We start from the raw sequence: 55114 nt of genomic DNA, 5'->3' as shown, positions 1-55114 counted from the left end.
GCTCGGGGCTCACCCGGGCCGCGTACGACACCGTGGGGATCCGGCTGCCGCGCGTCGCCAACGACCAGTACAACGCCGGGCCGCATCCCAAGCGCAGCGAGCTGCTCCCCGGTGACCTGGTCTTCTTCTCGGACGACCTCACCAACAGCCGTGCCATCCGGCACGTCGGGATCTATGTCGGGGGCGGGTACATGATCGACGCGCCGCGGCCGGGTGCCGTGATCCGGTTCGATCCCGTCGACACGCCTGATTACTTCGGTGCGACACGGGTAACCGAGGATGGCGCGAAAGCGGTGCCCAGTGCGTCGCCGGAAGTGTGACGTGGCCGGAACTCTCCGTTAACCCCAGGCTCTGAGCTGCGGGTTCGTGTCTCTCTTCGATAACGTCTGCGTGATCATTCGGTGGAATGTGGAACGTAGTGAGTGAGGGTGTGCGTTCCTCTTTCTGAACCGAATGAAGTCCACGGGGGTGGCCGACACCGGGTAGCACGCAGATGATGAAGGGGCCGCTGAGCTATGGCTGGACTCGAGGCACTCGCAGCACTCGAGACTTCCGGGTCGAACCCTGACGTCACGCTGCTCTACGACATCAACGGCCTGGCCGCGGACGCGCCGGGCTGGTTCGACCGCACGATGGAGTTCGTCGGCGAGTACGGGATTCTGCTCGGGCTCGTCCTCGTCGTGCTCTGGACCTGGTGGGGGGCGCGCAAGCGGGACACGCTCGACGACGCCGCCTCCTCGGTCGCCGCCGTCGTGTGGGCGCCGCTGGCCGCCGCCGTCGCCGTGCTGGTGAACGTGCCGATCCGCGGGTTCGTCGAGCGGCCTCGGCCGTTCAAGGACCATGACGGGCTCACCGTGCTGGTGGACGGCAAGACCGACTTCTCGTTCGTGAGCGACCACGCCACGCTGGCCATGGCCATGGGTGCGGCGCTGTTCGTCGCTCATCGCAGACTCGGGTTCGCCGCGATCGGGCTGGCCGTTCTCGAAGGGTTCTGCCGGGTCTTCATGGGCGTGCACTATCCGACGGACGTCGTCGGCGGGTTCGCGCTCGGTACGGCTGTCGCCCTGCTGCTCTCGCCGCTCGCGTCGGCGCTGATCACTCCGCTGGCCCGGGTCGTCGGGCGGACCGGGCGGCTCTCCCGGCTCGTCTGGGCGCCGGGGGCCGCGCCGGCCGCTCTGGAGATCCCGGGGGCCCGGGGGGCCTCGGAGGACCCGGAGGAGCGGGATCTCGCCGCTTAGGCGGCCTACAGCGCCTGCGGGAACGTGAAGAAGCCCGTCGGGTCGTACTGCTTCTTCAGCTTGGCCAGGCGCGTGGCCGCGTCGCCGTAGTAGGCCTTCTTCCAGTCCGTCAGGGTCGGGTCCGTGTAGTTCTGGTAGGCCGCGCCGGACGCGTACGGGCGCATCGCGGTGTGTGCTCTGTTCAGCCAGTCGCGGGCGCTCGTGCCGGACGTGCCCGCGCGCCAGCTCACGATGTACTGCGCGAGCATCCGCGAGCGGCGGTGGACGAACGCCGTCGCCGTCGGGTCCACCCGGTTGACCGCGCCGCCGAGCGCCGTGAGGGCGACCGATCCCGCGCCCGACGAGACCGATGACAGCTGGCGCAGGAGTGTACGGACGCCCGCGTCCGACAGGTTCCGGTCGAAGAAGTCCGAGTGCGCCGCGTACGTCTCGCGCTGGAGCGCGCCCTGCGCGGAGCGGCCGGGGGTGGCGCCCGGCAGATGGCACTGGGCGTCGGAGGAGAAGCCGGAGCAGCCTGCGTAGATCTCCATGGCCTCCTCGTAGGAGTGCCGCTTGAGGGAGACCGAGGAGGCCGAGCCCGGACCGCCGGGGCCGTCGGCGAGGCGGTCCACGGCATTCTGCAGCTCGGTGTACGTGCCGAGGGAGAACGCGGAGACGGAGACGGTGGGCGTGCCGCCCGCCGCGTTCGCCACGTGCAGGGACGACCAGATCTCGTCCGGCTGGTCGGGGCCCCACTTCTGCCACGCCTTGAGGACCGTGGCCGCCTTCGACCAGGGCCAGGACATGTACGCGGAGACGGCCTGCGGCGCCGGGTGGGTCTTGAAGCGGAGCTCGGTGACGACGCCGAACTGGCCGTTGCCCGCCCCGCGCAGCGCCCAGAACAGGTCTTTGTTGGTACGGGCGTCGGCGGTCAGTTCCTTGCCGTCCGCCGTGATCAGGGTGGCGCCGGTGAGGCTGTCGCAGGTCAGGCCGTAGGCCCGGGAGACGACGCCGTGGCCGCCGCCGAGCGTCAGGCCCGAGACGCCGACCGTGGGGCAGGAGCCCGCCGGGATCGTGACGCCCTTGGCGGCCAGCGCCCGGTAGACGTCGATGAGTTTCGCACCGGCGCCGATCACCGCCTCGCCGCCCGAGGCGCGGACCGACTTCATGCGGGACACGTCGAGGATCAGCCGGCCGTCGCCGGAGGACCAGCCCGCGTAACTGTGCCCGCCGTTGCGTATCGCCACCGGGACCTTGTGCGCCCGGGCGTACGCCAGCGTCGTACGGAGGTCGTCGGGGCCCGCGACATAGGCGACCGCCGTCGGTTTCAGGCCGTCGAAGCGGGTGTTGTACAGCTGGCGCGCCGCCGCCCACTGCGCCTGGCCGGGACGGACCAGGGAGCCGTCGAGGTCCTTGGCGAGCGCGTCCAGGTTCGCCGCGGCCTTCACCTGGGCCGAGGCGCTGGTGGAGCGCAGGGGCGAGGAGGGAGAGCGGGGTGAGGAGTCCGATGCCGCCGGGGGACCGCCCGCCGACGACGAGCACGCCGCGACCGCCGTCGCCGTCAGTGCCGCCGACGCCGCTATGAACGTACGCCGTTCGATGCCGATGCTGCCCATGCCCGTTCCGCCTCCCGTAGCCCCCGGGATACGAGACGTGAACCGGGAGCCGTGGGTTCCTTGTACCCCGTGGGGCACGTCAGGCGGCGTCAGGCCGGGTCGAGGTGTTCCTGCGCGTCCGTACGGGCCCTGCTGCGGGCCCTTCTGGCCGGTCCGCGCCAGCCGCAGGAACAGCGGGCGAGACAGAATCTGCCCTGCTCCACGACCGTCGTGGCGTGGTCCGTCTGCCGCTGGTCCTGCTGTCGCCCGTCCACGGCGCCACGGTAGCGGGGTTGTGTGAACCCTTCTGTAAACCCCCCGTTCGCGTGACGGGTGACCCTACTCGTCGTTAACCGGAACGACAGAGGGGCCGCACGACCCACGAACAGGCTTGGGGGTAGGCAAGCGATGGTGGTGCAGCAGGACGGGAGTTCGGCGGGATCGACGGGCCCGATGGGGCCGGTGAGGTCGGCGCGCAGAGCCGCGGCGGTCGCCGTCGCCGTGGCGGGCGTCGTGGCGGGTGCGGCGGGGTGCGGTGGCGGCGCCAGCGCGGGAGAGCGCGGGAGCGATCCGGCCAAGGCCGTGCGGGACGCCCCGGACCGGCTGGTCCGTGAGGGCAGTTCGCGGGCGCGGACGTCGATGCAGATGGCCAGCGGCGGCACCCGGGTCACCATCCGGGGCGAGGGTGTCTACGACTACCGGGCCGGGCTCGGGCAGCTCCAGGTGCGGCTGCCGCAGGACGCGGCCGGTGCCCAGGAGCACCGGCCCATCACCGAACTCCTCGCGCCCGGCGCCCTCTACATGAAGAACCGGGGCGCGGGCGTGCCCGCCGACAAGTGGGTCCGCCTCGACACCGCGTCCCTCAACGACGGCAACCTCGTCACCGGCGGCGCCACCGATCCGCTGACCGCCGCCGAACTGCTGCGCGGCGCGCGGGACGTGACGTACGCGGGAGAGGCCGAGGTCGCCGGGGTGCCGACCCGGCACTACAAGGGGCGGATCGATCTGGCCGCCGCCGCGAAGGCCGCGTCCGCGGGGAACCGGAAGGCGCTGGCCGCCGCGGTGAAAGGGTTCGGCAGTTCGCCGGTGCCCTTCGACGTGTACCTGGACGACGAGGGACTGATCCGGAAGATCACGCACCGCTTCAGCTTCGCGGAGCAGCAGGCGGCCGGGCAGCCGAAGAAGGACGTGGACGTCGCCTCGACGACGCTGCTCTACGGGTTCGGGAAGCCCGCGAAGGTCGAGCTTCCGGACAAGAAGGACATCTTCGCGGGGAAGGTCGCCGAGCGGTAGTGCGCACGGCGGGTGTTCCCGGGGTCCGCCCGGGGGTCCTCCGGGGGAGCGGAAATGGTTCTTCCGTGCCATGCGCCGGGCGTGAACGGCTGCCTACTCTAGGAAGCCGACTCCATGAGTCGGCAACCGCGGAAGGGGTGATGGACGTGGCTCCGGTGGGCGGTACGGCTGTTCAGGACTACGTCGCCCTCGCCGAGATCGAGCTCTGTGGAGAGCTGATCATCGCGGCCTCCGCCGTCGCCGAGGGACGGCTCAGCGCGGACCGGATCGACGAGGTGCTGCGGGTCGCCGAGGCGTTGCCCGAAAGCCCGGACGACCTGCACTGACGCGGGCGGCGGCCACAGGGTCGTCGCCCGCCTCGCGGGCTCTCAGGTGCGCAGCAGTCGCGCGATCGCCTTCGTGGCCTCCTCGACCTTGGCGTCGATCTCGTCACCGCCCTTGAGTGCGGCGTCCGCCACACAGTGGCGCAGATGCTCCTCCAGGAGCTGGAGCGCGAAGGACTGCAGAGCCTTCGTGGAGGCCGAGACCTGGGTGAGTATGTCGATGCAGTAGACGTCCTCGTCCACCATGCGCTGCAGCCCGCGGATCTGGCCCTCGATCCGGCGCAGGCGCTTGAGGTGCTCGGCCTTCTGGTGGTGGTAGCCGTGGATGCCGCGGTCGTGGTCGGTCACGATCTCGGCCGTGGGCTCTGCTTCTGTGGCGTCCGTGGTCATCGTGTCCGACCTCCCGTTGTCATGCTCGTATACCCCCGGTGGGTATAGGGTACTCGATGTGCCACACCCCGTGCTGATCACTGTGCCTGATGGGCGACACTGGGGGAACGCCGGTTAGCCGTGGCCGGATGATGCGCCTAGCATCAGCCTGACCGAATCCAGCGACCGAATCCAGCACACCCCGAGGACCCCACGTGCGCTTTCGTCTGACCCCCAGGGAGACGAGCTTCTACGACATGTTCGCCGCATCCGCGGACAACATCGTCACGGGCTCGAAGCTCCTGATGGAACTGCTCGGTGCGGACTCCTCCGCCCGGGCCGAGATCGCGGAGCGGATGCGGGCAGCCGAACACGCCGGTGACGACGCCACCCACGCGATCTTCCACCAGCTGAACTCCTCGTTCATCACGCCCTTCGACCGCGAGGACATCTACAACCTCGCGTCGTCCCTCGACGACATCATGGACTTCATGGAGGAGGCCGTCGACCTCGTCGTCCTCTACCAGGTCGAGGAGCTGCCCAAGGGCGTCGAGCAGCAGATCGAGGTCCTGGCGCGGGCGGCCGAGCTGACCGCCGAGGCCATGCCCAATCTGCGGACGATGGACAACCTCACCGAGTACTGGATCGAGGTCAACCGTCTGGAGAACCAGGCCGACCAGATCCACCGCAAGCTTCTGGCCACGCTCTTCAACGGCAAGTACGACGCCATCGAGGTGCTGAAGCTGAAGCAGATCGTGGATGTGCTGGAGGAAGCCGCCGACGCGTTCGAGCATGTCGCCAACACGGTGGAGACCATCGCCGTGAAGGAGTCCTGAGGCCGGCTCATGGACACCTTCACACTGATCGTGACGATCGGCGTCGCGCTCGGATTCACGTACACGAACGGCTTTCACGACTCCGCGAACGCCATCGCCACTTCCGTATCCACCCGTGCGCTGACGCCCCGTGCGGCACTCGCCATGGCCGCGGTGATGAACCTCGCCGGTGCCTTCCTCGGCAGCGGTGTCGCCAAGACGGTGAGTGAGGGGATCATCGCGACCCCCGTCGGCGACAAGGGCATGGGCATTCTGTTCGCCGCCCTCGCCGGTGCCATCGTGTGGAACCTCATCACCTGGTACTTCGGGCTGCCCTCGTCGTCCTCGCACGCCCTGTTCGGCGGAATGGTGGGTGCCGCTCTCGCGGGCGGGACCACCGTCTACTGGTCCGGGGTGTGGGAGAAGATCGTCATCCCGATGTTCACCTCGCCGGTGATCGGTCTCGTCGTCGGTTACCTGGTGATGACCGCCATCATGTGGCTCTTCCGGCGCTCCAACCCGCACAAGGCCAAGCGCGGTTTCCGGATCGCGCAGACCGTCTCGGCGGCCGGCATGGCGCTCGGCCACGGTCTCCAGGACGCGCAGAAGACCATGGGCATCGTGGTCATGGCGCTGGTCATCGGCGGCCACGAGACGTACGACGAGCCGATCCCGGTCTGGGTCAAGATCGTCTGTGCCGTGATGCTGTCGCTCGGCACCTACGCGGGCGGCTGGCGCATCATGCGCACCCTCGGCCGCAAGATCATCGAGCTGGACCCGCCGCAGGGGTTCGCCGCCGAGACGACCGGTGCCTCGATCATGTTCGGCTCGGCGTTCCTGTTCCACGCGCCGATCTCGACGACGCATGTCATCACCTCGGCGATCATGGGTGTCGGGGCGACGAAGCGGGTGAACGCCGTGCGGTGGGGTGTCGCCAAGAACATCGTCATCGGGTGGTTCATCACGATGCCGGCCGCCGCCGTAGTCGCTGCCGCTTCTTACGGGGTTGTCTGGCTGGCCTTCGGTTAGGTTCCGCCGGGTTTTATCAAAGCCGCGGACGCGTCTGCTCGGTTCACGAGTGGTTGCGTCCGCGGCTTTCGTCGTGGCTGGTCGCGCAGTTCCCCGCGCCCCCAGGAGACAAGCCCCGCCCTCCTTCGGAGGACGGGGCTTGTCTCTGTCCTCGTGGCGGCACCGCCATGCAGCGCCACGAGGGGATCGGGGGGTGGGGATCAGCCGAAGCGGCCCGAGATGTAGTCCTCGGTGGCCTGGACCGACGGGTTGGAGAAGATGCGCTCCGTCTCGTCGATCTCTATGAGCTTGCCGGGCTGGCCCACCGCGGCGAGGTTGAAGAACGCGGTGCGGTCCGAGACGCGGGCCGCCTGCTGCATGTTGTGCGTCACGATGACGATCGTGAAGCGCTCCTTCAGCTCGCCGATCAGGTCCTCGATGGCGAGGGTGGAGATCGGGTCGAGGGCCGAGCAGGGCTCGTCCATGAGCAGGACCTGGGGCTCGACCGCGATCGCGCGGGCGATGCACAGCCGCTGCTGCTGGCCGCCGGAGAGGCCCGAGCCGGGCTTGTTCAGGCGGTCCTTGACCTCGTTCCAGAGGTTGGCGCCCTTGAGGGACTTCTCGACGACCTCGGCGAGCTCCGACTTCTTGTACGTACCGTTGAGCTTCAGGCCCGCCGCCACGTTGTCGAAGATCGACATCGTGGGGAAGGGGTTGGGGCGCTGGAAGACCATGCCGACGGTGCGGCGCACGGCGACCGGGTCGACCGCGGTGGCGTACAGGTCCTCGTCGTCGAGGAGGACCTTGCCCTCGACGCGGCCACCGGGGGTGACCTCGTGCATCCGGTTGAGGGTGCGCAGGAACGTCGACTTGCCGCAGCCGGAGGGGCCGATGAAGGCCGTCACCGAGCGGGGCTCGACGGTCATGGAGATGTCTTCGATCGCCTTGTGGGATCCGTAGTAGGCGGTGAGACCGCTTACGTCGATTCGCTTGGCCATGGGATTACTTCGCTTCCGAGAGTTCGAGTCGCTGAATACAGCCGCGTCAGCGGCCCGTCTTCGGGGCCTTCCAGCGGGCGATGCCGCGGGCCACGAGGTTGAGGATCATGATGAAGGCGATCAGCACCAGGGCCGCGGCCCAGGCACGGTCGTACGCGGCCTGGCTGCCGCCGCTCTTGGCGTACTGGTCGTAGATGTAGAGCGGCAGGGACGCCTGCGGACCTTCGAAGGGGTTCGAGTTGATCAGCGGGTTGCCGAAGACCAGGAGCAGGACCGGGGCGGTCTCGCCCGCGATTCGGGCGATGGCCAGCATGACGCCGGTGGTGATGCCGCCGATCGACGTCGGCAGGACGACCTTGAGGATCGTGCGCCACTTCGGCACGCCGAGGGCGAGGGAGGCCTCGCGCAGCTCGTTCGGGACGAGCTTGAGCATCTCCTCGGTGGAGCGGACCACGACCGGGATCATCAGGATGGACAGGGCCATCGAGCCGGCGAAGCCGGAGTAGCCGAAGCCCAGGATGAGGATCCAGAAGGACAGGATGAACAGGCCCGCCACGATGGAGGGGATGCCCGTCATCACGTCGACGAAGAACGTGACGGCCTTCGCGAGCTTGCCGCGGCCGTACTCCACCAGGTAGATCGCCGTCAGCAGGCCGATCGGGACCGAGATCAGGGTGGCGAGGCCGACCTGCTCCAGGGTGCCGAGGATGGCGTGGTAGATGCCGCCGCCGGGCTGGTAGCTGGTGACGAAGCCCATCGAGTGGGTCAGGAAGTACGGGTCGAGCACCTTCACGCCGCGCTTCACCGTCTCGTAGACGAGCGAGGCGAGCGGGATCACGGCCAGGATGAACGACACCCAGATGATGCTGGTCGCGACCCGGTCCTTGGCCTGGCGCCGGCCCTCGACCTTGGTGGCGATGGCGTAGGTGCCGAGGACGAAGACCAGGGCGGCGAGCAGGCCCCACTGGACGCGGCTGGAGAGTCCGGCGCCGAGTCCGATCGCGCAGCCGACGGCGATCGAGCCGACGGCCGCCACCCACGGGAACCAGCGGGGCAGCCGGGCGGCGCTCAGCGAGCCGGGGCGCTTCACGAGAGGGGTGGTGGTGCTCATGCGTTGGCCCCCGAGTACTCCTTGCGGCGGGCGATGATCGCGCGGGCCGCGCCGTTCACGATCAGCGTGATGACGAAGAGGACGAGACCGGAGGCGATGAGGGCGTCGCGGCCCTGGTCGTTGGCCTCGGCGAACTTCGCGGCGATGTTCTGCGCGAAGGTGCCGCCGCCCGGGTCCAGCAGGCTGGCGTGGATCAGGAAGTCGGGGGAGAGGACCGTGGCGACGGCCATCGTCTCGCCGAGCGCGCGGCCGAGGCCGAGCATCGAGGCCGAGATCACGCCGGAGCGGCCGAAGGGGATCACCGACATGCGGATGACCTCCCAGCGGGTGGCGCCGAGCGCGAGGGCCGCCTCCTGGTGCATCAGGGGGGCCTGCCGGAAGACCTCGCGGGAGACGTTCGTGATGATCGGGAGGATCATGATCGCCAGCAGGATGCCGACGGTGAGCAGGGTGCGCGGTGCGCCGCCCTCCCAGGCGAAGATGCCGGTCCAGCCGAAGTAGTCGTCGAGCCAGCCGAACAGGCCTTCCATGTGCGGCACCAGGAAGAGGGCGCCCCACAGGCCGTAGACGATCGAGGGCACGGCGGCCAGCAGGTCGATCACGTAGGCGATGGTGCCGCTCAGCCGCTTCGGCGCGTAGTGCGTCAGGAAGAGCGCGATGCCGACGGCGACCGGGACCGCGATCAGCATCGCGATCACCGAGGTGACGATGGTGCCGAAGGCCAGCACGGCTATGCCGAAGACCGGCGGCTGGGCCGTCGCGTTCCACTCGAAGGTGGTGAGGAAGTTGCCGTTGTTGTCGGGGAGGACAAGGGCGGCACGGTAGGTCAGGAAGACCGCGATCGCGGCCATGACGACCAGGAGCAGGATGCCCGCGCCGCGGGAGAGGCCGAGGAAGATCCGGTCTCCGGGGCGGGTGGCGCCACGGGCGGCGCGCTTGGCCTGGGCGGTGGTGGGACGGTCTGCGGGCGCCGGCGGCGCTGGTGGTTGCGTGGTGATGTCCATGGGTTCTCCGGTCTGCGAAGTCCCGTACCCGAGGGGTCTACGGAGCTTCTGGCGGCGGTGCACCGGACGGTGCGGGCCGCTCACCCGGGTGAGCGGCCCGCACGCTGGGTCAGCTGATGCTCGCGACGGTCTCGCGGACCTTCGCGTTGATCTCGGCCGGGATCGGGGCGTAGCCCAGGTCCGCCAGGGCGCCCTGGCCCTGCTCGCTGGCCATGTAGGTCAGGAAGGACTTGGTGGCGGCGAGGGTGTCCGACTTGTTGCCCTTGTCGCAGACGATCTCGTAGGTGACCAGGGTGATCGGGTAGGCGCCGTCGGCCTTGGTCGCGTAGTTCAGCTCAAGGGCGAGGTCCTTGCCCGTGCCCACGACCTTGGCGTCGGCGATCGCCTTGGAGGCGTTCTCCGTGGTGGCCTTGACCGGGGAGGAGGCGCCGGTGTCGATGTCGACCGTCTTCAGGCCGTCCTTGGCGTAGGACAGCTCGACGTAGGTGATCGAGCCGGAGGTCTGCTTGACCTGCTGGGCGAGGCCGGAGGAGCCCTGAGCGGACTGGCCGCCCTTCGCCTGCCAGGCCTTGCCGCCCTCGTACTTCCAGTCGCTCGCGGCGGTGGCCTTGAGGTACTTGGTGAAGTTGTCCGTGGTGCCGGACTCGTCCGAGCGGTGGAACGCCTGGATCTTGGTCGACGGGAGCTTCGCGTCGGGGTTCAGCTTCTTGATCGCGGCGTCGTCCCACTTGGTGATCTTCGAGTCGAAGATCTTGGCCAGCGTCGGGCCGTCCAGGACGAGGTTGTCGACGCCGTCCACGTTGTACGCGACGGCGATCGGGCCGCCGACCATCGGCAGGTCGATGCCCTGACCGCCCGAGCAGACCTTCTTGGAGGCGGCGATCTCCTCCGGCTTGAGCGCCGAGTCGGAACCGGCGAAGGCGACCTGGCCCTGGTTGAAGGCGGTCACACCGGCGCCGGAGCCCTCGGGCTTGTAGTTGATCTGCACGCCCGAGCAGGCCTGCGAGAACGTCTGGCGCCACGCGTCGATCGCGTTCGCCTGGGCCGAGGAGCCGTTGCCGAGGAGCTGGCCCTTGGCGTCCTTGCACTCGATGTTCTTGGCGCTGCCGGCGGCGCTGGCGCTGCTGCTGCTGGTGCTGCCGGAGTTCGTGTCGTCCGAGCCGCACGCCGTGAGGGCCAGGGCGCTGGAGACGGCGAGCGCGCCGAGGGAGAGGGCGCGGAGCCGGTTCGTGCGCTGAAGCTTCACCTTCGGATGTTCCTTCCAGGAGCCGCCGGCCGGGTGTCTGGCACTACGGCGGCGTGCGAAAGTCTGTGGAATTTCAGTCGAGCGGTGAGGCGCCTTCCGTTTCCGGGGCCGCACCGCGTAAGGCCGAAATTAAGCAGATCAGGTGACGTGACCGATGGCCGTGGGTGAACGGAGGGTGAACCTAAGCAGGCGGTGCGGTTAGGTCACGGAAGGATGACGACGCGTGACGTCAGGTCACGTGCAGCGCGTCGAGGAGCGCGTCGACGAGCGTGCGGTCGCGGGGCTGGGTGAGGCGGTTGCGGGCCGCGACGGGCGGGAGCCAGAGGATGCGGTCGACCTCGCGGTTGGGCAGGAAGGCGCCCGAGGTGGCCTCCGCCGCCCAGTAGCTGACCTTCTTGGGCCGGCCGTTGGCCGTGTAGCGCATCGTGGGCAGGGCGGTGCCCGGCGCGCAGTCGTGGCCGGTCTCCTCGCGCACCTCGCGCACCGCGGCCGCCAGCGGGGCCTCGCCGCGCTTGAGCTTGCCCTTGGGGTGCGACCAGTCTCCGTACTTGGGCCGGTGGACGAGGCAGATCTCCAGGCCGTCGTCGAGCAGGGCGCGGCGCCACAGGACGCAGCCCGCGGCCAGCACGGTGTCGTTGTCGTCGGGGCTGTGGGAGCTGTCGGGGTCGTGGGGCAGGGTCATGGGGTTCCCACCGTCTCTCGGTGCCACGCTGTTCCGAACGCGTTCCTGGCGGCCTCCACCTGATGGCGCTGGTCGGCGTGGAGCACGCCGAGGGCGTACGCCGTCGCGGGGGCGATGCGCGGGGTGCGCGCCGCGTGGGCCGCCGCTGCCGCGGCCTCCGCGGCGTCGCGGTGCGTATTGAGGGCGTGTGCGGCCGCGGTCAGTCTCGCGGGCGCCCGCTCCGGGCCGGGCAGCACCTCCTGGGCGTAGCGGTGCAGGCGCAGCAGGAGGCGTACGTGGTGCCAGGGCGCGTCGGCGTCCGGGTTGTACGGGGTGGGGAGCCGGCCGCCCGGGTGGTTCAGGGCGCTCACCGCCTCGTCCAGGCGGGACTCCGCCTCCCCGGCGAGCTTGGGCAGCGCGCCCCCGCCGGCGGCCAGCGGGACCTCGCTGGCCAGCACGGCGACCCGGTCCGCCACCGCGTGGAAGCGGGGGCTGCCCAGGGACTGCAGGGCGGCGCTGTGGGCGCGGGTCCTGGCGAGGGTGAGCTGGCGGTCGAGGAGCGCCGCCGCCTTGGCCGCGCCGAGGGCCAGGGTGGTGGCGGAGGCCGAGGCGGGGGCCGCCGTCTGCTGGGGCACGGTGGAGCCGGTCGCCGCCGACGTCAGCCGGTGCAGGGCCTCGGTCAGCCGGATCAGCCGGTCCGCGCAGGCGTGCTCCTGGGCCAGCGTGCCGGACAGCCAGGCCAGCTCGGGGCGCAGCTCGTCCGACCACTCCGCGTCCAGGAGCGGGCGGAAGGTGTGCAGGGTGCCGCTGATCCGGCGGGCGGCGCGGCGCAGGGTGCGGGCCGCTTCGGCCGCGGGGCCGCCCGCCGCGCCGCTCTCGCCGTGCCGGCGCAGCGAGCGCAGGAACTCGGTCGCCTGCTCCCTGAGGTACGTCCCGAGGATGTCGCCGTCCTCCGCTCCTGTGCGCGGACCGTCGGACCCGCCCGGCCCGATGCGCGGGCCGGTTCCCGACGGATCGCTGGACTCAAGGTGTTGCTGTGCCACGCCGGCGCCTCCGGGCGTCTATGAGCATCTCCTGTACGTTCCGCAGGGGGCGTCCGGCCGGGTCCGACGGGTCGGTCGCGTGCCGGGTCCAGTTGCCGTCCGGGCCCAGGTGCCAGGAGGCGGTGCCGTCGGACATCCCCGTTTCGAGCAGCCGGTTGAGGGCGGCGCGGTGGGCCGGGTCCTCGACACGGACCAGGGCCTCGATGCGGCGGTCGAGGTTGCGGTGCATCATGTCGGCGCTGCCTATCCACACCTCGGGCTCGCCGGCGTTGCCGAAGGCGAAGACCCGGGAGTGCTCCAGGAAGCGGCCGAGTACCGAGCGGACCCGGATGTTCTCCGACAGGCCGGTGACGCCGGGGCGGACGGCACAGATGCCGCGCACCCACACGTCGACCGGCACGCCTGCCTGCGACGCCCGGTACAGGGCGTCGATGATCGCCTCGTCGACCATCGAGTTGACCTTGATACGGACGTACGCCGGGCGGCCCGCACGGTGGTGCTGGACCTCCTTCTCGATCCGCGTGACCAGCCCCGTACGAAGGGACTTGGGGGCGACGAGGAGGCGGCGGTAGGTCTCGCGGCGCGAGTAGCCGGAGAGCCGGTTGAAGAGGTCGGAGAGGTCGGCCCCGACCTCCTGGTTCGCGGTGAGCAGGCCCAGGTCCTCGTAGAGGCGGGCGGTCTTGGGGTGGTAGTTGCCGGTGCCGACGTGGCTGTAGCGGACGAGGGACTCGCCCTCCTGGCGGACCACGAGCGAGAGCTTGCAGTGCGTCTTGAGGCCGACGAGGCCGTAGACGACGTGGCAGCCGGCCTCTTCCAGCTTCCGGGCCCACTTGATGTTGGCCTGCTCGTCGAAGCGGGCCTTGATCTCGACCAGGACGAGGACCTGCTTGCCCGCCTCGGCCGCCTCTATCAGCGCGTCGACGATCGGGGAGTCGCCCGAGGTCCGGTACAGCGTCTGCTTGATGGCGAGGACGTCCGGGTCGGCCGCGGCCTGCTCCAGGAACGCCTGGACGGAGGTGGAGAACGAGTCGTACGGGTGGTGGAGCAGCACGTCATGACTGCGCAGGGCCGCGAAGATGTCGGGCGCCGACGCCGACTCCACCTCGGCGAGGTCGCGGTGGGTGCCCGCGACGAACTTCGGGTACTTCAGCTCGGGGCGGTCGATGCCCGCGATGGAGAACAGGCCGGTGAGGTCGAGCGGTCCCGGGAGCGGATAGACCTCCGCCTCGCTGACCTTCAGCTCGCGCACGAGGAGGCTCAGCACCTCGGCGTCGATCGTCTCCTCGACCTCCAGGCGCACCGGCGGGCCGAAGCGCCGCCGCATGAGCTCCTTCTCCAGGGCCTTCAGGAGGTTCTCGGCGTCGTCCTCCTCGACCTCCAGGTCCTCGTTCCGCGTGACGCGGAACATGTGGTGCTCCTCGATCGTCATGCCGGGGAACAGCTCGCCCAGGTGCTTGGGCGCGGAGATCACGTCCTCGATGGGGACGTAGCGCTGTGGGGACGCCTCCAGGAAGCGGGCGAGCAGCGGCGGGACCTTGACGCGCGCGAAGTGGCGGTGGCCGCTCACCGGGTTGCTGACCACGACCGCGAGGTTCAGGGACAGGCCCGAGATGTACGGGAAGGGGTGCGCCGGGTCCACCGCGAGGGGGGTCAGCACCGGGAAGATCTGCTGCATGAACAGCGTGTAGAGCCGGGACTGCTCCTTGTCGGTCAGCTCGTTCCAGCGCACGACGTGGATGCCCTCGTCGGCGAGGGCCGGGGCGACCTCGTCCTGGTAGCAGGCGGCGTGCCGGGCCATGAGCTCCCGGGACCGGTTCCAGATCAGTTCGAGCACTTCACGGGGCTGCAGCCCGGAGGCCGAACGGGTGGCGACGCCGGTCGCGATGCGGCGCTTGAGGCCGGCCACGCGGACCATGAAGAACTCGTCCAGGTTCGACGCGAAGATCGCCAGGAAGTTCGCCCGCTCCAGGAGGGGCGTGGCCGGGTCCTCGGCCAGCTCCAGGACCCGCTCGTTGAACGCCAGCCAGCTGCGCTCACGGTCCAGGAAGCGGCCCTGGGGCAGCTCCGCGCCGTCCTGGCCCGCGTAGTCCTCCTCGTAGTCGTCCGGGTCCGCGTCGATGTCCGCGACGATGCCGGCCAGCTTCGCGGCCGACCGTTCGTAGTCGCCGCTGGCCACCGGGTGCGGGCGGTGCGCTGCTAGGGAGCCCACGGAGGGCTGCGGGTGCGATGCCGAGGGGGCCGAGGAGGGCTCGGACTCGGCTGCGGACTGGTCCTGGGCGGCGTTCGGCTGGCTCATGGGCCCATTCTTCCGCGCGGAGACGGTCTCGGGCGCGCCGGGAAGGTCGCTGAGCGCGGGGGCGAGGCGGAGCCTGCCGGGGGTGGGCGCTTGCGGGGTGGGGGGTTCCGGCGGGGGCGAGGGGGTGTCCGACGCGGGGGGCTGCATTCCGTGAGGGTCGCAACCGCGTCTGAATCACTGGTTACGGCGATATGACGTGCGGGCTATGGGCGGGCGGCTCCCCGGCGTCTACGGGGGGCCGGGGTTTGTCTTCGCGGGGTTTCGGGGGCGCCCCGGCTCGGACCGGGCCGGGCGGGGGTGGGGCGTGCGCAGGGCGTGCGCCGGGCGGGGCTGGGCCGGGCCGGGGTCGGGCGGGGCTGGGCCGGGCTGGGGCGCGGGTCTGTCGGGCGCTTGCCCCGCGCTGGGGGCCGCCTTGCCCACCCTGCCGCCCTTGGCGGCAGATTGCCCAAGGCTTGGGGTGGGGGTGGGAGAGAAGGGGCGGTGGATTGGCCAAGGCTTGGTGGGATGGGGGTCAGGGGGTGCGGTGGCGGAGGGTGATGAAGGCTGCTGTCGTGGCCGCCGCCGCGAGGAGCAGGATCACCGCCGACTCCGTCAGTTGGAGGGGCCAGTAGTGGGACGGCGGGTGGTACGTCACCGCGAAGTCCTGGAAGCCGCGGGCGCAGTGCCGCAGCTTCGCCGCGCTGCCCTCGCCGACGCAGGCCAGGTTGTTGCGGACGTGCTCGCCGGCTGCGGTGACCGTGTCCCGGCGGAGCACCTGGGCGCCGGCGGGCGGGGTCGGCGGCACCGGGCCGTGGTCGGTGACGGTGGGCCACAGGCTGATCCGGTAGCGCGCGCTCAGATACCCGGTGACCAGGAACGCGGCGATCCCGGCGGCGCCACCGGTCAGCGCCTTGCGGAAGAGGACCCCGCCGAGCGCGCCGACGGCGAGGCCCAGCAGGACGCGGGCGAACGCCAGCGGTCCCGTGCCGAGGAACAGGTACTCGTCGTACCAGGGGATGTGTGTACCCGGCGGTCCGCTCCCCGCCACCAGATGGAGCAGGGTGACCAGCGGAACCATCCCGGCGAGGAACCAGGCCGCCGGTACGGCGAGCGTCGTCGCCAGCCAGCGCGCCGGGCTGACCGACTGCACCCACGCCAACTGGGCCGTCCCGCGCTCCATTTCGCGCCCCACGCAGACGACCCCCATGAAGAGCGCCGCGATGTACGGGGTCAGGTAGGTGAAGGCGCCCACGACGCGCAGGAGTTGCTCGTAGTCGAACGCCGGGCCGCCGGTGTACTCGCAGTGCGAGGGCGCGCACTGGGCCAGCTGTCGTGCGGCCGCGTCCGCTCCCGGGCCGTGCAGCCACAGCAGCAGGGTGCCGGCGGCGAGGACCGCCGCGAGCCACAGCCACGGGGCGATCCGGTGGATTCTCAGCGTCGCCCACACGGGGCCGGTGGGACGCAGGGCGCGCAGGCCGCGCGGGGGTGCCGGGAGCGTCTGGGTCATGAGCCGGATCTCTCTCCGCGTGACCGCGGCGCGTGGAGCGCCGGGGAGGGCTGGACGGTGCCGAGGAACCAGAGCTGGACGGTGGGCCTCGCGAGCGGGCCGGCGGGTGCTGCGGAACTCATCGGGCGACCCTTCTGCGCAGGAGGGCGTAGGCGATGAGCACGATCACGGCGGTCAGGGCCAGGATCACGGCCGTCTCCGTCAGTTGGAGCGGCCAGAAGTGGGAGGGTGGGTGGCCCTCGGTGTAGTAGCCGGTGATGTTGTGGTCGGCGAGGCAGGAGCGGTCGCTCGCGCACATCGGGTCCTGGACATGGGCGCCGGAGCCGGTGATGGCGCCCTCGCCGAGGACGTCGCCGGTGAACCCGGGGTAGCCCTGCGCGAGCGTGCCCGTGACCGTCTTGGCGGGCCAGAGATACGGACGCAGCCAGCCGACGACGGTCGTCAGCAGGAGCGTGAGGACCAGGCCGAACACGGCGCCGGGCAGCAGCCGCCGCTGGAGCAGGCCCGCGAGCGCGCCGCAGGCGAGGCCGAGCAGGGGGAGGGCGACCACGACGGGGCCGAGGACCTCGAAGTTGCCGGAGAACCAGCGGTTCTCGGAGAGACCGGGCGCGGCCGCCGCGACCTGTCGGCGCAGCACCATCAGCAGCCCGGTGCCCACGACGAGGGCCAGCGCCGGGAGGGCCAGCTTGGCGGTGAGCCAGCGGATCGGCGACACGGACTGGGTCCACGCCAGCCGGGCGGTCCCGCGCTCCAGTTCCTGGCCGATCAGGGCGCCCCCGGCGAACACGGACACGGCCAGGGGGAGGAAGAACAGGAAGACGCCCGCGAACGACAGGGCGTAGTGGTACGCGTCCGCCGTCGATCCCTTCGCGGTGCAGGCGTTCGCCACCGCCGGGTCGCAGTGTCCGACGATGCCGAGCCCCGCGGTACCCGGGCCCCAGGCCCACAGCAGCACGCCCGCGACGAGGACCACGTACGCCGTCCACAGCCACAGGGAGCCGCGGTGCAGGCGCAGGACGGTCCAGGTCAGTCCCGAGCGGGCGGACAGGGAGAAGGCGCTCATGCGGTGGCCCCCTTGGACGGCTTCTTCGGCTGGTAGCGGCGCAGGACCAGGAAGGCCGCGGCGACGAGGACGGTGGTGAGGGCGAGCAGGATGCCCGTCTCGGTGAGCTGGCGCGGCCAGAAGTCCGGCGAGGGCAGGTAGTGCCGGTCGAAGCCGGTGACGTGGTGCGCGGCGAGGCACTTCTGGTCCATGTAGCAGCCCGGGTCGCTGATCTCCGCGCCGGTGGAGGTGATCGCCTTGTTGTGGACGGGGATCTCCGGCTGCTGGTGACTGCCCTGGAACGGCCAGGAGTTGGCGCGCCAGGCGCCGGCCAGATAGGTGCCGACTCCGGCGACGGCGATCGCGGGCAGCATGCGGCGGATCACCAGCGCGGCGCAGACGCCGAGCGCCAGGGCGAACAGGACGTTCGCGACCGTCGCCGGGCCGATGTTGAAGTAGAAGGAGCGCGGGCCGATCCCGGCAATCAGCAGGTGGTTGTGGGCACGCCACACCATCACGTACAGGGCGACGATCGCCGTGGTGCCGAGGGTGACGGCGACCGCGGGCAGGGCCAGCTTGGCGGTGAGCCAGCGGGCCGGGGACACCGACTGGGTCCAGGCGAGGTGCGCGGTGCCCTGCTCCAGCTCGCGGGCGATCAGCGGGCCCGCCGCGAAGACGGCGACGACGACCGCCGCGATCCGGGTGAGCGTCGCCGGGTCGTAGAAGAGCGAGTCGAAGGAGGTGCCGAGGGCGGTCAGGGAGACCGAGCGGCCGTCCCAGGCGACGTCCTGCGCCCCCGCGTACCCGAACGCGTCGAAGGCCTTCTGGGCCGTCGAGGCGCCGGGGCCCCACAGCCACAGCAGCAGGCCGGCGCTGACGGCGACATAGCCGGCCCACACCCACAGGGCGGTGCGGTGCAGCCGCAGCACGGTCCGGACCAGCCCGTCGGCGCCGGGCAGGGTGCGCCGCACCGGGGGCCTGCCGGAGGCCGTGGCGGGCTCGGCCGGCTTGTTCAGGGTGGTGTTCATGCGGTCACCGCCGTGCGGTCCGCCGCTGCGGTGCTCGGGGTGAGCAGGGCCGGGGCCTCGGGGGAGCGCAGGTGGGCGAGGAGCAGCTCCTCCAGGGAGGGCTCCTGCACCTGCCAGCCGTCGCCCACGGGGCCGTCCCTGCGGATCAGGGCGGTGACGCCGCGGCCCGAGGCGCGGGACTCGATGACGGTGTGGCCGGACAGGTCGCCACGGCCCGTGACCAGGCTGTGCGCGCCGAGCAGGTCGTCGATGCCGCCGCCGAGCCGGATCCGGCCGCCGCCCAGGAGCAGCAGGTGGTCGCAGGCGTCGGCCAGCTCGGAGACGATGTGGGACGACATCAGCACGGTGGTGCCGTGCTCGGCGGCGTCGGCCATCAGGGTGCCCATCAGCTCGTGCCGGGCCAACGGGTCCAGGTCCGCCATCGGCTCGTCGAGGAGCATCAGCTCGGGGCGCTTGCCGAGGGCGAGGGCGAGCGCGACGCGGGTGCGCTGGCCGCCGGAGAGCGCGCGGATCCTCGCCTTCGGGTCGAGCGAGCCGGCCTCGACGATCTGTGTCGCGTAGGCCGCGTCCCACCGCTCCTGGTTCAGCTCGGCGCCCATGCGCAGCGTGTCCGCGACGGACAGCTGGGGGTGCAGCGGCTTGTCCTGGGACAGATAGGCGACCTTGGCGCGGGACTCGCCGGGGGCGGCGCCGAGCACGCGCAGCTCGCCCGCGCTCTGCCGCAGCAGTCCGGCCGCTATCGAGAGCAGCGTCGACTTGCCCGCGCCGTTCGGCCCGACGAGGGCGCTGATCCGGCCCGTGGGCAGCCGGAACGAGCAGTCGTCGAGCGCCGAGGTGCCCCGTCGGCCGTAGCGCTTCGTGAGGCCCGTCGCCTCGATCGCCGTACTCATGAAGTCCCCTTGGTGGTGGTGCTGAAGTGCGTGTCCAGTGCGACGGTGAACAGGGCCGCGACGTCCTCGCGGTCCAGGCCCGCCTCTCTCGCCCGTCTCGTCCAGTCCTCCAGCTCGCTGCGCAGCGGCGAGTCGCCGGGGCCGGAGCCCAGGGACTTGCGGACGAAGGTGCCGAGGCCCCGGCGGGCCTCCACGAGGCCCCCGCGCTCCAGCTCGCGGTACGCCTTCAGCACCGTGTTCGGATTGATGGCCGTCGCCTCGACGACCTCGCGGGCCGTGGGCAGCTTGTCGCCGGGCTCCAGCATGCCGAGCCGCAGCGCCTGCTCCGTCTGGTGGACGATCTGCAGGTAGGTGGCGACGCCGCTGTGGCGGTCGATGCGGAATTCGATCACCGGCCCGGCGGGCCCGTCGGGCTTCGACGGTTCGACTGGCTTGGCCACTGGCGTACCCCCCTTTCACTAATCAAGTAGTGAAAGGGTGATGCAAGAGAGGGGGCGGCGTCAAGTGACGCCGCCCCCTCTCGGGAAATCTCCGGGAAGCTGAAGGAAAGCCGGGGTGTTATGACTCGGTTCGGTACATCAGGTCCGTTTCGTACGTCGTGAAGCCGAGCCGCTCGTACACGCTCACCGCCGCCTTGTTGTCCGCGTCGACGTAGAGCATCGCCGTCGGCAGACCGGCCGCCGCGAGGTGCCGCAGCCCCGTCGCGGTGAGCGCCTTGCCGAGGCCGCCGCCCTGGCCCTCGGGGGTCACCCCGACCACGTACACCTCGCCGAGCCGCTCCTCGGCGTGCACCTTCGTCCAGTGGAAGCCGACCAGCTCCTTGCCCTTGAACGCGAGGAAGAAGCCGCGCGGGTCGAACCACGGCTCGCCCTTGCGGTCGTCGAGGTCGCGCTGGGTCAGGGAGCCCTGCTCGGGGTGGTGGGCGAACGCCGCCGCGTTCACCGCCAGCCACGCCGCGTCGTCCTGGCCGGGCACGAAGGTACGGATCCTGATGCCCGCCGGGAGCACCGGCTCGGGCAGTTCGAGGTCGGTCAACGGCCGCCGCATCTGGCGCAGTTCACGGAACAGCGTCAGCCCCAGCACCTGCGCCAGATGACGCGCCGCGCTGTGCCCGCCGTGCGCCCACACCCGCAGCCGCTTGCCGGACGCCGCGAGCAGCGCCGCACCGAGCGCCCGCCCGTGCCCGTGCCCGCGTCGCGCCGGGTGCACCACCAGCTCGGCGGCCGGGGCCTCCACCGGGTCGGTGTCCTCCAGCTGCGCGTAGCCGACCAGGTCCCCGTCGACGGAGAGCAGCAGATGCGTGACGCCGTCGCGCTCGCCGCGCAGATGGAGCCGCCCCTGCTCCGAGACGGCCTGCTGGCCGTCGGCGCGGGCCGCGTCGGTGAGCAGGGACAGCACGGCGCCGGACTGCTCGGCGGTCAGGGAGGTCAGGGTGTCGATACGGCGGCCCGGGAGGGCGGGATCGGGGGTGTTCGCGGGGTCCGTGGTCATGGTTACGAGGGTACGGCGGGGGCCCCGCGGGGAGTCGGCAACCAGCTCGTAACCTGCAATCCCCTGTTGTGCTACGCGCGTTGACCCTAGGCTGCCCGGCAGTCGCAGTCTTCGTAGAGCACCCAAGGGGATCCTCCATGCCCACCAGGACGAACCGGCGTCTGAGAACCGCGCTCGGCGCCGTCGCCACCCTCGCCACCGCGGGCGCGCTGATGGCCGCCATGCCGGCCGGCGCCCACGACCGGGGTCACGGCCATGGCCACGGTCACGACAGCGGCCGCTACCAGGACGTACAGCTGCTGTCGTTCAACGACTTCCACGGCAACCTGGAGCCGCCGACCGGTTCGTCGGGCCAGGTCACCGAGAAGCAGGCGGACGGCACGGCGAAGCAGGTCGACGCGGGCGGTGTGGAGTACCTGGCCACCTCGCTGCGCACGGCCCGTGAGAACCACCCCTACAGCGTGACGGCCGCCGCCGGTGACCTGATCGGCGCCAGCCCGCTGCTGTCCGGCCTCTTCCACGACGAGCCCACCGTCGAGGCCATGAACAAGCTGGACCTGGACGTCACCTCGGTCGGCAACCACGAGTTCGACGAGGGCGCGACCGAGCTGGCCCGGATGCAGAACGGCGGCTGCCACCCCACCGACGGCTGCTACGAGGCCGGCAAGAAGTTCAAGGGCGCCGACTACCCCTACCTCGCCGCGAACGTGACCAACGAGAAGACCGGCAAGCCGGTCCTCGCCCCCTACTGGGTGTGGAAGCACAAGGGCGTGAAGGTCGGCTTCATCGGCGTCACCCTCGAAGGCACCCCGGACATCGTCTCCGCGTCGGGCGTCAAGGGGCTGAAGTTCCACGACGAGATCGAGACGGTCAACAAGTACGCGAAGATCCTCGACAAGCAGGGCGTGAAGTCGATCGTCGCCCTGATCCACGAGGGCGGCCTCCCGGCCTCGTCCGCGTACAACTACGACTGCGACTCCGCGGGCGCGGGCTCCGGTGTCTCCGGCCCGATCGTCGACATCGCCAAGGGCATCACGCCGAAGGTCGACGCCCTGGTCACCGGCCACACCCACAACGCGTACGTGTGCACGATCCCGGACCCGGCCGGCAACCCGCGCATGGTCACCTCCGCGTCCTCGTACGGCAAGCTCTACACGGACACCACGCTGACCTACGACCGCCGGACCAAGGACATCGTCCGTACCTCGGTGAAGTCCGCGAAGTCCGCGAACCACGTCGTGTCCCGTACGCAGGACAAGGCCGCCGACATGACGGCGCTGATCGGCAAGTGGAACAAGCTGGCCGCGCCCGTCGCGAACCAGGCCGTTGGGTTCATCTCCGCGGACATCCCGGGCCGTGGCGCGGGGACGCCGGAGGAGCCGCTCGGTGACCTCATCGCCGACGCGCAGCTCGCGCACGCCAAGTCCCTGGACCCGAAGGCGAGCCTGGCCCTGATGAACCCGGGCGGGGTCCGCTCCGACCTCGTGTACAAGGCGAGCGGCGCCGAGGGCGACGGGGTCGTCACCTACGGCGAGGCGTTCACCGTGCAGCCCTTCAGCAACACGGTCAACCTCGTCGACCTGACCGGCGCGCAGGTGGTCCAGGCGCTCCAGCAGCAGGTCAGCGGGTCGAACGAGGCGTCGCCGAAGATCCTCCAGCCGTCCGCCGGGCTCACGTACACGCTCGACATGACGAAGTCCGGCGCGGCCCGTGTCGTCACCGACTCAATCCGGCTGAACGGCGCGGCCATCGACCCGGCCGCCACCTACCGCGTCGCGATGAACTCCTTCCTCGCGGGCGGCGGCGACGGCTTCGCGGCGCTCGGCGCGGGCAAGAACCCGCTGGTCGGCGCGGACGACCTGAAGGCGTTCAACGACTACCTGACGGCCAACTCCTCCGCCGCGAACCCGATCGCGCCGCCGAAGGCGGACCGGATCACGATCATCAAGTGACCGTCAGCAGGGGAGTGGGGCACACCTGTTGAAATAATCGGGCATAAGGCTCTAATCGGATAAGTTCGGGCGAAGGTCTGTCCGCCTATCCGGGAGTCTGATGATGCGTCACCGTCCATGGACGGCGCGGCTGCGGGGCCTCGGCACCGCGGCCGCGCTCACGCTGAGCGCGGTCGTCGCCGGACCCGGCCAGGTGGCCGCCGACGTGCCGGCACCGGCGGCCGGCGAGTCCGTCGTCACCGTGAGGACGGGCGGCGACCGGGACGGCGACGCGACCGTGGCGCCGCTCGCCGGGGTCACGCTCGCCCTGTACCCGAGCGAGACCGCCACCGACCCGCTGACCGACGCCTGGGCGCAGTGCACCTCCGACGGGGACGGCGACTGCAGCTTCACCGTGCCGGACACCGGCAGCGGCGGGGCCAGCGAGGGACAGCGGTACTGGGTGCGGCAGGCCGACGGGGGCGTGCCCGGCGGCTGGTACACCAACCCGACGCTGCGCACCGGCAAGGGCAGCGGCTCCGGCTCGGTGGAGTCGACGTACCAGTTCGAGACACCGGCCCTGGCGGCCGGACAGACGTACCGCTCGACCGGTGACTTCATGAAGAGCACCAGCTGGTCGGCGACCCCCTATGTCGCCTCCGGCGGCATCTGGCAGCAGTCCCGTACGAATCCGGCGATGCCCGAGTCCTGCGGGCTCGACGTCGCCGTCGTGCTCGACCTGTCGTCGTCGGTGGGCAGCGCGCTCCCGCAGCTCAAGGCGGCCACCGACCAGCTGACGAACACGCTGACCGGCACGCCCTCGCGGATGGCGCTGTTCTCCTTCGACAAGACCTCGCCGCCGACCAGCGGCACCAACGGCAACCACCCCGACCTGATGTCGGTCTCCACCAAGGCGGGCGCCGACTCCTTCAAGTCCCTCTACGCGGACTGGACGCTGGGCTCGGGCACCAACTGGGACCAGGCGCAGTACGCGGTTGCCAAGGCGGCCCCGGTCTACGACCTCGTCGTCGTGCTGACCGACGGCAACCCGACCCGGTTCAGCAACCCGTACACCGGTGACGGCTCCAACACCCACTTCGCGGACGTCGAGGGCGGCATCTTCGCCTCCAACGCCGTCAAGGCGAAGGGCGAGCGGGTCGTCGCGGTCGGCGTCGGCAAGGGCGTCGAGGGGGTCTCCGGGCTCAACCTGCGGGCGATCTCCGGCGAGGAGGCGTTCACCGGCTCCAACCCGACGACGGCCGACTACTACCAGACCGACGACTTCGCGGCGGCCGGCGAGGCGCTGCACAACCTGGCGCTGACGCACTGCGACGGCACCCTGTCCGTCATCAAGCAGATCGTGCCCGCGGGCAACAAGGGCGAGGACGTCAGCGGCGCCGAGAACGCGGAAGCGGGCTGGCAGTTCGACGCCTCCACCACGACCGGCGGCATCGGCGGCCTGCCGGACAGTCAGACCACGCAGGACGACGGCACCGGCGGTGTCGTCTTCCACCCCACGTACCCCGCCGGGACCACCGACGCCGCCGTGACGGTGGCGGAGAACCAGCACAGCGGCTACGACCTGGTCACACAGGGCGGAAAGAACGCGGTGTGCACCAACCTCGACACCGGCGCCGACGTGCCCGTCACGAACACCGGGGCCGCCGCCGCGCCCGCCTTCACGGTGGACGTGCCGAGCCTGGCCGCCGTGAGTTGCATGGTCTACAACAAGCCACCGCAGAGCGCCGATGTACGGGTCGACAAGACGTGGGACATCGACGGCACCCGGTACGCGCACGCCGACCGGCCCGACGGCTTCGACGCCGCGCTGACGCTGACCGGCCCCTCGGACACGGACACGCACGACCAGGAGTGGGGCGAGGCCCGCGAGGGCTACACCGTCGGTGACACCACGACCGTCGCCGAGACCACGACCCTGCCCGACTCCTGCACCCTCACCAGCAGCCGGATCACCGAGGCCAACGGCGCGGACGTGGACGAGGCGCTGGCCCACGGCGCCGAACTCACCCAGGAGCACAACACCTTCGGGATCCTGAACAAGGTCACCTGCAAGGCGAAACTGACCCTGGTGAAGAAGGTCGTGAACGAGCACGGGGGCACCGCGTCCCCGGCCGACTGGACGCTCACCGCCGACGGCCCCAGCGACCTCTCGGGCACCTCGGGCACGGACGCGGTGACCGGCGCCGACATCGAGGCGGGGACGTACACGCTCGCCGAGTCGGACGGCCCGGAGGCATATGACAACGGGGACTGGGCATGCGAGTCAGCCGGGGGCACCGCGGTGCCCGTGACGGACTCCGAGGTGGCGGTGGCGCCGGGCGCCGACGTGACCTGCACGGTGACCAACACCGACCGGGCGGCCTCGCCGTCGCCCACGCCGACCCCGACGGTGACGCCGCCGGGCACGCCGGAGCCGACGGTCCCGCCGGGTGACAAGGATCACGGCGGCGAACTCGCCGACACGGGTTCCGGTTTCGGGCTCACCGGCTGGTCGGCGATGGCTGCCGCCCTGCTCGTGGCGGCGGGCACGGTGCTGGTGGCGCGGCGCCGGCGGCGGTACTGAACGCGCGGTGAACCCGCGCTGAAATGGGGCGTTACGGCGCCCGCCGGGTGTACGGCTTGCGAACGGGGCCGGTACGTATGGTGAAATCGGCTGATGCGTACCCCCCACCGCATATCCAACGACCGTGTTCCGTTTGATGGTTGGCAGGAGGAATCGGTTCCCGAGCAGCCGGGCGGCACCCCCGATGCCACCACCCGGTACGCCAGCCCGTACGACGAACTGGCCGACCTCGACGACGCCCGGCGCGCGGACAACCCGCTCGACGACGTCCTGCGTGAGGAGCCCGCGTACCGGGACGGCGGGCAATGGCCGGACGAGGAGTGGTCGCCGCCCGACCACCGCGGCCGCGGCCGGCGCCGCTTCGGCAGCCTCTCCCTCGCGGTCAAGGGCGTGGTGGCGGTGCTCGTCCTCACCGCGTTCCTCGCCCTCGCCGACCGCTGGGCCGTCCTGTACGCGGAACATCGCGCCGCACAGCAGCTCAAGAAGGAGCTGAAGCTGACGGCCGCGCCCGAGGTCGAGATCGAGGGCTTCCCCTTCCTCACCCAGCTCGCCGACCGGCGCGTGGACGAGCTGAAGGTGACCGTCCCCGACGTCGCCGCCGACCGCATCACCCTCGCCAAGGTCCAGGCGACCGCGCAGGACGTCCGGATCCAGGGCGACGGCTTCACCGACATCAGCGGCGCGACCGTCGACCGGATGCAGGGCGAGGTGCTGCTCAGCTTCGCCGACCTCAACCGCGAGCTGGGCGCCTCCCAGGTCACCTTCACCGGGCACGGCGACAACCGGGTCCTCGCGCGCGGCACGCTGCCCGTCGCCGGGCACGATCTCAAGGTGCGCGCCGACGCCAGGATCCAGCGGCTCGGCGCCTCCGGCATCTCCACCGACATCGACAACATGAGCCTCGCCATCGGCGACCTCGCCACCTACCGGCCCGGCACCGGCGCCGACGAGGGCCTGCATCTGACGCCGAAGTCCGTCGCCCGGATCACCGCCGAGACCGACAAGGCGCGCAGGCTGCTGTCGGTCCCGGCGATCGTGCACCGCGTCGGCGTGCCCGCGGGCGCCGTGCGGCAGGCCGAGCACAGCGACGAGAAGCTCAGCGAGCTGACCGGGTCACCGACGTTCGTGAAGAAGCTGATGGGGATGAACCTCATCGACATCGCCATCGACAACCCCTGGCTGCTCCAGAAGCTCGGCATCGACCCCGACCTGCTCGACGGCCTCACCAAGCTCACCCGCCCCGAACTCGCCGACCGGCTCTCGCTCGCCTTCCAGCTGCCGAAGCTGCCGGGCGACCACGGGTACGTACGGCTGCGGGACGTGAAGGTCGAGAAGGAGGGGATCCGGGTGGATCTGTCGGGGGCGGGACTCTCGGTCGGGAAGTAAGAGGCCTTTCAAGGCGGGGCGCTAGTTGCAAAGAAACCCTTGCAAGGGTTTCTTTGCATAGCTATCTTTGTACGCATGCCGGAGCCCACCCCGCCCAAAGTCCGCGATCTCGACGCCCGTTCGCTGCGCGGCCTCGCGCATCCGCTGCGTATGCGGCTGCTCGATGCCCTGCGGTTCGACGGTCCTGCCACCGCGTCCCAACTCGCGGAGAAGCTGGGCGAGTCGAGCGGTGCGACCAGCTACCACCTGCGCCAGCTGGCCGCGCACGGCTTCGTCGAGGACGTGCCGGAGCGGGGCAAGGGGCGGGAGCGGTGGTGGGGGGCGGTCTATCGCGGCCTGACCGTCGACAACGCCCTGCTGGAGGACGACGACCCGGAGGTGCGCGGCGCCGCCGACTTCTACCTCCACGAGGTCGCCACGTCGCACATGCGCAACCTGTCCACGTGGCTCGGCGGCCGCCGCGACTGGGCCGAGGAGTGGTCCCGGGTCGCGGACCTGAGCAGCGACACGCTGCGGCTCACGCCGGAGCTCGCCGAGGAACTGATCGAGAAGATGCACGTCCTGATCGCCGAGTACCGCGATCTGGCCGTCACCGAGGACGACCCGCGGGCCGAGCGGGTCCGGGTCCACACGCACGCCTTCCCCATCAGCAGCGACTGACATCAGCAGCGACGGACCGAAAGGCTTTCCCATGCACTCCGAGATCCATCTCGCCCTGCACGACAGCCGCGCCGCCGAACTCCGCGCCGAGGCCGACGCGGACCGGCTCGCCGCCACCGTCGCCGGCCGGCACCCGGTGGCCCTGCGCACCCGGCTCGGCTGGGCCCTCGTCGAGGTCGGGCTGCGGCTGGCCGCACCGCAGAAGGGAGCGGCGCCCGTTCCCGCGTAGGTCCTACGCCGCTGTGACCTCGGCCGGCCGGTCCGGCGGCGGGGTCGGCGCGCCCGGCAGCCGCATCGTCGCCACGGTGCCGCCGCCGTCCGCCGCGGCGAGCGCGACCTCGCCGCCGTAGCTCTCCACGGTGCGGGCCACGATCGACAGGCCGAGCCCGGATCCCGGCAGCGCGCGGGCCGTGGGGGAGCGCCAGAACCGGTCGAAGACGTGCGGGAGTTCATCGGCGGGGATGCCGGGCCCGTGGTCCCGTACCGTCAGCGCGCCGCGCATCAGGTGGACCTCGATGGTGCCGCCGGGCGGGCTGAACTTCACCGCGTTGTCCAGCAGGTTGATGATCGCGCGCTCCAGGGCCGCCGGTTCCGCCCGGACGTACCAGGGGGCCAGCTCGGAGACGATCTTCAGCTCCGGGCCGCGCAGCCGGGCGCGCTCCAGGGCCTGGCGGGCCGTCTCGTGGAAGGAGACGACCTTCAGCGGGCCCTCGGTGCCGCTCAGTCCGGACCGGGACAGTTCTTGCAGATCCCCGATGAGCGCCGCCAGTTCGGTCATCTGTGCCTTGACCGACGCCATCAGCGCCTTGCGGTCGTCCGGGGGGATGGCACGGCCGGTCTCCTCGCTGCGGGTGAGCAGTTCGATGTTGGTCCGCATCGAGGTCAGGGGCGTGCGCAGTTCGTGGCCGGCGTCGGCGATGAGCTGCTGTTGCAGCTCGCGGGAGGAGGCCAGGGATGCCGTCATCGAGTTGAACGAGGCCGAGAGCCGGGCGATCTCGTCGTCGCCCTCGACCGGGATACGGACCGTCAGGTCTTCAGTGGCGGCTACGTGTTCGACCGCCTCGGTGAGCTGGTCGACGGGGCGCAGCCCGGTCCGGGCGATCCAGAGCCCGGCCGCCGTGGCACCGACGACGCCGATGCCGCCTACGGCTAGGAGGACCCAGGCGAGGGTGGTGAGGGGCTTGGTGACCTCGTCGAGTGGGCTGGCGATGGAGATGGCCATCCCTGAGGCCTGGTGCGGGTCGTCGTTGATCACCGGAACCGTCAGCACGCGCATTGAGGTGCCGTTGGCGGCGTCCGTCGTGTGCAGGGAGCTGCTTTTGGTGCCGTTCGCCACGGCCAGGTCAGAGTGCTGCGCGGGGATCGCCGAGGGGCCGCGCCAGGTGCAGGTGTTGCCGTTGGCGTAGATGACCTGGATGGTCGGGCCCGGCAGATCCTTCGGCCCCTCCGTCAGCGCCGTGCAGCTGATCAGGCCGTACTGCTGCTGGCGGCTGCTTTGGTTGAGCGAGCCGACCTGGTTGTGCAGCTCCTGGTCCATCTGCGCGTACAGCTGCTTCTGCGTGATGAACCAGCACGTCACCGCCACCGCCGCCACCGCCACCGCGACGGCCACCGACACCAGCAGCGCGAGCCGGGACCTGAGCGGCAGCGTGCGCAGCCGCCGCACCAGCGTGTTCACTCAGCGCTCCCCGATCGAAGGACGTACCCCACCCCGCGCACCGTGTGCACGAGTCGCGGCTCGCCGCCCGCCTCGGTCTTGCGGCGGAGATACATCACGTACACGTCCAGCGAGTTGGACGACGGCTCGAAGTCGAAGCCCCAGACCGCCTTGAGGATCTGTTCGCGGGTGAGGACCTGGCGCGGGTGGGCCAGGAACATCTCCAGGAGGGTGAACTCGGTTCGGGTCAGCTCCACGGTGCGCTCGCCGCGCGTGACCTCGCGGGTCGCCAGGTCCATGCGCAGGTCGGCGAAGGACAGCGCGTCGGAGTCGTCGACGCCGGCCGCGCCCGCCGCGTACGAGCTGCGGCGCAGCAGGGCGCGGACCCGGGCGAAGAGCTCGTCGAGTTCGAAGGGCTTGACCAGGTAGTCGTCGGCGCCGGCGTCGAGGCCGGTGACCCGGTCGCCGACCGTGTCGCGGGCGGTGAGCATCAGGATCGGGGTCGTGGACCCGGTGGCGCGCAGCCGGCGGGCCGCGGTCAGGCCGTCCATGCGCGGCATCTGGATGTCCAGGACCAGCAGATCGGGCCGGTAGGCGGCCGCCTTCTCCAGCGCGTCGGCGCCGTCGACGGCGACCTCGGTGCCGTAGCCCTCGAAGGCGAGGGAGCGCTGCAGGGCCTCGCGGACGGCGGGCTCGTCGTCCACGATGAGGATGCGGTGCCGGTCGTCGCGGTCGCCTTCGGCGGGGCTCATGGCGTGGGCTTCCTTACGTACGTGGGTGAGTACTGCGGGGCACTATCAGCCTCGCACGGTGGCGCGGCGCCCGCGTGCGACCCGGCGGGGTGCCGCCGCGGGGGCCACTTCGGGGGCCCGGGTGACCGGCGGGAAGAGCGTCGAGGCGACGGCGAGGGCGAGCCGGGTGGCGGCGGGGTCGGCGCTGGCCCCGGGGTGACGGTGCACGGTGCTGGTCATGAGGGTTCTCCCTGGTCGTCGTTGCTCGAGAACGGTCGGGTCAGCTGTCGGAGCCCCCGGCGCGCAGCGTGTCGAGGTCGGCCTTGACGGTGTTGATCGGGATGGCGAAGCCGAGACCGACGCTGCCGGCGCTCGACGAGGACGAGGACGAGTCCGAACTGGCGGAGTACATCGCGGAGTTGATGCCGATGATGTTGCCGTTCATGTCGATCAGGGCACCGCCGGAGTTGCCGGGGTTGAGGGACGCGTCGGTCTGGATCGCCTTGTACGTGGTCGTGGACGAGCCGGTGTCGCCGTTGAACTCCTGGCCGCCGAACTCGAACGGCCACTGGCCGCTGCCGCCGCCCTGCTGTTGCTGCTGCTCCTGCTGGCCCTCGTCCGTGGAGACGGTGACGTCGCGGTTGAGCGCGGAGACGATGCCGCTGGTGACGGTGCCGGTCAGGCCCTCGGGGGAGCCGATCGCGACGACCTCGTCGCCGACGCCGACGTTGTCGGAGTTGCCGAGGGTCGCCGCCTTGAGGCCGGAGGCGTTCTTCAGCTTGATCAGCGCCAGGTCCTTCTTGGCGTCGGTGCCGACGACCTCGGCCGTGTACGACGTGCCGTCGCTCGTCTTGACCTTGACGCTCGTGGCGCCGGAGATGACGTGGTTGTTGGTGAGGATCTCGCCGTCGCTGGTGATGACGACGCCGGAGCCGGTCGACGAGCCGTTGCTCAGCGTCGCGTTGATCTCGACGATCGAGGGGCTGACCGCTTCCGCGACACCGGAGACGGTGCCCTTCTTGCTGCTCGGGACGACGTTGGTGCTGGTCGAGGAGGACGCCGTGGTGGTCGAGCCGGTCAGTTCCTGGAAGGCGTAGGCGGTGCCGCCGCCCACGGCTGCCGCCGCTACGGCCACGGCGGCGAGGAGGCCGACCGGGCCGCGCAGTCGCTTCTTCCTGGGCTGGGGCTCCGGCTGCGGGGTCGGCTCGTAGGCCGGCGGGGGCGGCCAGGCGCCCGGGTTCTGCTGCGGGCTCTCGGAGTACGGGGACTGCTGCTGGCCCTGCGGGTACTCGCCGTCGCGGCGGAAGCTCTCGGTCATGTCAGTAAGCCTGAGCCGCGTTCATGAGAGCCACCTGAGCGTGCCCTGAGAGTCCCGGCAGAACCCTGTTTGCCCGAAATAAAGACGGCCAGCTCGCCGTCTGCACGCCGGTGGCCGCTTCTCGCGCAGTTCCCCGCGCCCCTGAGATGCGCACTTCGTGCGCCATCTCATCAGAGCCCCACCGGGGGAAGGGAGGCGCGCGAAGCGCAGCCTTCAGGGGCGCGGGGAACTGCGCGACCAGCCCCCACCGGGCCGCACCCGAAGAACCGCGCGACCGGCCGCGCCGAAACCCCCGGTCCAAACGGAGTGCTAAGCGCAGCCGCAGGACTGGCGGACCACCAACCGGGACGGGAAGAGCTTCAGGCGTTCGCGGCGGGAGCCGGCCACCCGCAACGAGTCGTCCAGCACAAGATCGACCGCGGCCCGCGCCATCGCCGGCCGGTCCGACGCGACCGTGGTCAGCGGCGGATCGGTGAGCCCGGCCTCCTTCACATCGTCGAACCCGGCGACGGCCAGCTCACCCGGCACCTCGATGCGCAGCTCGCGCGCGGCCCGCAGCACCCCGATGGCCTGGTCGTCGGTCGAGCAGAAGATGGCCGGCGGCCGGTGCGGCCCGGCGAGCAGCTCCAGCGCCACCTTGTACGCGTCGTAGCGGTTGTACGGGGCCTCGAAGAGCCGCCCCTCCGTGGACCGGCCCGCCTCCTGCATCGCGCGCCGCCAGCCCTCGACGTGGTCGGAGACCGGGTCGCCGACGGACGGCGTCTCGGCGGTGCCGCCCAGACAGGCCACGTACGCGTACCCGTGTTCGAGGAGGTGGCGGGTGGCGAGCTGGGCGCCGCCCATGTCGTCCGTCACGACGGCGACGTCGTCGATGGCCTCGGGGCGCTCGTGCAGCAGCACCACACGGGCGTCCCACGCCTCGATCTCGGTCGCCGCCAGATCGTTCAGACCGTGGCTGACCAGGATCAGACCGGAGACCCGCATCCCGAGGAACGCGCGCAGATAGTGCACCTCGCGGTCGCCGACGTAGTCGGAGTTGCCGACGAGGACCATCTTTCCGCGCTCGGAAGCCGCCTGCTCCACCGCGTGCGCCATCTCCGCGAAGAACGGCTGCCGCGAGTCCGGCACGATCATGCCTATGAGGTCGGTCCGGCGCGAGGCCATCGCCTGGGCGACCCGGTCGGGCCGGTACCCCAGCTCCTTGATCGCGGCGAGAACGCGCTCGCGCGTGGCCGGGGCGACCGGCCGGGGTCCGTTGTTGATCACGTAGGACACGACGGCGGTCGAAGTACCCGCCAGTCGCGCAACGTCGTCCCGAGTCACCTTGGCCACGCGCGGAGTCTACGCGGATGGACCACCCTCTGGGCAGGGCGTAAACCTGCTCGCTAGGAGTCGGCCGAAACCGTCTCGGCGCGCCGGGCGGCCGCCGTGTCCGCTTCGTCCTGGTTGGCGGAGGAAGCGGCCTTGTCGCTCTTCTCCGCCGCCTTCTCCACCGCCTTCTCCTTGTCCACCCGCTCGCCCTTCTCCGGCTTCTCCGGAGTGACGAACCGGTAGCCCACGTTGCGCACGGTGCCGATCAGCGACTCGTGCTCGGGGCCCAGCTTGGCGCGGAGCCGTCGTACGTGGACGTCGACGGTCCGGGTGCCGCCGAAGTAGTCGTAGCCCCAGACCTCCTGGAGCAGCTGGGCGCGGGTGAAGACCCGGCCCGGGTGCTGCGCGAGGTACTTCAGGAGCTCGAACTCCTTGAAGGTGAGGTCGAGGACGCGCCCCTTGAGCTTGGCGCTGTACGTCGCCTCGTCGACCGACAGGTCGCCGTTGCGGATCTCCATGGGGGAGTCGTCGGCGACGATCTGCTGGCGGCCCATGGCGAGCCGCAGCCGGGCCTCGACCTCGGCCGGACCGGCCGTGTCGAGCAGGACGTCGTCGATGCCCCAGTCGGCGGTGACGGCGGCGAGGCCGCCCTCGGTCACGACCAGGACCAGCGGGCAGCCGGGCCCGGTGGAGCGGAGCAGCTGACAGAGGCTGCGGACCTGCGGGAGGTCGCGGCGGCCGTCGATCAGGATCACGTCGGCGCCGGGGGTGTCGACGAGGGCGGGGCCCTCCGCCGGAGCCACGCGCACGTTGTGCAGAAGCAGGCCGAGAGCGGGCAGCACCTCCGTCGACGGCTGAAGGGCATTCGTCAGGAGCAGCAATGAACTCATCGCGCCCCACCTGCCTGGGTCGTCCTACGTTCGTGCACGGTTCGCTCGCCCATAACGTCTGGTTCCTCCTCGGTCCCTGCGAGGACGTTTGCGGCACTGCTTCGTGTAGCTGTACGGCCATTTCGTGGGCCCGCGCCCGGGGCCCGTGCCGTCGGGAGTGAGGTCGTATACAACGCCCCTGAAAGCACAAAAGGACCCGGGGGCTGCACTGCCCGAGTCCTTCGCCCAGCAGAATAGCCCACATGACTAGCGGTCCGGCAGGTGAAGGACGTGGATCTTCTGTGCGGCCGATCACTGAACGAGCGCGTCGCGTGATGCTCCGGACACAGGACGGAGTCACGATCGACGCCGCCTACGAGCCCGGATCCGGGCCCGCGGACCGGCCGGTGATCGTGCTCGCGCACGGGTTCACCGGCGATCTGGAGCGGCCCCACGTGCGGCGCGCGGCCGAGGTGTTCGCGCAGGGTGCGGCCGTGGTCACGTTCTCGTTCCGCGGGCACGGACGGTCGAGCGGGCGTTCCACCGTGGGCGACCGGGAGGTGCTGGATCTCGCGGCGGCCGTCACCTGGGCGCGCTCCCTCGGGCATCCGCGCGTCGTCACGGTCGGATTTTCGATGGGTGGTTCCGTGGTGCTGCGGCACGCGGCGTTGCACAGAGGGCGCACCGAAGCGCGCACCGACGCCGTCGTCGCGGTGAGTGCTCCGGCCCGGTGGTTCTACCGGGGGACGGCTCCGATGCGGCGGCTGCACTGGGTCGTCACCCGGCGCTCGGGACGCGTGGTGGGGCGGCTCGGGCTCCGTACCCGTATCCATCCGTACGACTGGGACCCGATCCCGCTCTCGCCGGTCGAGTCGGTGCCGATGATCGCGCCGACGCCGCTGCTCGTCGTGCACGGCGACCGCGACCCGTACTTCCCCGTCGACCACCCCCGGATGCTGGCCGAGGCCGCCGCGGGCGGCGCCGAACTGTGGCTGGAGGAGGGCATGGGGCACGCCGAGCACGCGGCGAGCGACGCGCTGCTCGGCCGGATCGGGGAGTGGGCCCGCACCGCGGGTACCGCACAATAGGACGCCGACCGAGAACCAGCACCGTGAAAGCGGGGAGAGGAGCGCCCTGTGGCGACCGGCACCCTTCGTTACTGGGCGGCGGCCAAGTCGGCCGCCGGCGTGGCCGAGGAACCGTACGACGCCGACGACCTGGGCGCGGCCCTGGCCGCGGCCCGCGAACGGCACCCCGGGGAACTGGTCCGGGTGCTCCAGCGCTGCTCGTTCCTCGTCGACGGCAACCCCGTCGGGACGCGCGGACATGAGACGGTACGGCTTGCCGAGGGCGGCACGGTCGAGGTGCTCCCGCCGTTCGCAGGAGGGTGACACCGATGAGCAGCAACGAGCAGTACCCGTACGACCCGCAACAGAGTCAGCAGTACGACCAGCAGCAGTACGACCAGCAGGGGTACGACCAGCACGGCCAGCAGCACGGCCAGTTCGCGCAGCAGCCGTACGAGGCCGAGCCCACCCAGTACTGGCAGGCGCAGACCTGGGACACGCAGGTCCAGCCGGCGCCCGTGCAGCAACAGCAGCACTATCAGTACCAGCAGCAACAGCAGTCGTATCTGCCGCCGCAGCAGCAACAGCAGGAGTACGGCTACGGGGAGCAGCAGGGCCATCCCGCCCAGGAGCCCCAGCCGTCCCAGCCGCTGCCTCCGCAGCAGGACTGGTCGTACGAGCAGCAGGCACCGCAGGCACCGCAGGCCCCGGCGCCCGCGCCCGCCCCCGAGCCGGCCGCCGCGTCCGACGAGCCCGGCTACGGCCCGGCCACCATCACCGGCAACTCCCGCGTCACCGACGCCCAGCGCGCCCGCGCCGAGGGCCGTTCGCCGATCATCGAGCCGGGCATCCAGCCGGCCGGGCTGACCGCCGTGCTCGGGCTGCTGCTCGCGGGCGGCGCCGCCGTCGGCTCGTACGCGCTGCTCGTCCCGCTGGTGCTGCTCCAGGCGGTCACCGCCGCGGGCTGGTTCCGGCTCAACGGCATGTGGCCCGCCCGGCAGGGCATCGCGCTCGCCTTCCTGGGCGGTGTCGTCGCGGACATCGCGCTGCTCGCGGCCGGCCGGGAGCACGGGCCCGCCGCGATCCTCGGCACGCTCGGCGTCTGGGTGCTGCTCACCCTCGTCCTGCAACTGCGTTCGCACGCCTCGCCGGACGAGCGGATGTACGGCCTGATGGCGACCGTCGTCTCGGCCGCGCTCGCGATCGTGGCGGCCGGGCATCTGGCCGCCGAGCCGGACGCGGTGACGGTGGGCGCGGTCGCGGTGGCCGTCGCCGTCGTGGCCCGCGCGCTGCCGCTGCCGACCCCGGCGTCCGTCGTGGTCGCGCTGCTCGCCGGCGCCGGGGCGGGGATCGCCGTGGGCGGTCTCACCGGGGTCGGTTCGGGCGGGGCGCTGCTCGGGGCCGGGGCGGCGGGCGCCGCGCTGATCGGGCACCGGGTCGCGTCGTACGACTACCCGTCGCGGTTCGTGCACATGACGGCGGGCGTCGCGCTGCCGCTCGCCGCCGCCGCTCCGGTCGTGTACGTGCTGGGGCGGGCCATCGGCTGACGCCGGGCCCTCCTGGGGGGAGGGCTTGAATCGGCCCGGGGTCATGGGTTGCCCGCGTACCCTCCCGAACATGCGTGCACTGCGAATACTGCTGATCCTCGTCGTGATCCTCGGCGGTCTGTTCGTGATCGCCGACCGGGTCGCGGTCAACATCGCCGAGAACAAGGCCGCCGACAAGATCCGCGAGAGCGAGAGCCTCGCGAGCACCCCCTCCGTGTCGATCGAGGGCTTCCCGTTCCTGACCCAGGTCGCCGACGGCACCCTGGACGACGTCAAGATCGGCATCGAGGACTACGAGGCGAAGAACGCCGACGGCAGCATCCGCATCGCGGACATGAACGCCGAGATGCACGGCGTGAAGTTCGACAGCAGCTACAGCTCGGCCACCGCCGCCTCCGCCACCGGCACCGCGCGCGTCTCCTACGCCGAACTCCTCAAGGCCGTGCGCAAGGCGGGCCCCGCCCGGATCGCCCCCGGCGTGAGCGCGCAGATCGACGGCCTGGCGTACGGCGGCGACAGCAAGGTCAAGGTGACGATCGCCGTCAAGACCCCGCTGGGCACCCTGCGCCCCACCGTCACCAGCGCCGTCAAGGTCACCGGCGGCAAGCTCTCCGCGCGCGCCGACAGCCTGCCGAAGATCGGCTCTTTCGACCTGGGCGAATCGGCGCTGCGCGGGGTCACCGACTTCCAGCAGGCCATCGACAACCTGCCCGCGGGCATCAAGCTGAACAAGGTCGAGGCGGTCGAGGACGGCATCGAAATCTCGGTGACGGGTTCGGACCTGCGTCTCGTCGGGTAGGGCTGGAGGGCGGGCGTCCGCAGTGCGAGACGGACCTGTCCGCACAGCAGGAGTGAGCGGAGCCGCGGTGCGCCCCGAGGCGGGCGGTGGCGGGTCCGGGAGACACGTCATCTCACATGTCGGGCGATCTCGTCTCATTATTCGACACGCCGGTGACACGACCGCCGCTGCGTCTTTACGATCGGACCCATGAAGCGACAGGCGGATCTCACGAAGCGGCGGGCAGTAGACCTGTGCCGCGTCGCCGCCATGCTCTGTCGCACCGCCTGAGCGGGGCGGTCGGCCGTCGGCCGCACTCCCGCTTTCCCGACCCCTTGAGGCGAAACGAACGACTCGGGGTCACCGTGCGTATCCGCACCCATTCGTTCCGCATGCTTGCCGCAACTGCCCCGGAGGAAACAGCATGAGCCGCAGCGACGTCCTGGTCGACGCCGACTGGGTCGAGGCCAACCTCGACAACGACAGCGTGGCGATCGTCGAGGTGGACGAAGACACGTCCGCGTACGACAAGAACCACATCAAGAACGCGATCCGCATCGACTGGACCAAGGACCTCCAGGACCCGGTCCGCCGTGACTTCATCGACCAGGCCGGCTTCGAGGAGCTGCTGTCGAAGAAGGGCATCGCCAACGACACGACCGTCGTCCTCTACGGCGGCAACAACAACTGGTTCGCCTCCTACGCGTTCTGGTACTTCAAGCTCTACGGCCACCAGGACGTCAAGCTCCTCGACGGCGGCCGCAAGAAGTGGGAGCTCGACTCCCGCGACCTGGTCGACGGCTCGCAGGTCCCGAACCGCCCGGCCACGCAGTACAAGGCCAAGGCCCAGGACACCTCGATCCGCGCCTTCCGCGACGACGTCGTGAACGCGATCGGCAGCCAGAACCTGGTCGACGTGCGCTCGCCCGACGAGTTCTCCGGCAAGCTGCTCGCCCCGGCCCACCTCCCGCAGGAGCAGTCGCAGCGTCCGGGCCACGTCCCCTCCGCGCGCAACATCCCGTGGTCGAAGAACGCCAACGACGACGGCACCTTCAAGTCGGACGACGAGCTCAAGGCCCTCTACGAGGACGAGCAGGTCGACCTGGCCAAGGACACCATCGCCTACTGCCGCATCGGTGAGCGGTCCGCGCTCACCTGGTTCGTGCTGCACGAGCTGCTCGGCCAGACGAACGTCAAGAACTACGACGGCTCGTGGACCGAGTACGGCTCCCTCGTCGGCGTGCCGATCGAGCTCGGCGCCAACAAGTAACCACAGGTCATTCGACAACCGACCTCTCGTATCTAGGAGTTCAGCATGTGTGGAGCGAAGGCCGGCGGCCCCGACGCCTCGACGATCAAGCCCGGCGAGACCACCATCCAGGGTCAGGTCACCCGCGACGGCGAGCCGGTGACGGGCTACGTCCGTCTGCTCGACTCGACCGGTGAGTTCACCGCCGAGGTCCCGACCTCGGCCACGGGCCAGTTCCGCTTCTACGCGGCCGAGGGCACCTGGACCGTGCGCGCGCTGGTCCCGGGCGGCACGGCGGACCGTACGGTCGTCGCCCAGACGGGCGGGCTGGCGGAGGTCGCGATCGCCGTCTGAGCGACGCGCGGTCACTCGCAGCGGCTGAAGGGCCGCACCCCAGGGGGTTGGACGCCACTGGTCGGGGTGCGGCCCTTCGGCTTGCCCGGGGCGCGGCACGCAGGCTTACGCTGGAGACATGTACGCGCGGCGGAAGCACGCCTACTTCGCCATGATGGGCGTCTGCATCGCCCTCTTCGTCCTGGCGTGGGGCGTCGTACGCCTCTGGTCGGTCCCCGCCGCCGTGATCATGTGCGTCGTCGCCATGGTCATCCCGCCCTTCGCCGCCATCGTCGCCAACCGCCACGGGCCCGACGACCGGTGGTGGGACGACCCCACCGGCGACCGGAAGTCCGACGAGTGGTGGGACGAACTGGACGGGAAGAAGCCGCCGCACCAACGGTGACTCTTTCGTGATCAGAGTGCGTGCAACCTTCAAGTATCGCTGTGGGTCTCCTGTGCGCGCGGAGAACGGAATCCGCGCTTCGAGTTCTGTGGGGGGACCTGTTGGATCACGAACAAGCACCACACATCGCGCCACCACCGGCGCCTTCGCCGCCGGATTCGCTGCCTGACGCGCCGCCCGGCCCGCCGCCCGAGGAGAGACCCCGGCGCGGACGTGGCCGCACGCCCGCGCTGATCGTCGCGGCCGCCGTGCTCGGCGTCGTCGCGGGCCTGTGCACGGGTTACGTCGTGCAGGCGGACCGCGACCCCGACCCGCTGCCGCCGCTCGCACAGCAGAAGGTCACCCAGGCCAAGGGCGGCAAGGCCCCCGAGGCGCTCTCCGCGGCGCAGGACCGGCGGCTCAGGACCGACGGCGACCTGCGCAAGCTGCTGGTGCCGCGGCCCTCCGGCGCCCAGAAGGCGTCGGGCATCCAGCAGGGCTGGATCGACCAGTACGGGTTCGCCGCGGACTTCGAGGAACCGGCCAGGGCGTTCCGCAACCTGTCCGACGAATCCTTCCGGCGGGCCGCGACCGTCGCCTGGGAGCGCGGCCAGTCCATGACGACGGTCAGCCTCATCCAGTACCGCGAGACCGAGCGGCTCGCCGCCCAGGACTACGTCAGCGTGCAGGGCGACTACTCCGCCGACGACGCCGGCAACGGCGGCGAGCCCGTGCCCGGCAGCGCCGAGGGCCGCGTCTACGTCTACGACCGGCCGGAGACCAAGGCCGGCTATCTGCCGCTGTACAAGTCCCACTCGCTGGCGGCCCGCGGCGACGTGGTGATGGACATCTGGATGTACGACACCAAGCCGATCCCGAAGAAGTCCGCGATGGATCTCGCAAAGCGGCAGTTGGAGCGCCTGTGAGCGACCACTCCCCGGCGCCCGAGGCGCAGGAGCAGCCCCAGGCGCACCAGCAGCCCGAGGCGCAGCAGCCGGAGCCGCAGCCCCGCCGTCGCCGTCGCTGGCCCGCCGTGGCGGTCGCCGCCGTCGTCGTGCTCGCCGTGGCCGGCGGTGTCGGCTTCACCGCGATGAAGGTGAACGACGCCGACCGCACCGTGCACGCCAAGGTGTGGGGCAAGCCCGAGCAGGACAAGCAGCGCAAGGCCGGTTCCGCCGACGAGGACCTGATGAAGCGGCTGCTGCCGATGCCCGACGGCTACAGCCCCGGGCCCGACATCGACGAGTTCGGCAACGAGCAGGTGATCACCGGCAAGGAGGCGACGGACCGCTTCAAGAAGAGCGCCGACAACCTGCCGTCCCGCCAGCGCGAGGCCCAGCACAAGTCGATCGACCGGCTGAAGCTGAAGGGCCTGGCGGTGCGCAGCTACTCCGCCGACTCCTACGACCTCGTCGTCGAGACCCAGCTCGCCGAGATCCAGAACCGGCAGGCGGGCCGGGACATCAAGGAGTTCCACTCCGAGTTCCTGCGGGAGCTCGGCGTCTTCGGCAAGGGCCCGAAGGTCAAGGGGCACCGCAACGCGGACTGCTTCCGCGCGCCCCGCGACAAGGAGACCAAGCTCGATCTGCTGACGTGCAGCGCGTACCAGGACGACCTCCTGGTCTCCGTCACCGCGTACGGCCCGGCCTCCATCGACAGCAAGGCCGTCGCCGATCTGCTGGCCCAGCAGCTCGACCACATCGCGTCACGGGGGGAGCTCGTATGACGTCCCAGCCGACAGACCAGTCCACGGAGCCGGGCCGGTCCACGGAGCGGCCCGCCGACGAGGCCGCGTCCGCGGAGCAGCCCGCGAACCGGTTCCCGGCCCCGCCGTCGCACCCGCCGGTCTACCCGGACCCGGTCCCGCCCCCGCCCGCCGTCAAGAAGGACCGGCGGGTCCTGCGGGCCGCGCTGCGCTGGACCGCGGCCGTCGTCGTGTTCGCGGCCGTCGGTGCCGGGGTCGCCTACGGGGTCACCGAGCAGAAGCGCGGGGACCTGCCGGGGCTGGCCACGAAGAGCGACGGCCGCTGGGAGTACCCGGAGATCGTCCGGCCGCCGCTGCCGAAGGACGCCCCCGCCGCGTTCGCCGAGGGCAATCTCCGCGAGGAGCACTTCGCCGACCTGCGCGAGCTGGTCCTGCCCGCGCCCGAAGGGGCCCGGGAGGACAAGGCGCTGGCCGGCAAGGACGGCTGGCTGCCCACGGCCACGTACCTGAAGACGTACGAGAAGGACGGGCGGGGCGATCTCGCCCAGGCCCTGAAGGACGGCGGCCTGCGGCACATCGCGGCGCGCGGCTGGACCATGCCCGACGGCACGCGCACCAGCGTCTACCTGCTGCGGTTCAACACGGGTGCGTTCGCCCGCGAGTACCGCACGCAGCTGGTCACGGGCCTGGCGACCTTGACCGGGGCCCCGAAGGCCGAGCGGGACTACTCGCTCGGGGGCAACGCCTTCGCGGTGCCGCACACCCATCTGTACGTCTACGGCGAGCAGAAGCCGTACGGGAAGGAACGCGTCCGGTACGCGTACGTGGAGGCCGGTGACGTGCTGGCCCTGGTGGTGCAGTCGGACGACGGGCATGCCGGCGCCGTCCCGTTCCGGCAGACCCTCGCGTTGCAGAACCAGCTGCTCGGCTGACCTCGCCGAGTGCGCCGGGCCCCACCCGACTACAGTGGGGCCCGGCTCTGTATCCGCATACGTTCCGCTCACCGAGGAGCACCCCGTGCTTGAGGCTTTCTTCTCCGCTCTGCTCGTCCTGGTCTGCGTCGGCGTCCTCGCCTTCGCCGGTCTGACCGTGAAGAAGCTGTACCAGGGCCAGCGCTGACCTACCCCACCTGATTGAGCACTCCATGATCCAGATCCCGTCGGACCTGCACCCCGACCTCGTTCCCCTCGCGTTCCTCCTGGGCAACTGGGCGGGCGCGGGTGTCACCGATTTCCCGGGCGCCGAGAAGGCCAACTTCGGCCAGGAGGTCTCCTTCACCCACGACGGGCGGGACTTCCTGGAGTACCACTCGCACACCTGGATCCTCGACAGCGAGGGCAACAAGGTGAAGCCGCTGGAGTCGGAGTCCGGCTTCTGGCGCGTCGGCAAGGACCGCAAGGTCGACGTCGTCATGGTCCGCGACGACGGTGTCGTCGAGGTCTGGTACGGCGAGCTGGCCGACAAGAAGCCGCAGATCGACCTCGCGACGGACGCCGTCGCCCGCACCGGGGCCTCGGGCCCGTACAGCGGTGGCAAGCGGCTCTACGGCTACGTGAAGAGCGACCTCATGTGGGTCGGCGAGAAGCAGACCCCCGAGGTCCCGCTGCGCCCCTACATGTCGGCCCAGCTGAAGAAGGTCGTCTCCCCGGAGGAGGTCGCCGAGATGGCGCGCAACCTCCCGGAAATGCCGGACGACGGCATCGCCTTCTTCAAGTAGTCGGCCCTCAAGCAGTCGGTCCTCAAGTGGTCCGCCGCTCAAGCAGTCACCGCTTTTTCCAAGTAGTCATAGACTCGTCGGTGTGGTGAGCACCGACTGGAAGAGCGACCTGAGGCAGCGCGGCTACCGGCTGACGCCGCAGCGACAGCTTGTCCTCGAAGCCGTGGACACCCTCGAACACGCGACCCCCGACGACATCCTGAGCGAAGTGCGCAGGACGGCGTCGGGGGTCAACATCTCCACGGTCTACCGGACCCTGGAGCTCCTGGAGGAGCTCGGGCTCGTCAGCCACGCGCATCTGGGCCACGGCGCACCCACGTACCACCTCGCCGACCGGCACCACCACCTCCACCTGGTGTGCCGGGACTGCACGAGCGTCATCGAGGCCGATGTCGACGTGGCCCGCGAGTTCACCGACAAGCTGCGCTCCGAGTTCGGCTTCGACACCGATCTGAAGCACTTCGCGATCTTCGGCCGGTGCGAGAAGTGCACCGACCGCCGTGCGGGGACGCAGGAATAAGCGCGTCCGCCCGCTCGTCGTAGTGTGTGTGAACATGCAGCGACTTTCACCGAGCAGCCCTCTGCTGACCCTCCCCGGCGCCGTCCCCGGCGAGGGCGTGGACGAAGGCGTCGCCGCCCACTACGGCGACCTGTTCCGCGAGCAGCGTTCCCTCGCCGACGGATCCGGCGTCGTCGACCTCTCGCACCGCGGTGTCATCGCCGTCACCGGTGACGACCGGCTGAGCTGGCTGCACCTGCTGCTCACCCAGCACGTCAGCGACCTGCCGGCGGGCCGGGCCACGGAAGCGCTGATCCTCTCCGCCAACGGGCACGTCGAGCACGCCCTGTACCTGGTGGACGACGGCACGACCACGTGGGCGCACGTGGAGCCCGGCACCCAGGAGGCGCTCCTCGCGTACCTGGAGTCCATGAAGTTCTTCTACCGGGTCGAGGTCGCCGACCGGACCGCCGAGTTCGCGGTCGTGCACCTGCCGGCCGGTTCCCTCGCCCCGGTGCCCGACGGGGCCGCGGTGCGCGAGACGGCGCACGGCCGCGACCTGTTCCTGCCCCGTGCCGACCTGGAGTCCTACGCGGCCGAGCACGGGCCCGCCGTCGGCCTCCTCGCGTACGAGGCGCTCCGGGTCGAGCAGCACCGCCCGCGCCTCGGCTTCGAGACCGACCACCGCACCATCCCGCACGAGCTGGGCTGGATCGGCAGCGCCGTGCACCTGCAGAAGGGCTGCTACCGCGGGCAGGAGACCGTCGCCCGCGTCCAGAACCTCGGCAAGCCGCCCCGCCGCCTCGTCTTCCTGCACCTCGACGGCAGCGAGGTGCACCTGCCGGCCCACGGCGCCGAGGTGCGGCTCGCCGCCGACGGCACCGAGGGCCGTAAGATCGGCTTCGTCACGACGTCCGTACGCCACCACGAGCTGGGCCCGATCGCGCTGGCGCTGGTGAAGCGGAACGTGCCGGTCGACGCCCCGCTCCTCGCGGAGACCACGGCGGCGGCCCAGGAAGTCGTCGTCGAGCCGTAGCTCAGATGTCGATCAGTACGGTGAACGGGCCGTCGTTCGTCAGGGACACCCGCATCTGCGCCCCGAACCGGCCCGTCGCCACCGTCGCGCCCAGCGTCCGCAGCTGGGCCACGACCTCGTCGACCAGCGGCTCGGCGACCTCGCCGGGAGCCGCCGCGTTCCAGGTGGGGCGGCGGCCCTTGCGGGCGTCGCCGTAGAGCGTGAACTGGCTGATGACCAGCAGCGGCGCGTCGATGTCGCTGCACGACCTCTCGTCGGCGAGCATCCGTACCGACCAGAGCTTGCGGGCCAGCCGGGCCGCGTCCTCCGGAGTGTCCTCGTGGGTCACCCCGACCAGGACGCACAGCCCCTCGCCCTTGATCTCGCCCACGGTCTCGCCGTCCACGACGACGCTCGCGCCGTCCACCCGCTGTACCACTGCTCGCATACGGTCATCATGCCGTGCCCGGCATATTCCGCTGCCGAACCCCCCATCCGGGGCCGATATGGGGCACTCGTACCCTAAGTGGCCACGCGGAGTGGCACGATGCTCACACGTGGTGCGCCGGAGGCGCACGGCGCGGTCCGGTCGAGGGGACGGTAAGCACACACCATGGATTCCCATGCCATGAGCCACACAACGAGTACGGGGGCGCCCGCGGGGCGCGCCACGGTGTCGCTGACGCATCTGTCACGGCCGCCGGTGCAGCGCACGGACAGCCCCGAACTGCCGCCCGTCGCCGTACCCGACCTGGCCACGCTGCTCCTGCCCGAACTGCGCACGCTGCGCCGGGATTCCCAGCAGGACGAGGCCGACCTGAGCTATGTGCGGCGGCTGCTCCAGGGCCGGATCGACATCCTGCGGGCCGAGTTGGCGCGGCGCCGCGATCCTGAAGGCCCGGTCGTGGACCGGCTCTCCGAGATCCTGCGCGACCAGCCGACCCGTTACCGCTCGTCCGCCCGCCACGTCACGCTCGGGACCCCGCGCAGTGAGGAGTTCCGGCGGCTGGCCTCGGAGATGCTCTCCGAGGTGGAGCTGTCGGATCTGGGGGCGCGCACCGATGACGAGCTGCATGCCGGGATGGGGCGGCTCGTCCGGTACGAGCAGCAGGTGTCGCGGAGGCGGCAGCACTTGCAGCGCACGGCCGACGACTGCAGCGCCGAGATCGCCCGCCGCTACCGGGAGGGCGAGGCCCAGGTCGCCGACCTGCTGGGAGGCTGACGGACCCGCCGCCGGTCGCGCAGTTCCCCGCGCCCCTGGTTTGTTCTTCGGGTGCGGCCCGGTGGCCGCTTCTCGCGCAGTTCCCCGCGCCCCTGAGGCAGGCGCTTCGCGCCGCCTCCCCTTGAGGCTGCGCTGCGCGCGCCTCCCGATGGGCGCAGCGGTGGCGCGCCTCTCCTGATGGGGCGGCGGTGGCGCGCCTCTCTTGATGAGATGGCGCACGAAGTGCGCATCTCAGGGGCGCGGGGAACTGCGCGAGAAGCCCCACCGGCCGGCAGCCGACGAACTACCCAGGGGCGCGGGCCAACCTCCGCAAGCGGCCCCCCAACAATCCAGGCGACACCCGGCAGGGCCCCGCCTAGCGTGGCGGGATGAGTGATATCGATGTGCGGGCCATCCACGAGGACGAACTCCCCGAGTGGGTCCGCGCCCTGAACACCGGGTTCCTGCGCTCCCAGACCCCCTCCCCGGAGGAGATCACCAAGCGCAGGGCCCACTTCGACCTGACCCGCACCAGAGCCGCGTTCCCCCCGGACAGCAAGCGCCAGGTCGCCACCTTCCGCTCGTTCGCACAGAAGCTGACCCTCCCGGGCGGCGCGGCCGTCCCCACGGACGCCATCTCGAACGTCACGGTCAGCCCCACCCACCGCCGCCGCGGCCTGCTCACCCGCATGATGGCCGCCGACCTCGCCGAGGCGAAGGAGCGCGGCGACGTGGCCGCGACCCTGAACGCCGCCGAGTACCCGATCTACGGACGCTACGGATTCGGCCCCGCGACGCACACCGTCGACTGGCAGATCGACGTGCCCCGCGCCGGACTCGACCCGCGCAGGACCGCCCCCGACGACGGCGGCAGCGTCGAACTCGTCGGCGTGGAGGAGGTGCGCCGCCTCGGCCCCGCCCTGCACGAGCGGGTGGGCGAGCGGATCGCGGGCGTGGTGTCGCGCGACGCCTACTGGTGGGAGCGCGACACGGGACTGCACCCGACCCCCGAGAACCCGTGGAAGGAACCCTTCTACGTGCTGTACCGCAACGCCCGGGGCGAGGCGGAGGGCCTGGCCGCCTACCGCACCGAGGACCGTTTCAACGAGGCGGTGCAGCCGGAGAGCACGGCACGGGTGCAATACCTGTTCGGACTGACCCCGGACGCCGAGCGCGCCCTGTGGCACTACATCTGCTCGATCGACTGGATCACGGCCGTCCGCACCGGCATGCGGGCCACCGACGACCTGCTCCCCGACTTCCTGCCCGACCCGCGCGCCGCCCGTGTGGTCTCCCGGGCCGACTTCCTGTGGGCGCGGATCCTGGACGTCGTACGGGCGTTGGAAGCACGTACGTACGAGACGGCCGGCGAGCTGGTGCTCGAGGTGCACGACGCGGCGGGGTTCGCCGCGGGACGGTTCGCGTTGGCGGCGGCGCCCGACGGTGCGGTCTGCGCGCCGAGCGCCGCGGCTCCCCAGCTCACGCTCGACATCCGCGAGCTGGGGGCGCTGTGGCTGGGCGGCGGCTCCGCGGTGCGGCTCGCCGCCCTCGGCCGGGTGGTGGAGGAGGAGACGGGCGCCGCCGCCGTGGCCGACACCCTGTTCCGTACGGCACGGCGCCCGTGGTGCCCCGACGTGTTCTGAGGCCGGCGGCACACTCCGAAGACCGACCGGGCTCCCGGCTCCCCTCCGGAAGGGAGCCCGGTCAGCCGCTCTGGGCCAGCAGCATCACGAGGGCGACCGCCCCGATGCCGCTGATCACGGTGTTCTTGGCCTTCAGGCCGACGGACAGCAGGATGAAGGCGATGATGCCCACCGGGCCGTACTTCCACTGGATGAGCTGCTCGAATCCGATGGCCAGCGCGGCGACGACGATGGCGAAGACCGGCATGTCCCTACCCCCTTAGGTGGGAGTGGTGACCAACTCTGCTGCCAAAGTGGTGGCGTAGACCAACTCCTGTGGTCGACGCCAACCCCCGTGGTTGTCCGACCATGTCGTCCAAGTTGGTCACCAACTCACTGGTACTTATCTCCGCTCCAGCGCGACTTATAACCATCCTTCCTTCAACTCCCTTGAGATGGCGTGAAGTTGTACCGTTGAAGGGTGAGCTTGGAGCATGCCGCCGTCAATGGACGGCCAGAGCCGCAGCGGGCGCAGTGGACGTACCGCGAGGTGGCGGACGAGCTGCGGGCCCGGATCCGCTCCGGGGCCCTGCGCGCGGGCCAACGAATGCCAACTCAGGCACAGTTGGCGGACGACTTCGGCGTGGAGCGCTCCGCGGTCCGCCAGGCGCTGCGCATTCTGCAGTCCGAGCACCTGCTGGCCAACGTCTCGAAGGGCAGCCCGGCGACCGTCGCGGAGAACCCGCAGTCGGTGTTCCGTGGCCCGGGCGCGCCCCCGCAGCCGACGATGGTGGGGCTCGCCCCGCGGATCACGGCCGCCTTCCGGCAGCAGGACGTGGAGATCGACGCCCTGTGCCTGACGTCGGTCTCGCTGACCCTCGCGATGGGCGAACCCCTCCGGCAGATCCACGCGGGCCGCATGAAACCGGCCAAGGTCAGGGTCCGCGTCCTGATGCCAAGCCGGGACATCGACCTCGCCTTCCCGGCCCCCGCCGCAGCCCTGGAGGCGGAGCAGGAGGCGGCTCTCGGGGGGAGGCTGCGGCGCCACTGGCTGGCGCAGCGCAACGCGCAGGGGCAGGTGCTCAAGCACAACCTGACGGCTTTGCGCACCACGCACGGCATGGACGTGCACGTGGAGTTCCGCGCCCTCCCGTTCACGCCACCGGTCAAGCTCTATCTGCTCAACGGCAACGAGGCGCTCTTCGCCTACTACACACTGAGCAGGCGCGGTGAGCAGCTCGATCACGAGCGGGTCGACGTGTACGACGCGACGGGCGTCCAGCAGATGCTCTTCGCCTTCGAACAGGGGGCGGGACTGCGTGACACCACGTTCGTCGAGCAGTCCCACCTGTGGTTCAACAGCCTCTGGAACACGATCAGTACGGATCTGACGCTGATCGGTCCCTGATCCGGCTCCAGAGGAACCGGGCCTAGTGGAGCGCGGGGCCGGCCACCATGATCGCGAGCAGTACGCCACCGATGGAACTGCAGGTGGCGTTCCTGGCCTTGACGCCCACGGCCAGCAGGAGCAGGCCGGCGATGCCGGCCGGGCCGTAGTGCCACTGGACGAGCTGCTCGAAGGTGATCACGAAGACCGCGGAGAGGAGACTCAGGAAAGGCACGACGGTTCCCCCTTCATCGGCTTCGGCAGATGCATGAGCCATGCTGGAGGGGTTGGCCGAGTGCGTGCCATCTCATAACCATCCGGTGCCAAGTTGGCTACCAACCCACGATTGTTGTCCCCAACTCGCGACCCTGAAAAACAAGTCTTCAACAACTCCCGCCAAATGGACGGGAGTTGTACCATTTGGTTGTGACCCGGGAGAGCGTGGCGGACATGGCGGACACGATGGACGTGACACTGAACGGAAGCAGAAAGCGGGGCCCCCAGGAGATCGCCGACGACCTGCGCCGCCGGATCAAGGCCGGTGAGCTCAGGGCGGGCGACCGGCTGCCCACGCAGGCGGTGCTCGCCGAGGAGTTCGGAGTGGAGCGCGGCACGGTCCGCCAGGCGCTCCAACTCCTTGAGGCCGACGGCCTGTTGAGCAGCCGCAGCAAGGGGAGCCCGCCGCGCATCGCCTCCGCGGCCACCGCGCCCGACGGCCCGCAGCCCACGATGGTCGCCCTGGCCCCACGGCTCGTCGAGGCGTTCCAGGCGCCCGAGGTGCGCATCGACGCGGTGTGCATGACCTCGGAGACCCTCATGCTGGCCCTCGGCGAACCGCTCCGCCTGATCCACGAGGGCCGGATGCGCCCCGGCGTCGTCGACGTCCGCATCCTGCTGCCCGGCCGCGACATCGACCTCGCCTTCCCGGTGCCGGTCCCGGACCCCGGCGACGGCACCGACCGCGCCGACGACGTGGCGGTCCACCAGCGCTGGCTGGCCCAGCGCAACGCCCAGGGCCAGGTGCTGCGCCACAACCTCCGCTCGCTGCGCTCCTCGCACGGCATCGACGTCCGGGTGACCTTCCGCGCCCTGCCGTTCACGCCCCCCGTGAAGCTCTACCTCCTCAACCACGAGGAGGCGCTCCTCTCGTACTACATGGTCACCAAGCGCGAGGAGGAGATCGACAGTGGCACCAAGCTGGAGATGTACGCGGCGACGGGCACCCAGGCCCTGCTGTTCTCCTTCGAGAAGCGCGCGGGCCACCGGGACCGCGCCTTCGTCGAGGAGTCCCAGAAATGGTTCGACGCGCTCTGGGCAACCATCACGTCGGACCTGACACTCTCCTAGTGACTTCTGATCTGGCGAAGCAGACTGACACTGTGGCTGATGAGACGGAATACCGAGGGGAACTGACCGATCTCGTGCGAGGGGCGCGGTACGTGCTCTTCGACTTCGACGGGCCGATCTGCCGGTTGTTCGCCGGACGGCCGGCCGAGTGGATCGCGCGGGAGCAGGTGGCCTGGCTGGACGCGCAGGGTCTGGGCGACGCGCTCACGCGGGAGGAGCGCGCGGACAGCGATCCGCACAGCGCGCTGCGCAGCCTGGGCCTCCAGCGGCCGTCCAGCGATCTGGTCGTGGAGATGGAGAAACGTCTCACCGACCAGGAGCTGCAAGCCGTCCCCACCGCCTGGCCCACCCCGTACGCGGACCCGCTGATCCGCACCTGGTCGGCCGTCGGCGCCCGCCTCGCCATCACCACCAACAACTCGCCCGAGGTGGCCCGGCGCTACCTGGAGGGCCGCGGCCTCTCCGCCTGTTTCGAGCCGCACATCTACGGCCGCACCCAGGACCTGGAACGCCTCAAGCCCGACCCGTACTGCCTCAACCGCGCGCTGAACGCCATGGGCGCGGCCCACGCCGCCACCCTGATGATCGGCGACACCCCGACGGACCTGCGCGCCGCCGAGGCCGCCGGGGTCGCCTTCCTCGGCTACGCGCGTAACGAGGACAAGAAACGGACGCTGAGAGAGGCGGGTGCCTCTCAGGTGGTGGAGTCGCTGGAAGGGCTGCTGAGAATTCTGCAGAACCGGTCCTGAGCTGGGACTCCTCCGTTCTGGCTGACAAGTCGGTGGAGTTGGCTGCCAACTGGCGTAAGGTTGACGGAACTTGGTACTGGGGATGGGTACCGCATATCCGTACTGCGGATCGGTACTGCGGAGGTGATCGTGCCGTGGTGAACGACAAGGGCGTCCCGGCGCTCCGGCCGACCTCCGAGGGCATAGCCGACGTACTGCGGGAACGCATCAGGACCGGCGTGCTCGGGCCCGGCGCCCGGCTGCCCACGCAGGCCGCGCTCGCCGAGGAGTTCGGGGTGGAGCGGGGCGCGGTGCGGGGCGCGCTGCAACTGCTTCGGGCGGACGGCCTGCTGACCAACGTGAGCAAGGGCAGCCCGCCGCAGGTCGCCGAGCGGGCGCCGACCGCCTTGCCGACCGGATCGCGCTCGGCGCGCAGCATCCTCGGCCCACGGCTGGTCGCCGCGTTCCAGGAGTCGGAGGTGCGCCTCGATGTGGTGTGCCTGACGGCGGAGACCCTGATGGTGTCGCTGGGCGAGCCGCTGCGGCTGGTCTTCGAGGGGCGGAGCCGCCCCCGGTCGGTCCACGTCCGCGTCCTGCTCCCGGCAAGCGACCAGCACCTCGACTACCCCGCGCCCGAGAAGGGCTGGGGCCACGACGCCGAACTCGACGCGGCGCTCCACCGGCGCAACCGCAACCAACTGGCCGCCCAGCAGCAGGTGCTGGAGCAGAACTTCACACTGCTGCGCAGGATGGGCGGCATCGACGTCCGCACGGAGTTCCGCCGCCTGACGGGCACCCCGACCCGCAAGGTCTATCTGCTCAACCGGCAGGAGGCCCTGATCGGGCACTACATCCCGCAGCGGATCATGCGCGAGGTCGACGACTACGACAACGGCACCCCGGTGCCCCTGTGCGACGTACGCGGCTTCGAGACCCCGATGTTCGCCTTCGCCCGCGGCGGAAGCCCGAGAGAGGCCGCCTTCGTGGAGGCCGAGCAGGAGATGTTCGACGGGCTGTGGGAGTACGTGGCGCGGGATGCGGGTCAGGCCTGAGAGAAGGCCAGAAGCACCAGAACCGCGGCGACGCCTGCCCAGGAGGCTGACCTGCGCACGCTCGACCGCCAGAAGGCCGCCCCGCCGCCGAGCAGCAGCATGCCCAGAACGCCGAACTGGGACTGGAGGACCTGCTCGACGGCGTAGGCGCAGACGGGCGCCAGTATCTCCAGCAGAGGGCTCATGATCCCCACCCCTTCACCGATGCTCTGGCATCAGTAACTAGTCGTCCAATCAATCCAATTGGACGGGTTGACGTGTATTGGACTTCCCCGGGTCGGTAGATCGGTAATCAACCTTTCACTGCTACAACCAATTTGACCGAAACCGGTGTGCTGGTGGACTGAGACGGAGTAGTTTCATGGGGTGGTGAAAGGGCGCGACGGCAACGGTGGCGGCGGCAGGGAGGTCATACGTGTCGCCGACGAGCTGCGTTCGCGCATCACAGAGGGCCGCTACCCGCTCAACAGCATGCTGCCGCCCCAGCGGGCACTCGCGGAGGAACTGTCCGTCTCTCGGGACACGATCCAGCGGGCCTTGGCGGAGCTGGCGAGCGAAAGCTGGATCGCGCCACGGCAGGGCAGCGGGACCCGGGTGATCAAGACGCAGCGGGTGCAGTCGTATACCCTGCCCGGGGCTCGGGCGGGTCGCGTGACGCTGCGGGAGTGCTTCGACGAGGTGTTCGCGGGGGAGGAAGTCGTCCTCGACGTGTTCACCTTCACCTCGCAGTCGCTGGATACCCAGGTCAAGGGACAGTTGGAGCGGGTCAGGTCAGGGCTTGTCGCCCCGCGGCGGATCATTGTGCGGATGCTCCTGCCGGACGAGTCGTTGGACCTGCCGTTCCCGCGGGCTCTCCACGACGACAACAGCGCGGATGTGAACGCTCGCCTGAGGGAGCGGGCCCTCGACATAACACACCGGCACTCCGAGTCCCTGGCGCTCGAACTGCGTCAGCTGGTGGCCGAGGGGCTGGTGAAGAGCGCCGATCTGTCGATCAGGCATGTGCCGCTCGTTCCCGTCTTCAAGATCTACTTGATGAACCGCACGCAGGCACTGCACGGCCCCTATGAGGTGAAGCCCCGCCCCATCATTCTGAGTTCTTCGGAGACCGTCGAGGCCTTGGACGTACTTGGTCTGGGAGCGTCCCTCACGCACTACGCCAGGGACGAGAACCCGGATTCGCGAGGGTCGGTCTTCGTGGTCACCTGGCAGCGGTGGTTCGATTCCGTTTGGAAGTATCTGGCCGTGTGAACGGGGTCGGCCGAGACCGGACCGGAACCGTTCGTCTATCGAACGCGGATCTCGGAAGTGTGGCTTTCGTCCGCCGGTATCAGCCGTTTGGGACACAGGAAGTGTGGGTGGCCCCCGCAGGCCGATACCCTGAGGCGTTTCCGTCCTGACTTCCGCATGGCCATGCAGGAGACGCCTGTGTCCGCCTCTTCCCCCGCGCGCCCGATCAAGGGCGCGGCGCTGGACGACTCCCAATGGGCCGCGCTCATGAAGTACGCGGAGAACAAGGGGGCGGTGATGGAGGGCCATCACAACACCAACCGGGTGGTGGATCTGCCGTCCGCCATGGCGGGTTGGTTCGGCGGCTCTCTGGGGACGCCGGCTCTGGTGACAGTACGGGCACGGAAGCCGGAGGCCCTGCCGGTGGTGATCCGGACGTGGCAGGACGAGGGACCGGTTCTGGACGCGGTCGGCCTGTTCCTCGGGAACGTGCCCCGCTGCCTGGCCCGACGGGATGACGTGGCGGTCCACAGCTACGTCCAGGGCGTGCCCCTGTCGCTGACATGCCCGCCCGGTGAATTCCTGGAGCCGGAGATGGTGCGGGCCCTGGCCGGAGAGCTCGCGCGGATGACGAGGGTGCGAGTCGAGGAGCTTCCGCCGCTGCCGGAGACATGGTCCCCGGTGCGTCGTCTGCCGGGACAGAGCGCGGAGTTCCTCAGGACTCTCGCGCTGGCCGCCGATACTCAGATCCGGCAGCCCAATTGGGCCGAGTTCGGTGGGCTGTTCGCGTCTTTGGGAGTGACCGAACACGCGCTGATCGACTTTTCGGAGAGGGTGCCGAAGCTCCACAACCGGCCTTTCAGCCTGCTGCACGGCGACCTTCACCGCGACAATTTGATCGTCGCCTTCGATCAGCCGAAGCGCCCGTTGATCTGCGTCGACTGGGAACTCGCGATGTACGGGGACCCGTTGCACGACCTCGCGACTCACCTGGTGCGCATGCGCTACCCGAGCAAGCAGTGGGACGAGGTCATCGAGGCGTGGTGCCGAGCGATGAAGGAGGAGGGCCGGGAGCAGGTTACGGACGATGTGGCGGGCGATCTCTCGCGCTACGTCGATTTTGAGCGCGCGCAGTCCGTGTATCCGGATGTGATGCGAGCCGTGTCGGCTCTCGGTTCCTCGTTCGGGCCCGGTGATCTGGAGCTGGCGGCCCTGGAGGTGCACCGGGCTCTCGAGGCGGCCGAACGGCCACTGCAGCTGAGCGGGCCTCCGAAGATGAGCACCATCGAGCAGCTGATCCTGCGATGGTGCAAAGGCCGTGGAGCACGTTTCCTCGAGAAGGAACCTGGGGCGCGCTGGACTTGGGACCGTGACGAACGGGTGCCGCTGCGCTCCGAGTTCGGCGAGAAGGTGGTGGAGGAAGCGCTGTGGGCCGAGGCGCTGGCCTCCGCCCGCCAGGTGTTCAAAGGCGCGACACACCTCAGCACCGTGGTGAACGCGGGAGGCGTGGATGTGGTCGTACGCCGCAAGCTGGGGGCCGTGACCCTGCGGGAACCCCGCTTCCTCATGGAACACGAGGTCCTGGGAGCCATCGAGGCAGCCGGGGTGGCGGTGCGTGCGCCGCGAGTGATGGCGCTGGGCAAGAGCGAGCTGGAGGACGAGTTCACCCTCCACACCTATGAGGGGCATGGCGGTCCCGGCCGCCGTGCCGAGCATCCGGAGCGAGGTCTGCTGCCGGGGGAGGCCGACGATCTGGTGGATCAGCTGTACGCGCTGTCGAAGGTCGACGCCCGGCCGCTGGACCAGCATCGTGGCAGTGGCAGTTTTTACCGCTGGCTCTGTCTGAAGCTCGTCAGGATGGTCGAGGAGCTGCCCGCGGAATCCGCGCGCGTGGCAAGCAAGTTGGGTCTTCCGGGCGCGCGCTGGCTGAAGATGGCGCTGGCGCCGCGCGATGTCACACGGCGGGGAAAGGTGCTGCTGCACGGCGATCTGAACCCGTGGAATCTGGTCCGCCTCGGACATCGGGGCGGCGGGCATCGTCTGGCACTGATCGACTGGGAGATGGCCCTGGTCGGGGATCCGCTCTACGACCTGGTTCGGCACATGCATCTGTCACCGACCAAGCAGGAGATCCGCTTGCAGATGTTCCGACGATGGTCCGCCCTGATGCCGGCCGTCCATACCTGTGGGTGGCAGAAGGACCTTGAGACGTACCGACAGCTGGAGGTGGTTCGCTCGGCCTACGTCGATCTGGACCGGCTGGTCACGGGCGAGGGGCTGGACGCGCCCAATGTCCGGCGCGCGGTCGGCTCGTACAGCACCACGCTGCGTCAGGCGCTGCACTACCTGGGTATGGGCGCCGCGGGTCAAGCGGCTCTGAGCAACCCGTATCTTGTGTTCGCCCTGCCGCGCGCGGACGATGGGGTTTGGGGGAAGGGAACGGCAGTCTCCGGACCGGGCCTGAGCCTCGTGTGAGTTCCCGTCCGGAGCGGGAGGCGACGCATGTCCTACGGTACGGGGGACCGGGAGAGTGGTGCTGGATGGTGGCGCGCGCTACGGCGGTTCCGGGAGCGGTTCCAGCCGGTGTCCGTCCGTATCCTGTTGGCGGCCGGCACCGTCACGGGGCTGCTGGCCCAGTGCGTCAAACCGGTCGGGGATGCCCTGGCAGGCAAGACGTTCCTGTTCGTCGCTCTGCTCAGTGGCGTGGCATACGTCTTCTACGACGCGCTGCGTGAACTGAGCCAGGCCGTCTGGCTCCCGGCACGAGACCGGGTCGACTCGCGGTCTCTGGGCAGCTTCGTGGCGGAGGCGTTCCAGGCGCGGCGGGTGGAGATCAGCTTCTTCGGTTATACGGGGGAGACCCTCTACAACGAGCTGTACCACCGTCTC

The 55114-nt window shown here is 70.5% G+C and carries 60 protein-coding genes (2 of these 60 cut by a window edge); 34 read left to right on the top strand and 26 right to left on the bottom strand.

Going from position 1 to position 55114, the window contains the following annotated elements; translation table 11 throughout:
* On the top strand, nt 1-320 hold the 3' end of the coding sequence (locus K377_RS23875; protein WP_111665557.1) for a bifunctional lytic transglycosylase/C40 family peptidase. The gene continues 691 nt to the left of window position 1, outside the view; the window shows 320 of its 1011 coding nt (coding positions 692-1011); its start codon lies off the left edge, out of view; its stop codon occupies nt 318-320.
* A gap of 195 nt (nt 321-515) precedes the next feature.
* Nucleotides 516-1238: a phosphatase PAP2 family protein gene (locus K377_RS23870; protein ID WP_111665500.1), complete on the top strand. Its 723-nt coding sequence runs from the start codon at nt 516-518 to the stop codon at nt 1236-1238.
* 5 nt (nt 1239-1243) lie between these two features.
* On the opposite strand, the gene K377_RS23865 is transcribed toward K377_RS23870, so the two are convergent.
* Nucleotides 1244-2833, bottom strand: a complete 1590-nt coding sequence (locus tag K377_RS23865) for an FAD-binding oxidoreductase (RefSeq protein WP_202455308.1) — start codon at nt 2831-2833, stop codon at nt 1244-1246.
* A gap of 89 nt (nt 2834-2922) precedes the next feature.
* Nucleotides 2923-3087: a hypothetical protein gene (locus K377_RS41755; RefSeq protein WP_181512627.1), complete on the bottom strand. Its 165-nt coding sequence runs from the start codon at nt 3085-3087 to the stop codon at nt 2923-2925.
* 133 nt (nt 3088-3220) lie between these two features.
* Between K377_RS41755 and K377_RS23860 the strand changes: the two genes are divergently transcribed.
* The gene (locus K377_RS23860; RefSeq protein ID WP_375605947.1) at nt 3221-4105 is read left to right on the top strand and encodes a hypothetical protein; all 885 of its coding nucleotides are present in this window, start codon (nt 3221-3223) and stop codon (nt 4103-4105) included.
* A 140-nt stretch (nt 4106-4245) separates the two neighbouring features.
* Nucleotides 4246-4431, top strand: a complete 186-nt coding sequence (locus K377_RS23855; protein WP_111665499.1) for a hypothetical protein — start codon at nt 4246-4248, stop codon at nt 4429-4431.
* Nucleotides 4432-4473: 42 nt separating this feature from the next.
* On the opposite strand, the gene K377_RS23850 is transcribed toward K377_RS23855, so the two are convergent.
* Nucleotides 4474-4818, bottom strand: a complete 345-nt coding sequence (locus K377_RS23850) for a metal-sensitive transcriptional regulator (protein ID WP_111665498.1) — start codon at nt 4816-4818, stop codon at nt 4474-4476.
* Between the two features lie 194 nt (nt 4819-5012).
* Here K377_RS23850 and K377_RS23845 point away from each other — a divergent pair, with 194 nt between their 5' ends.
* Both K377_RS23845 and K377_RS23840 read left to right on the top strand, forming a co-directional pair.
* Entirely contained in the window at nt 5013-5633 is a 621-nt protein-coding gene (locus K377_RS23845; RefSeq protein WP_111665497.1) for a DUF47 domain-containing protein, read from the top strand.
* Between the two features lie 9 nt (nt 5634-5642).
* Nucleotides 5643-6641 carry an inorganic phosphate transporter gene (locus K377_RS23840; protein WP_111665496.1) on the top strand — a complete coding sequence of 333 codons (999 nt, stop codon included), beginning with the start codon at nt 5643-5645 and terminating at the stop codon, nt 6639-6641.
* A gap of 200 nt (nt 6642-6841) precedes the next feature.
* Here K377_RS23840 and pstB read toward each other — a convergent pair whose 3' ends face one another.
* The 13 genes from pstB to mshD all read right to left on the bottom strand — a co-directional run bounded on the left by pstB (nt 6842) and on the right by mshD (nt 20916).
* Nucleotides 6842-7618: a phosphate ABC transporter ATP-binding protein PstB gene (gene pstB / locus K377_RS23835; RefSeq protein WP_111665495.1), complete on the bottom strand. Its 777-nt coding sequence runs from the start codon at nt 7616-7618 to the stop codon at nt 6842-6844.
* 46 nt (nt 7619-7664) lie between these two features.
* Complete coding sequence (gene pstA, locus K377_RS23830) at nt 7665-8729, bottom strand: phosphate ABC transporter permease PstA (RefSeq protein ID WP_111665494.1); 1065 nt, start codon at nt 8727-8729, stop codon at nt 7665-7667.
* A complete protein-coding gene (pstC, locus tag K377_RS23825; RefSeq protein WP_111665493.1) occupies nt 8726-9733 on the bottom strand; it encodes a phosphate ABC transporter permease subunit PstC in 1008 nt (335 codons plus the stop codon). Before pstC ends, pstA begins: the two co-directional genes overlap by 4 nt.
* A 109-nt stretch (nt 9734-9842) precedes the next feature.
* Nucleotides 9843-10979 (bottom strand): phosphate ABC transporter substrate-binding protein PstS, encoded by a 1137-nt coding sequence (pstS, locus tag K377_RS23820; RefSeq protein WP_111665492.1) that lies wholly within the window; start codon nt 10977-10979, stop codon nt 9843-9845.
* Nucleotides 10980-11208: 229 nt separating this feature from the next.
* A complete protein-coding gene (locus tag K377_RS23815) occupies nt 11209-11661 on the bottom strand; it encodes an NUDIX hydrolase (protein ID WP_111665491.1) in 453 nt (150 codons plus the stop codon).
* On the bottom strand, nt 11658-12683 hold the full coding sequence (locus K377_RS23810) for a CHAD domain-containing protein (RefSeq protein ID WP_181512626.1): 1026 nt from the start codon (nt 12681-12683) through the stop codon (nt 11658-11660). The genes K377_RS23815 and K377_RS23810 overlap by 4 nt, the downstream gene beginning before the upstream one ends.
* Entirely contained in the window at nt 12664-15126 is a 2463-nt protein-coding gene (locus K377_RS23805) for an RNA degradosome polyphosphate kinase (RefSeq protein ID WP_111665490.1), read from the bottom strand. The genes K377_RS23810 and K377_RS23805 overlap by 20 nt, the downstream gene beginning before the upstream one ends.
* A gap of 364 nt (nt 15127-15490) precedes the next feature.
* The gene (locus tag K377_RS23800; RefSeq protein ID WP_111665489.1) at nt 15491-16465 is read right to left on the bottom strand and encodes a hypothetical protein; all 975 of its coding nucleotides are present in this window, start codon (nt 16463-16465) and stop codon (nt 15491-15493) included.
* Between the two features lie 118 nt (nt 16466-16583).
* On the bottom strand, nt 16584-17528 hold the full coding sequence (locus K377_RS23795; RefSeq protein ID WP_111665488.1) for a hypothetical protein: 945 nt from the start codon (nt 17526-17528) through the stop codon (nt 16584-16586).
* Nucleotides 17525-18535 carry a hypothetical protein gene (locus K377_RS23790; RefSeq protein ID WP_111665487.1) on the bottom strand — a complete coding sequence of 337 codons (1011 nt, stop codon included), beginning with the start codon at nt 18533-18535 and terminating at the stop codon, nt 17525-17527. The genes K377_RS23795 and K377_RS23790 overlap by 4 nt, the downstream gene beginning before the upstream one ends.
* Nucleotides 18532-19425 carry an ABC transporter ATP-binding protein gene (locus tag K377_RS23785; RefSeq protein WP_111665486.1) on the bottom strand — a complete coding sequence of 298 codons (894 nt, stop codon included), beginning with the start codon at nt 19423-19425 and terminating at the stop codon, nt 18532-18534. The genes K377_RS23790 and K377_RS23785 overlap by 4 nt, the downstream gene beginning before the upstream one ends.
* A complete protein-coding gene (locus K377_RS23780; RefSeq protein WP_111665553.1) occupies nt 19422-19817 on the bottom strand; it encodes a GntR family transcriptional regulator in 396 nt (131 codons plus the stop codon). The genes K377_RS23785 and K377_RS23780 overlap by 4 nt, the downstream gene beginning before the upstream one ends.
* Before the next feature lie 166 nt (nt 19818-19983).
* Entirely contained in the window at nt 19984-20916 is a 933-nt protein-coding gene (gene mshD / locus K377_RS23775) for a mycothiol synthase (protein WP_111665485.1), read from the bottom strand.
* Between the two features lie 137 nt (nt 20917-21053).
* Here mshD and K377_RS23770 point away from each other — a divergent pair, with 137 nt between their 5' ends.
* The 5 genes from K377_RS23770 to K377_RS23750 all read left to right on the top strand — a co-directional run bounded on the left by K377_RS23770 (nt 21054) and on the right by K377_RS23750 (nt 27706).
* Nucleotides 21054-22868, top strand: a complete 1815-nt coding sequence (locus K377_RS23770; RefSeq protein WP_111665484.1) for a bifunctional metallophosphatase/5'-nucleotidase — start codon at nt 21054-21056, stop codon at nt 22866-22868.
* 103 nt (nt 22869-22971) lie between these two features.
* Entirely contained in the window at nt 22972-25431 is a 2460-nt protein-coding gene (locus tag K377_RS23765) for a VWA domain-containing protein (protein ID WP_220093180.1), read from the top strand.
* Nucleotides 25432-25524: 93 nt separating this feature from the next.
* Nucleotides 25525-26817 (top strand): DUF2993 domain-containing protein, encoded by a 1293-nt coding sequence (locus tag K377_RS23760; protein WP_237551651.1) that lies wholly within the window; start codon nt 25525-25527, stop codon nt 26815-26817.
* Nucleotides 26818-26892: 75 nt separating this feature from the next.
* The gene (locus K377_RS23755) at nt 26893-27477 is read left to right on the top strand and encodes a transcriptional regulator (protein ID WP_111665483.1); all 585 of its coding nucleotides are present in this window, start codon (nt 26893-26895) and stop codon (nt 27475-27477) included.
* A gap of 31 nt (nt 27478-27508) precedes the next feature.
* On the top strand, nt 27509-27706 hold the full coding sequence (locus K377_RS23750) for a hypothetical protein (protein ID WP_111665482.1): 198 nt from the start codon (nt 27509-27511) through the stop codon (nt 27704-27706).
* 3 nt (nt 27707-27709) lie between these two features.
* Here K377_RS23750 and K377_RS23745 read toward each other — a convergent pair whose 3' ends face one another.
* From K377_RS23745 to K377_RS23725, 6 genes are all read right to left on the bottom strand, one after another.
* The gene (locus tag K377_RS23745; RefSeq protein WP_111665481.1) at nt 27710-29155 is read right to left on the bottom strand and encodes a cell wall metabolism sensor histidine kinase WalK; all 1446 of its coding nucleotides are present in this window, start codon (nt 29153-29155) and stop codon (nt 27710-27712) included.
* A complete protein-coding gene (locus K377_RS23740; RefSeq protein ID WP_111665480.1) occupies nt 29152-29886 on the bottom strand; it encodes a response regulator transcription factor in 735 nt (244 codons plus the stop codon). Before K377_RS23740 ends, K377_RS23745 begins: the two co-directional genes overlap by 4 nt.
* 45 nt (nt 29887-29931) lie before the next feature.
* Nucleotides 29932-30105: a hypothetical protein gene (locus tag K377_RS41750; RefSeq protein ID WP_181512625.1), complete on the bottom strand. Its 174-nt coding sequence runs from the start codon at nt 30103-30105 to the stop codon at nt 29932-29934.
* Between the two features lie 40 nt (nt 30106-30145).
* A complete protein-coding gene (locus tag K377_RS23735) occupies nt 30146-31183 on the bottom strand; it encodes a S1C family serine protease (protein ID WP_111665479.1) in 1038 nt (345 codons plus the stop codon).
* A gap of 309 nt (nt 31184-31492) precedes the next feature.
* The gene (locus K377_RS23730; RefSeq protein WP_111665478.1) at nt 31493-32515 is read right to left on the bottom strand and encodes a LacI family DNA-binding transcriptional regulator; all 1023 of its coding nucleotides are present in this window, start codon (nt 32513-32515) and stop codon (nt 31493-31495) included.
* A 53-nt stretch (nt 32516-32568) separates the two neighbouring features.
* Nucleotides 32569-33384 (bottom strand): response regulator transcription factor, encoded by an 816-nt coding sequence (locus K377_RS23725; RefSeq protein WP_111665477.1) that lies wholly within the window; start codon nt 33382-33384, stop codon nt 32569-32571.
* 242 nt (nt 33385-33626) lie between these two features.
* Here K377_RS23725 and K377_RS23720 point away from each other — a divergent pair, with 242 nt between their 5' ends.
* The 14 genes from K377_RS23720 (at nt 33627) to K377_RS23655 (ending at nt 43679) form a co-directional block, all read left to right on the top strand.
* A complete protein-coding gene (locus tag K377_RS23720) occupies nt 33627-34451 on the top strand; it encodes an alpha/beta fold hydrolase (RefSeq protein ID WP_111665476.1) in 825 nt (274 codons plus the stop codon).
* A gap of 48 nt (nt 34452-34499) precedes the next feature.
* Nucleotides 34500-34754 (top strand): MoaD/ThiS family protein, encoded by a 255-nt coding sequence (locus tag K377_RS23715; RefSeq protein ID WP_111665475.1) that lies wholly within the window; start codon nt 34500-34502, stop codon nt 34752-34754.
* Nucleotides 34755-34759: 5 nt separating this feature from the next.
* The gene (locus K377_RS23710; RefSeq protein ID WP_111665474.1) at nt 34760-35977 is read left to right on the top strand and encodes a hypothetical protein; all 1218 of its coding nucleotides are present in this window, start codon (nt 34760-34762) and stop codon (nt 35975-35977) included.
* Between the two features lie 70 nt (nt 35978-36047).
* Nucleotides 36048-36776, top strand: a complete 729-nt coding sequence (locus K377_RS23705; protein WP_111665473.1) for a DUF2993 domain-containing protein — start codon at nt 36048-36050, stop codon at nt 36774-36776.
* A 189-nt stretch (nt 36777-36965) separates the two neighbouring features.
* Nucleotides 36966-37046 (top strand): putative leader peptide, encoded by an 81-nt coding sequence (locus K377_RS42850; protein WP_351257108.1) that lies wholly within the window; start codon nt 36966-36968, stop codon nt 37044-37046.
* A 133-nt stretch (nt 37047-37179) separates the two neighbouring features.
* Nucleotides 37180-38025, top strand: a complete 846-nt coding sequence (locus tag K377_RS23700; protein ID WP_111665472.1) for a sulfurtransferase — start codon at nt 37180-37182, stop codon at nt 38023-38025.
* A 45-nt stretch (nt 38026-38070) separates the two neighbouring features.
* The gene (locus K377_RS23695; RefSeq protein WP_054232391.1) at nt 38071-38358 is read left to right on the top strand and encodes a DUF1416 domain-containing protein; all 288 of its coding nucleotides are present in this window, start codon (nt 38071-38073) and stop codon (nt 38356-38358) included.
* Nucleotides 38359-38476: 118 nt separating this feature from the next.
* Nucleotides 38477-38743, top strand: coding sequence for a DUF3099 domain-containing protein (locus tag K377_RS23690; protein WP_111665471.1), 267 nt, complete (start codon nt 38477-38479; stop codon nt 38741-38743).
* A 101-nt stretch (nt 38744-38844) separates the two neighbouring features.
* A complete protein-coding gene (locus tag K377_RS23685) occupies nt 38845-39648 on the top strand; it encodes a hypothetical protein (protein ID WP_237551649.1) in 804 nt (267 codons plus the stop codon).
* Nucleotides 39645-40448, top strand: a complete 804-nt coding sequence (locus K377_RS41745) for a hypothetical protein (protein ID WP_161195087.1) — start codon at nt 39645-39647, stop codon at nt 40446-40448. Before K377_RS23685 ends, K377_RS41745 begins: the two co-directional genes overlap by 4 nt.
* Nucleotides 40445-41359 carry a hypothetical protein gene (locus tag K377_RS23675; RefSeq protein WP_111665470.1) on the top strand — a complete coding sequence of 305 codons (915 nt, stop codon included), beginning with the start codon at nt 40445-40447 and terminating at the stop codon, nt 41357-41359. Before K377_RS41745 ends, K377_RS23675 begins: the two co-directional genes overlap by 4 nt.
* Before the next feature lie 212 nt (nt 41360-41571).
* Nucleotides 41572-42144: an FABP family protein gene (locus K377_RS23665; RefSeq protein ID WP_111665469.1), complete on the top strand. Its 573-nt coding sequence runs from the start codon at nt 41572-41574 to the stop codon at nt 42142-42144.
* A gap of 82 nt (nt 42145-42226) precedes the next feature.
* The gene (locus K377_RS23660) at nt 42227-42664 is read left to right on the top strand and encodes a Fur family transcriptional regulator (protein ID WP_111665468.1); all 438 of its coding nucleotides are present in this window, start codon (nt 42227-42229) and stop codon (nt 42662-42664) included.
* 34 nt (nt 42665-42698) lie between these two features.
* Nucleotides 42699-43679, top strand: coding sequence for a folate-binding protein YgfZ (locus tag K377_RS23655; RefSeq protein ID WP_111665549.1), 981 nt, complete (start codon nt 42699-42701; stop codon nt 43677-43679).
* Between the two features lies 1 nt (nt 43680).
* Here K377_RS23655 and dtd read toward each other — a convergent pair whose 3' ends face one another.
* Nucleotides 43681-44106 (bottom strand): D-aminoacyl-tRNA deacylase, encoded by a 426-nt coding sequence (gene dtd / locus K377_RS23650; protein ID WP_111665467.1) that lies wholly within the window; start codon nt 44104-44106, stop codon nt 43681-43683.
* Between the two features lie 180 nt (nt 44107-44286).
* On the opposite strand from dtd, the gene K377_RS23645 reads away from it, so the two are divergent.
* Nucleotides 44287-44880, top strand: a complete 594-nt coding sequence (locus K377_RS23645; protein ID WP_111665466.1) for an ABC transporter substrate-binding protein — start codon at nt 44287-44289, stop codon at nt 44878-44880.
* Nucleotides 44881-45248: 368 nt separating this feature from the next.
* Nucleotides 45249-46502 carry a GNAT family N-acetyltransferase gene (locus K377_RS23640; protein WP_111665465.1) on the top strand — a complete coding sequence of 418 codons (1254 nt, stop codon included), beginning with the start codon at nt 45249-45251 and terminating at the stop codon, nt 46500-46502.
* Between the two features lie 61 nt (nt 46503-46563).
* On the opposite strand, the gene K377_RS23635 is transcribed toward K377_RS23640, so the two are convergent.
* Nucleotides 46564-46749, bottom strand: coding sequence for a hypothetical protein (locus K377_RS23635; protein ID WP_111665464.1), 186 nt, complete (start codon nt 46747-46749; stop codon nt 46564-46566).
* 213 nt (nt 46750-46962) lie between these two features.
* Here K377_RS23635 and K377_RS23630 point away from each other — a divergent pair, with 213 nt between their 5' ends.
* Nucleotides 46963-47889, top strand: coding sequence for a winged helix-turn-helix domain-containing protein (locus K377_RS23630; RefSeq protein WP_161195086.1), 927 nt, complete (start codon nt 46963-46965; stop codon nt 47887-47889).
* 22 nt (nt 47890-47911) lie between these two features.
* On the opposite strand, the gene K377_RS23625 is transcribed toward K377_RS23630, so the two are convergent.
* A complete protein-coding gene (locus tag K377_RS23625; RefSeq protein ID WP_111665462.1) occupies nt 47912-48103 on the bottom strand; it encodes a hypothetical protein in 192 nt (63 codons plus the stop codon).
* Nucleotides 48104-48288: 185 nt separating this feature from the next.
* On the opposite strand from K377_RS23625, the gene K377_RS23620 reads away from it, so the two are divergent.
* The 3 genes from K377_RS23620 to K377_RS23610 all read left to right on the top strand — a co-directional run bounded on the left by K377_RS23620 (nt 48289) and on the right by K377_RS23610 (nt 50995).
* Entirely contained in the window at nt 48289-49215 is a 927-nt protein-coding gene (locus K377_RS23620; RefSeq protein ID WP_161195089.1) for a winged helix-turn-helix domain-containing protein, read from the top strand.
* The gene (locus K377_RS23615; protein WP_111665461.1) at nt 49164-49964 is read left to right on the top strand and encodes an HAD family hydrolase; all 801 of its coding nucleotides are present in this window, start codon (nt 49164-49166) and stop codon (nt 49962-49964) included. Before K377_RS23620 ends, K377_RS23615 begins: the two co-directional genes overlap by 52 nt.
* A gap of 134 nt (nt 49965-50098) precedes the next feature.
* Nucleotides 50099-50995, top strand: a complete 897-nt coding sequence (locus K377_RS23610) for a GntR family transcriptional regulator (RefSeq protein ID WP_258395111.1) — start codon at nt 50099-50101, stop codon at nt 50993-50995.
* Here the strand turns inward: K377_RS23610 and K377_RS23605 are convergent.
* Nucleotides 50986-51180: a hypothetical protein gene (locus tag K377_RS23605; RefSeq protein ID WP_146614756.1), complete on the bottom strand. Its 195-nt coding sequence runs from the start codon at nt 51178-51180 to the stop codon at nt 50986-50988. The genes K377_RS23610 and K377_RS23605 overlap by 10 nt on opposite strands.
* A gap of 181 nt (nt 51181-51361) precedes the next feature.
* On the opposite strand from K377_RS23605, the gene K377_RS23600 reads away from it, so the two are divergent.
* From K377_RS23600 to K377_RS23590, 3 genes are all read left to right on the top strand, one after another.
* A complete protein-coding gene (locus K377_RS23600; protein WP_309252244.1) occupies nt 51362-52246 on the top strand; it encodes a GntR family transcriptional regulator in 885 nt (294 codons plus the stop codon).
* Nucleotides 52247-52423: 177 nt separating this feature from the next.
* On the top strand, nt 52424-54700 hold the full coding sequence (locus K377_RS23595; RefSeq protein ID WP_258395110.1) for an aminoglycoside phosphotransferase family protein: 2277 nt from the start codon (nt 52424-52426) through the stop codon (nt 54698-54700).
* Nucleotides 54701-54808: 108 nt separating this feature from the next.
* Nucleotides 54809-55114: the 5' end (the start) of a hypothetical protein gene (locus tag K377_RS23590; RefSeq protein ID WP_258395109.1), read on the top strand. 501 nt of this gene lie beyond the right edge of the window; only the first 306 of its 807 coding nucleotides appear in the window; the start codon lies at nt 54809-54811; its stop codon lies off the right edge, out of view.

The sequence above is a fragment of the Streptomyces sp. PsTaAH-137 genome (assembly GCF_003259365.1).
Classification (GTDB): domain Bacteria; phylum Actinomycetota; class Actinomycetes; order Streptomycetales; family Streptomycetaceae; genus Streptomyces.
Note: the sequence above shows the minus strand (reverse complement) of the source record. Positions and strands in the feature narration are given on the sequence as shown.

Bases quoted from the DNA above. Each gene is read 5' to 3' on its own strand.
- K377_RS23870 (WP_111665500.1), top strand. From the start codon at position 516: ATGGCTGGACTCGAGGCACTCGCAGCACTCGAGACTTCCGGGTCGAAC.
- K377_RS23865 (WP_202455308.1), bottom strand. From the start codon at position 2,833: ATGGGCAGCATCGGCATCGAACGGCGTACGTTCATAGCGGCGTCGGCG.
- K377_RS23860 (WP_375605947.1), top strand. From the start codon at position 3,221: ATGGTGGTGCAGCAGGACGGGAGTTCGGCGGGATCGACGGGCCCGATG.
- K377_RS23855 (WP_111665499.1), top strand. From the start codon at position 4,246: ATGGACGTGGCTCCGGTGGGCGGTACGGCTGTTCAGGACTACGTCGCC.
- K377_RS23850 (WP_111665498.1), bottom strand. From the start codon at position 4,818: ATGACCACGGACGCCACAGAAGCAGAGCCCACGGCCGAGATCGTGACC.
- K377_RS23840 (WP_111665496.1), top strand. From the start codon at position 5,643: ATGGACACCTTCACACTGATCGTGACGATCGGCGTCGCGCTCGGATTC.
- pstB (WP_111665495.1), bottom strand. From the start codon at position 7,618: ATGGCCAAGCGAATCGACGTAAGCGGTCTCACCGCCTACTACGGATCC.
- pstA (WP_111665494.1), bottom strand. From the start codon at position 8,729: ATGAGCACCACCACCCCTCTCGTGAAGCGCCCCGGCTCGCTGAGCGCC.
- pstC (WP_111665493.1), bottom strand. From the start codon at position 9,733: ATGGACATCACCACGCAACCACCAGCGCCGCCGGCGCCCGCAGACCGT.
- K377_RS23815 (WP_111665491.1), bottom strand. From the start codon at position 11,661: ATGACCCTGCCCCACGACCCCGACAGCTCCCACAGCCCCGACGACAAC.
- K377_RS23805 (WP_111665490.1), bottom strand. From the start codon at position 15,126: ATGCAGCCCCCCGCGTCGGACACCCCCTCGCCCCCGCCGGAACCCCCC.
- K377_RS23800 (WP_111665489.1), bottom strand. From the start codon at position 16,465: ATGACCCAGACGCTCCCGGCACCCCCGCGCGGCCTGCGCGCCCTGCGT.
- K377_RS23795 (WP_111665488.1), bottom strand. From the start codon at position 17,528: ATGAGCGCCTTCTCCCTGTCCGCCCGCTCGGGACTGACCTGGACCGTC.
- K377_RS23790 (WP_111665487.1), bottom strand. From the start codon at position 18,535: ATGAACACCACCCTGAACAAGCCGGCCGAGCCCGCCACGGCCTCCGGC.
- K377_RS23785 (WP_111665486.1), bottom strand. From the start codon at position 19,425: ATGAGTACGGCGATCGAGGCGACGGGCCTCACGAAGCGCTACGGCCGA.
- mshD (WP_111665485.1), bottom strand. From the start codon at position 20,916: ATGACCACGGACCCCGCGAACACCCCCGATCCCGCCCTCCCGGGCCGC.
- K377_RS23770 (WP_111665484.1), top strand. From the start codon at position 21,054: ATGCCCACCAGGACGAACCGGCGTCTGAGAACCGCGCTCGGCGCCGTC.
- K377_RS23765 (WP_220093180.1), top strand. From the start codon at position 22,972: ATGCGTCACCGTCCATGGACGGCGCGGCTGCGGGGCCTCGGCACCGCG.
- K377_RS23760 (WP_237551651.1), top strand. From the start codon at position 25,525: ATGCGTACCCCCCACCGCATATCCAACGACCGTGTTCCGTTTGATGGT.
- K377_RS23755 (WP_111665483.1), top strand. From the start codon at position 26,893: ATGCCGGAGCCCACCCCGCCCAAAGTCCGCGATCTCGACGCCCGTTCG.
- K377_RS23750 (WP_111665482.1), top strand. From the start codon at position 27,509: ATGCACTCCGAGATCCATCTCGCCCTGCACGACAGCCGCGCCGCCGAA.
- K377_RS23740 (WP_111665480.1), bottom strand. From the start codon at position 29,886: ATGAGCCCCGCCGAAGGCGACCGCGACGACCGGCACCGCATCCTCATC.
- K377_RS41750 (WP_181512625.1), bottom strand. From the start codon at position 30,105: ATGACCAGCACCGTGCACCGTCACCCCGGGGCCAGCGCCGACCCCGCC.
- K377_RS23735 (WP_111665479.1), bottom strand. From the start codon at position 31,183: ATGACCGAGAGCTTCCGCCGCGACGGCGAGTACCCGCAGGGCCAGCAG.
- K377_RS23725 (WP_111665477.1), bottom strand. From the start codon at position 33,384: ATGAGTTCATTGCTGCTCCTGACGAATGCCCTTCAGCCGTCGACGGAG.
- K377_RS23720 (WP_111665476.1), top strand. From the start codon at position 33,627: ATGACTAGCGGTCCGGCAGGTGAAGGACGTGGATCTTCTGTGCGGCCG.
- K377_RS23710 (WP_111665474.1), top strand. From the start codon at position 34,760: ATGAGCAGCAACGAGCAGTACCCGTACGACCCGCAACAGAGTCAGCAG.
- K377_RS23705 (WP_111665473.1), top strand. From the start codon at position 36,048: ATGCGTGCACTGCGAATACTGCTGATCCTCGTCGTGATCCTCGGCGGT.
- K377_RS42850 (WP_351257108.1), top strand. From the start codon at position 36,966: ATGAAGCGACAGGCGGATCTCACGAAGCGGCGGGCAGTAGACCTGTGC.
- K377_RS23700 (WP_111665472.1), top strand. From the start codon at position 37,180: ATGAGCCGCAGCGACGTCCTGGTCGACGCCGACTGGGTCGAGGCCAAC.
- K377_RS23695 (WP_054232391.1), top strand. From the start codon at position 38,071: ATGTGTGGAGCGAAGGCCGGCGGCCCCGACGCCTCGACGATCAAGCCC.
- K377_RS23690 (WP_111665471.1), top strand. From the start codon at position 38,477: ATGTACGCGCGGCGGAAGCACGCCTACTTCGCCATGATGGGCGTCTGC.
- K377_RS23675 (WP_111665470.1), top strand. From the start codon at position 40,445: ATGACGTCCCAGCCGACAGACCAGTCCACGGAGCCGGGCCGGTCCACG.
- K377_RS23665 (WP_111665469.1), top strand. From the start codon at position 41,572: ATGATCCAGATCCCGTCGGACCTGCACCCCGACCTCGTTCCCCTCGCG.
- K377_RS23655 (WP_111665549.1), top strand. From the start codon at position 42,699: ATGCAGCGACTTTCACCGAGCAGCCCTCTGCTGACCCTCCCCGGCGCC.
- dtd (WP_111665467.1), bottom strand. From the start codon at position 44,106: ATGCGAGCAGTGGTACAGCGGGTGGACGGCGCGAGCGTCGTCGTGGAC.
- K377_RS23645 (WP_111665466.1), top strand. From the start codon at position 44,287: ATGAGCCACACAACGAGTACGGGGGCGCCCGCGGGGCGCGCCACGGTG.
- K377_RS23640 (WP_111665465.1), top strand. From the start codon at position 45,249: ATGAGTGATATCGATGTGCGGGCCATCCACGAGGACGAACTCCCCGAG.
- K377_RS23635 (WP_111665464.1), bottom strand. From the start codon at position 46,749: ATGCCGGTCTTCGCCATCGTCGTCGCCGCGCTGGCCATCGGATTCGAG.
- K377_RS23615 (WP_111665461.1), top strand. From the start codon at position 49,164: ATGGTTCGACGCGCTCTGGGCAACCATCACGTCGGACCTGACACTCTC.
- K377_RS23605 (WP_146614756.1), bottom strand. From the start codon at position 51,180: ATGAGCCCTCTGCTGGAGATACTGGCGCCCGTCTGCGCCTACGCCGTC.